The organism is Agrobacterium larrymoorei, from assembly GCF_005145045.1.
GTDB classification, from domain to species: domain Bacteria; phylum Pseudomonadota; class Alphaproteobacteria; order Rhizobiales; family Rhizobiaceae; genus Agrobacterium; species Agrobacterium larrymoorei.
The window spans coordinates 1197696-1254070 of the sequence record NZ_CP039691.1 but is presented as its reverse complement, the minus strand read 5'-3'; the positions used below and the strand labels follow the sequence as shown (position 1 = coordinate 1254070).

Annotated in this window: 56 protein-coding genes, 1 other RNA gene and 1 pseudogene (2 of these 58 cut by a window edge); 27 read left to right on the top strand and 31 right to left on the bottom strand. The window is 57.9% G+C overall.

Features of this window, described 5'->3' with window-relative positions:
• Positions 1 to 938 carry the 5' portion of an acetolactate synthase 3 large subunit gene (locus tag CFBP5473_RS05885; RefSeq protein WP_027676038.1) on the bottom strand. The gene continues 856 nt to the left of window position 1, outside the view, so the window shows 938 of its 1794 coding nt (coding positions 1–938); the start codon lies at positions 936 to 938; its stop codon lies off the left edge, out of view.
• Between the two features lie 370 nt (positions 939 to 1308).
• Between CFBP5473_RS05885 and CFBP5473_RS05875 the strand changes: the two genes are divergently transcribed.
• A complete protein-coding gene (locus tag CFBP5473_RS05875; RefSeq protein ID WP_027676037.1) occupies positions 1309 to 3288 on the top strand; it encodes an ATP-binding protein in 1980 nt (659 codons plus the stop codon).
• A gap of 8 nt (positions 3289 to 3296) precedes the next feature.
• Here the strand turns inward: CFBP5473_RS05875 and miaA are convergent, their stop codons facing one another.
• Entirely contained in the window at positions 3297 to 4193 is an 897-nt protein-coding gene (miaA, locus tag CFBP5473_RS05870) for a tRNA (adenosine(37)-N6)-dimethylallyltransferase MiaA (RefSeq protein WP_027676036.1), read from the bottom strand.
• Between miaA and serB the strand changes: the two genes are divergently transcribed.
• Positions 4192 to 5082, top strand: a complete 891-nt coding sequence (gene serB / locus CFBP5473_RS05865; protein WP_027676035.1) for a phosphoserine phosphatase SerB — start codon at positions 4192 to 4194, stop codon at positions 5080 to 5082. The two genes, miaA and serB, sit on opposite strands and share 2 nt — an antisense overlap.
• A complete protein-coding gene (locus CFBP5473_RS05860; protein WP_027676034.1) occupies positions 5079 to 5654 on the top strand; it encodes a GNAT family N-acetyltransferase in 576 nt (191 codons plus the stop codon). Before serB ends, CFBP5473_RS05860 begins: the two co-directional genes overlap by 4 nt.
• On the opposite strand, the gene CFBP5473_RS05855 is transcribed toward CFBP5473_RS05860, so the two are convergent.
• From CFBP5473_RS05855 to CFBP5473_RS05840, 4 genes are all read right to left on the bottom strand, one after another.
• Positions 5651 to 6418, bottom strand: a complete 768-nt coding sequence (locus tag CFBP5473_RS05855) for an ABC transporter ATP-binding protein (RefSeq protein WP_027676033.1) — start codon at positions 6416 to 6418, stop codon at positions 5651 to 5653. The genes CFBP5473_RS05860 and CFBP5473_RS05855 overlap by 4 nt on opposite strands.
• Positions 6419 to 6430: 12 nt before the next feature.
• Positions 6431 to 7408, bottom strand: coding sequence for an ABC transporter substrate-binding protein (locus CFBP5473_RS05850; protein ID WP_027676032.1), 978 nt, complete (start codon positions 7406 to 7408; stop codon positions 6431 to 6433).
• 108 nt (positions 7409 to 7516) lie between these two features.
• Positions 7517 to 8365, bottom strand: coding sequence for an ABC transporter permease (locus tag CFBP5473_RS05845; protein ID WP_027676031.1), 849 nt, complete (start codon positions 8363 to 8365; stop codon positions 7517 to 7519).
• A gap of 9 nt (positions 8366 to 8374) precedes the next feature.
• The gene (locus CFBP5473_RS05840; protein WP_027676030.1) at positions 8375 to 9727 is read right to left on the bottom strand and encodes an LLM class flavin-dependent oxidoreductase; all 1353 of its coding nucleotides are present in this window, start codon (positions 9725 to 9727) and stop codon (positions 8375 to 8377) included.
• Between the two features lie 250 nt (positions 9728 to 9977).
• Between CFBP5473_RS05840 and CFBP5473_RS05835 the strand changes: the two genes are divergently transcribed.
• The gene (locus tag CFBP5473_RS05835; RefSeq protein ID WP_027676029.1) at positions 9978 to 10211 is read left to right on the top strand and encodes a DUF6429 family protein; all 234 of its coding nucleotides are present in this window, start codon (positions 9978 to 9980) and stop codon (positions 10209 to 10211) included.
• 81 nt (positions 10212 to 10292) lie between these two features.
• Here CFBP5473_RS05835 and CFBP5473_RS05830 read toward each other — a convergent pair whose 3' ends face one another.
• The 8 genes and pseudogenes from CFBP5473_RS05830 to CFBP5473_RS05795 all read right to left on the bottom strand — a co-directional run bounded on the left by CFBP5473_RS05830 (position 10293) and on the right by CFBP5473_RS05795 (position 17015).
• Complete coding sequence (locus CFBP5473_RS05830) at positions 10293 to 11843, bottom strand: Do family serine endopeptidase (RefSeq protein ID WP_027676028.1); 1551 nt, start codon at positions 11841 to 11843, stop codon at positions 10293 to 10295.
• A gap of 205 nt (positions 11844 to 12048) precedes the next feature.
• A pseudogene (locus CFBP5473_RS05825) lies at positions 12049 to 12225 on the bottom strand (helix-turn-helix domain-containing protein); the annotation flags it as partial.
• A gap of 214 nt (positions 12226 to 12439) precedes the next feature.
• The gene (locus CFBP5473_RS05820) at positions 12440 to 12829 is read right to left on the bottom strand and encodes a hypothetical protein (RefSeq protein ID WP_136954322.1); all 390 of its coding nucleotides are present in this window, start codon (positions 12827 to 12829) and stop codon (positions 12440 to 12442) included.
• 248 nt (positions 12830 to 13077) lie between these two features.
• Positions 13078 to 14010: a protease modulator HflC gene (hflC, locus tag CFBP5473_RS05815; protein ID WP_027676026.1), complete on the bottom strand. Its 933-nt coding sequence runs from the start codon at positions 14008 to 14010 to the stop codon at positions 13078 to 13080.
• A gap of 1 nt (position 14011) precedes the next feature.
• Positions 14012 to 15148 carry an FtsH protease activity modulator HflK gene (hflK, locus tag CFBP5473_RS05810; RefSeq protein WP_027676025.1) on the bottom strand — a complete coding sequence of 379 codons (1137 nt, stop codon included), beginning with the start codon at positions 15146 to 15148 and terminating at the stop codon, positions 14012 to 14014.
• 146 nt (positions 15149 to 15294) lie between these two features.
• On the bottom strand, positions 15295 to 15822 hold the full coding sequence (locus CFBP5473_RS05805) for a dihydrofolate reductase (RefSeq protein WP_027676024.1): 528 nt from the start codon (positions 15820 to 15822) through the stop codon (positions 15295 to 15297).
• Positions 15819 to 16613 (bottom strand): thymidylate synthase, encoded by a 795-nt coding sequence (locus CFBP5473_RS05800; protein WP_027676023.1) that lies wholly within the window; start codon positions 16611 to 16613, stop codon positions 15819 to 15821. The genes CFBP5473_RS05805 and CFBP5473_RS05800 overlap by 4 nt, the downstream gene beginning before the upstream one ends.
• Before the next feature lie 93 nt (positions 16614 to 16706).
• A complete protein-coding gene (locus CFBP5473_RS05795; RefSeq protein ID WP_027676022.1) occupies positions 16707 to 17015 on the bottom strand; it encodes a DUF2853 family protein in 309 nt (102 codons plus the stop codon).
• Positions 17016 to 17133: 118 nt separating this feature from the next.
• On the opposite strand from CFBP5473_RS05795, the gene ssrA reads away from it, so the two are divergent.
• From ssrA to CFBP5473_RS05765, 6 genes are all read left to right on the top strand, one after another.
• Positions 17134 to 17508, top strand: a transfer-messenger RNA (tmRNA) gene (gene ssrA, locus CFBP5473_RS05790).
• A 188-nt stretch (positions 17509 to 17696) separates the two neighbouring features.
• The gene (locus tag CFBP5473_RS05785; RefSeq protein WP_027676021.1) at positions 17697 to 18206 is read left to right on the top strand and encodes an SspB family protein; all 510 of its coding nucleotides are present in this window, start codon (positions 17697 to 17699) and stop codon (positions 18204 to 18206) included.
• Positions 18207 to 18261: 55 nt separating this feature from the next.
• The gene (locus CFBP5473_RS05780; protein ID WP_027676020.1) at positions 18262 to 18459 is read left to right on the top strand and encodes a DUF4169 family protein; all 198 of its coding nucleotides are present in this window, start codon (positions 18262 to 18264) and stop codon (positions 18457 to 18459) included.
• A 307-nt stretch (positions 18460 to 18766) separates the two neighbouring features.
• Positions 18767 to 18979 carry a ribbon-helix-helix domain-containing protein gene (locus tag CFBP5473_RS05775; protein WP_027676019.1) on the top strand — a complete coding sequence of 71 codons (213 nt, stop codon included), beginning with the start codon at positions 18767 to 18769 and terminating at the stop codon, positions 18977 to 18979.
• A 397-nt stretch (positions 18980 to 19376) separates the two neighbouring features.
• Positions 19377 to 19676, top strand: a complete 300-nt coding sequence (locus CFBP5473_RS05770; RefSeq protein ID WP_027676018.1) for a hypothetical protein — start codon at positions 19377 to 19379, stop codon at positions 19674 to 19676.
• Between the two features lie 32 nt (positions 19677 to 19708).
• Positions 19709 to 20413, top strand: coding sequence for a dienelactone hydrolase family protein (locus CFBP5473_RS05765; RefSeq protein WP_234881799.1), 705 nt, complete (start codon positions 19709 to 19711; stop codon positions 20411 to 20413).
• Here the strand turns inward: CFBP5473_RS05765 and CFBP5473_RS05760 are convergent.
• A protein-coding gene (locus CFBP5473_RS05760; RefSeq protein ID WP_137394051.1) for an IS5 family transposase occupies positions 20410 to 21167 on the bottom strand; the annotation gives its coding sequence in 2 pieces (ribosomal slippage) (positions 20410 to 20834 and positions 20834 to 21167; 759 coding nt in all). The genes CFBP5473_RS05765 and CFBP5473_RS05760 overlap by 4 nt on opposite strands.
• A 528-nt stretch (positions 21168 to 21695) precedes the next feature.
• Here CFBP5473_RS05760 and CFBP5473_RS05755 point away from each other — a divergent pair.
• Positions 21696 to 22637, top strand: a complete 942-nt coding sequence (locus tag CFBP5473_RS05755; RefSeq protein ID WP_027674424.1) for an IS110 family RNA-guided transposase — start codon at positions 21696 to 21698, stop codon at positions 22635 to 22637.
• 527 nt (positions 22638 to 23164) lie between these two features.
• On the opposite strand, the gene CFBP5473_RS05750 is transcribed toward CFBP5473_RS05755, so the two are convergent.
• From CFBP5473_RS05750 to CFBP5473_RS05735, 4 genes are all read right to left on the bottom strand, one after another.
• A complete protein-coding gene (locus CFBP5473_RS05750; protein WP_027674423.1) occupies positions 23165 to 26863 on the bottom strand; it encodes an AsmA family protein in 3699 nt (1232 codons plus the stop codon).
• Between the two features lie 196 nt (positions 26864 to 27059).
• The gene (locus CFBP5473_RS05745) at positions 27060 to 28469 is read right to left on the bottom strand and encodes an FAD-binding oxidoreductase (RefSeq protein WP_027674422.1); all 1410 of its coding nucleotides are present in this window, start codon (positions 28467 to 28469) and stop codon (positions 27060 to 27062) included.
• A 120-nt stretch (positions 28470 to 28589) separates the two neighbouring features.
• Positions 28590 to 31754, bottom strand: a complete 3165-nt coding sequence (locus CFBP5473_RS05740) for an efflux RND transporter permease subunit (RefSeq protein ID WP_027674421.1) — start codon at positions 31752 to 31754, stop codon at positions 28590 to 28592.
• Complete coding sequence (locus CFBP5473_RS05735) at positions 31751 to 32908, bottom strand: efflux RND transporter periplasmic adaptor subunit (RefSeq protein WP_027674420.1); 1158 nt, start codon at positions 32906 to 32908, stop codon at positions 31751 to 31753. Before CFBP5473_RS05735 ends, CFBP5473_RS05740 begins: the two co-directional genes overlap by 4 nt.
• Positions 32909 to 33209: 301 nt before the next feature.
• Between CFBP5473_RS05735 and CFBP5473_RS05730 the strand changes: the two genes are divergently transcribed.
• The 3 genes from CFBP5473_RS05730 (at position 33210) to CFBP5473_RS05720 (ending at position 37450) form a co-directional block, all read left to right on the top strand.
• Entirely contained in the window at positions 33210 to 33626 is a 417-nt protein-coding gene (locus tag CFBP5473_RS05730) for a carboxymuconolactone decarboxylase family protein (protein ID WP_027674419.1), read from the top strand.
• Positions 33627 to 33956: 330 nt separating this feature from the next.
• Complete coding sequence (locus CFBP5473_RS05725; protein ID WP_027674418.1) at positions 33957 to 36440, top strand: ATP-dependent helicase; 2484 nt, start codon at positions 33957 to 33959, stop codon at positions 36438 to 36440.
• A 113-nt stretch (positions 36441 to 36553) separates the two neighbouring features.
• Positions 36554 to 37450: a glycosyltransferase family 25 protein gene (locus tag CFBP5473_RS05720; protein ID WP_084631525.1), complete on the top strand. Its 897-nt coding sequence runs from the start codon at positions 36554 to 36556 to the stop codon at positions 37448 to 37450.
• Here CFBP5473_RS05720 and CFBP5473_RS25560 read toward each other — a convergent pair.
• Positions 37411 to 37536, bottom strand: a complete 126-nt coding sequence (locus CFBP5473_RS25560; RefSeq protein ID WP_268884795.1) for a hypothetical protein — start codon at positions 37534 to 37536, stop codon at positions 37411 to 37413. The genes CFBP5473_RS05720 and CFBP5473_RS25560 overlap by 40 nt on opposite strands.
• A 154-nt stretch (positions 37537 to 37690) precedes the next feature.
• Here CFBP5473_RS25560 and CFBP5473_RS05715 point away from each other — a divergent pair, with 154 nt between their 5' ends.
• Both CFBP5473_RS05715 and CFBP5473_RS05710 read left to right on the top strand, forming a co-directional pair.
• On the top strand, positions 37691 to 38164 hold the full coding sequence (locus CFBP5473_RS05715) for a DMT family transporter (RefSeq protein ID WP_027674417.1): 474 nt from the start codon (positions 37691 to 37693) through the stop codon (positions 38162 to 38164).
• Positions 38161 to 38583: a DMT family transporter gene (locus CFBP5473_RS05710; RefSeq protein ID WP_027674416.1), complete on the top strand. Its 423-nt coding sequence runs from the start codon at positions 38161 to 38163 to the stop codon at positions 38581 to 38583. The genes CFBP5473_RS05715 and CFBP5473_RS05710 overlap by 4 nt, the downstream gene beginning before the upstream one ends.
• Here CFBP5473_RS05710 and CFBP5473_RS05705 read toward each other — a convergent pair whose 3' ends face one another.
• Positions 38584 to 39870: a DUF2778 domain-containing protein gene (locus tag CFBP5473_RS05705; RefSeq protein ID WP_027674415.1), complete on the bottom strand. Its 1287-nt coding sequence runs from the start codon at positions 39868 to 39870 to the stop codon at positions 38584 to 38586. It lies immediately after the preceding gene.
• A 398-nt stretch (positions 39871 to 40268) separates the two neighbouring features.
• Here CFBP5473_RS05705 and pncA point away from each other — a divergent pair, with 398 nt between their 5' ends.
• The gene (pncA, locus tag CFBP5473_RS05700; RefSeq protein ID WP_027674414.1) at positions 40269 to 40895 is read left to right on the top strand and encodes a bifunctional nicotinamidase/pyrazinamidase; all 627 of its coding nucleotides are present in this window, start codon (positions 40269 to 40271) and stop codon (positions 40893 to 40895) included.
• Positions 40896 to 41047: 152 nt separating this feature from the next.
• On the opposite strand, the gene CFBP5473_RS05695 is transcribed toward pncA, so the two are convergent.
• On the bottom strand, positions 41048 to 41296 hold the full coding sequence (locus CFBP5473_RS05695) for a DUF2164 domain-containing protein (protein ID WP_234881783.1): 249 nt from the start codon (positions 41294 to 41296) through the stop codon (positions 41048 to 41050).
• A gap of 148 nt (positions 41297 to 41444) precedes the next feature.
• On the opposite strand from CFBP5473_RS05695, the gene CFBP5473_RS05690 reads away from it, so the two are divergent.
• Both CFBP5473_RS05690 and CFBP5473_RS05685 read left to right on the top strand, forming a co-directional pair.
• A complete protein-coding gene (locus tag CFBP5473_RS05690) occupies positions 41445 to 42158 on the top strand; it encodes an AzlC family ABC transporter permease (RefSeq protein WP_027674412.1) in 714 nt (237 codons plus the stop codon).
• The gene (locus CFBP5473_RS05685) at positions 42158 to 42472 is read left to right on the top strand and encodes an AzlD family protein (RefSeq protein ID WP_027674411.1); all 315 of its coding nucleotides are present in this window, start codon (positions 42158 to 42160) and stop codon (positions 42470 to 42472) included. The genes CFBP5473_RS05690 and CFBP5473_RS05685 overlap by 1 nt, the downstream gene beginning before the upstream one ends.
• A gap of 183 nt (positions 42473 to 42655) precedes the next feature.
• Here the strand turns inward: CFBP5473_RS05685 and CFBP5473_RS05680 are convergent, their stop codons facing one another.
• A complete protein-coding gene (locus tag CFBP5473_RS05680) occupies positions 42656 to 44485 on the bottom strand; it encodes an aminopeptidase P family protein (protein WP_027674410.1) in 1830 nt (609 codons plus the stop codon).
• Between the two features lie 268 nt (positions 44486 to 44753).
• Here CFBP5473_RS05680 and CFBP5473_RS25005 point away from each other — a divergent pair, with 268 nt between their 5' ends.
• Entirely contained in the window at positions 44754 to 44930 is a 177-nt protein-coding gene (locus CFBP5473_RS25005) for a hypothetical protein (protein WP_027674409.1), read from the top strand.
• A 144-nt stretch (positions 44931 to 45074) separates the two neighbouring features.
• On the opposite strand, the gene CFBP5473_RS05675 is transcribed toward CFBP5473_RS25005, so the two are convergent.
• The 4 genes from CFBP5473_RS05675 to CFBP5473_RS25000 all read right to left on the bottom strand — a co-directional run bounded on the left by CFBP5473_RS05675 (position 45075) and on the right by CFBP5473_RS25000 (position 47253).
• Entirely contained in the window at positions 45075 to 45959 is an 885-nt protein-coding gene (locus CFBP5473_RS05675; protein ID WP_027674408.1) for a 50S ribosomal protein L11 methyltransferase, read from the bottom strand.
• 162 nt (positions 45960 to 46121) lie between these two features.
• Positions 46122 to 46721: an SCO family protein gene (locus CFBP5473_RS05670; RefSeq protein ID WP_027674407.1), complete on the bottom strand. Its 600-nt coding sequence runs from the start codon at positions 46719 to 46721 to the stop codon at positions 46122 to 46124.
• Positions 46722 to 46858: 137 nt separating this feature from the next.
• A complete protein-coding gene (locus CFBP5473_RS05665; protein ID WP_051441201.1) occupies positions 46859 to 47056 on the bottom strand; it encodes a hypothetical protein in 198 nt (65 codons plus the stop codon).
• 35 nt (positions 47057 to 47091) lie between these two features.
• Positions 47092 to 47253, bottom strand: coding sequence for a hypothetical protein (locus CFBP5473_RS25000; protein ID WP_157835792.1), 162 nt, complete (start codon positions 47251 to 47253; stop codon positions 47092 to 47094).
• Here CFBP5473_RS25000 and CFBP5473_RS05660 point away from each other — a divergent pair.
• Positions 47240 to 47707, top strand: a complete 468-nt coding sequence (locus CFBP5473_RS05660) for a chemotaxis protein CheW (protein ID WP_027674406.1) — start codon at positions 47240 to 47242, stop codon at positions 47705 to 47707. The genes CFBP5473_RS25000 and CFBP5473_RS05660 overlap by 14 nt on opposite strands.
• 381 nt (positions 47708 to 48088) lie before the next feature.
• Here CFBP5473_RS05660 and CFBP5473_RS05655 read toward each other — a convergent pair whose 3' ends face one another.
• From CFBP5473_RS05655 to gcvA, 3 genes are read right to left on the bottom strand one after another with little or no spacing between them, the layout of a single operon-like run.
• Complete coding sequence (locus tag CFBP5473_RS05655) at positions 48089 to 48577, bottom strand: CreA family protein (RefSeq protein ID WP_037170779.1); 489 nt, start codon at positions 48575 to 48577, stop codon at positions 48089 to 48091.
• A 60-nt stretch (positions 48578 to 48637) separates the two neighbouring features.
• Complete coding sequence (locus CFBP5473_RS05650) at positions 48638 to 49231, bottom strand: 3'-5' exonuclease (protein WP_027674404.1); 594 nt, start codon at positions 49229 to 49231, stop codon at positions 48638 to 48640.
• Positions 49232 to 49280: 49 nt separating this feature from the next.
• The gene (gene gcvA / locus CFBP5473_RS05645; RefSeq protein ID WP_027674403.1) at positions 49281 to 50183 is read right to left on the bottom strand and encodes a transcriptional regulator GcvA; all 903 of its coding nucleotides are present in this window, start codon (positions 50181 to 50183) and stop codon (positions 49281 to 49283) included.
• A 177-nt stretch (positions 50184 to 50360) separates the two neighbouring features.
• Between gcvA and CFBP5473_RS05640 the strand changes: the two genes are divergently transcribed.
• Both CFBP5473_RS05640 and CFBP5473_RS05635 read left to right on the top strand, forming a co-directional pair.
• Positions 50361 to 51281: a DMT family transporter gene (locus CFBP5473_RS05640; protein ID WP_027674402.1), complete on the top strand. Its 921-nt coding sequence runs from the start codon at positions 50361 to 50363 to the stop codon at positions 51279 to 51281.
• A 197-nt stretch (positions 51282 to 51478) separates the two neighbouring features.
• Positions 51479 to 52009, top strand: coding sequence for a GNAT family N-acetyltransferase (locus CFBP5473_RS05635; protein WP_027674401.1), 531 nt, complete (start codon positions 51479 to 51481; stop codon positions 52007 to 52009).
• Between the two features lie 272 nt (positions 52010 to 52281).
• On the opposite strand, the gene ligA is transcribed toward CFBP5473_RS05635, so the two are convergent.
• Positions 52282 to 54453 carry an NAD-dependent DNA ligase LigA gene (ligA, locus tag CFBP5473_RS05625; RefSeq protein WP_027674400.1) on the bottom strand — a complete coding sequence of 724 codons (2172 nt, stop codon included), beginning with the start codon at positions 54451 to 54453 and terminating at the stop codon, positions 52282 to 52284.
• Positions 54454 to 54621: 168 nt separating this feature from the next.
• Here ligA and CFBP5473_RS05620 point away from each other — a divergent pair, with 168 nt between their 5' ends.
• The 4 genes from CFBP5473_RS05620 to CFBP5473_RS05605 form a co-directional block, all read left to right on the top strand.
• Positions 54622 to 55131: a hypothetical protein gene (locus CFBP5473_RS05620; protein ID WP_027674399.1), complete on the top strand. Its 510-nt coding sequence runs from the start codon at positions 54622 to 54624 to the stop codon at positions 55129 to 55131.
• 84 nt (positions 55132 to 55215) lie between these two features.
• Positions 55216 to 55551 (top strand): hypothetical protein, encoded by a 336-nt coding sequence (locus CFBP5473_RS05615; RefSeq protein WP_136954321.1) that lies wholly within the window; start codon positions 55216 to 55218, stop codon positions 55549 to 55551.
• Between the two features lie 151 nt (positions 55552 to 55702).
• Positions 55703 to 56317, top strand: coding sequence for a LysE family translocator (locus CFBP5473_RS05610; RefSeq protein ID WP_027674397.1), 615 nt, complete (start codon positions 55703 to 55705; stop codon positions 56315 to 56317).
• 8 nt (positions 56318 to 56325) lie between these two features.
• Positions 56326 to 56375 carry the start of an MBL fold metallo-hydrolase gene (locus CFBP5473_RS05605; protein WP_051441200.1) on the top strand. The gene runs 835 nt beyond the window's last position, so 50 of the gene's 885 nt are visible here — the first part of the coding sequence; it begins with the start codon at positions 56326 to 56328; the stop codon falls past the right edge of the window.

Sequence of the window (56375 nt, the reverse complement as noted above, 5' to 3'; positions counted from 1 at the left end):
ATATGGATCTTCTTGGAATTGGGCGAAAACGCATTGAGGCGACCGGTAATTCGGTCATCGAAACGCGCGCCGACACAGACCAGAACGTCGCAATCATGCATCGTCATGTTGGCTTCATAAGAACCATGCATGCCCAGCATGCCGAGCCACTTGTCGCCCGAGGCAGGGTAAGAACCCAGACCCATCAACGTGGAAGTGATCGGAAAGCCGGTCAGTTCGACCAGTTCACGCAGCAGGCGCGTTGCTTCCGGGCCGGAATTGACGACACCGCCGCCCGTGTAGAAAACCGGACGCTTGGCCTTGGACATCAGCTCAATGGCCGCCTGAATGGCGTTCAGATCGCCCTGAACCTTCGGCTTGTAGCTCTTCTGCTGAACGGCAGCGGAAGGCGGCGTGTAGGTGCCGGTCGCAAACTGAATGTCCTTTGGAACATCGACAACGACCGGACCGGGACGGCCCGTCTGCGCAATGCGGAAGGCTTCATGGATAATGGCCGCCAGCTCATTGGCGTCCTTTACCAGCCAGTTGTGCTTGGTGCAGGGGCGTGTGATGCCAACCGTATCACACTCCTGAAACGCATCGGAGCCGATCAGCGTCGTTGGAACCTGGCCGGAAATGCAGACCAGCGGAATGCTGTCCATCAGCGCATCCTGCAACGGCGTCACGGCATTCGTCGCGCCCGGACCGGAAGTAACAAGCATGACGCCGACCTTGCCAGTGGAGCGCGCGTAACCTTCTGCCGCATGTCCCGCACCCTGCTCATGGCGAACCAGAATGTGCTGGATTTCTTCCTGCTGGAAAATCTCGTCATAGATCGGAAGCACAGCACCGCCCGGATAGCCGAAGATGTGCTCGACGCCGTTATCCTTGAGCGCGCGCAGAACGATTTCCGCGCCCGTCATGGTGTTGCTGTTTTCCGTATTGTCCTTATCCGTCATTGCCTGTTCCATCCCGATTTGGCTTTGGATATCGCTGAGCCTTGCGGCCCAAGTGGAGACATAAAAAAAGGCCCCTAGAGGAGCCTCGTTCAGCGCATGGGTACTTTCGCCGGATGGTTACACCATCCTGCCCATGCGCCGTCCCACCACGATAAGTACGTTAAGATTTTTCATGGGGCGGAGTGTTAGACAGAAACACGGGCTCCGTCAACGCAAATTGCGGAAAAAATCGCGCGCGATGAAGTTTATTGCCAAAAACCGTCATCAGACGAAACAAATGTGCGCGTGCATTACACCAGTTGTTAAATGCGGTCGTTTAACATGGAGGGAACGTCGAACAATAAGAATAGCGACATGACAGGGGAAACGCGTGTTTAACGACGATCTGCGTAAATCCGCAAAGGCTGGCGAGCAAGACCGCCGCGACGACTCCACCTCTGGCAACCGCCTGCTGGGCCACGTCATCTCCTGCAACGGCTCCCGCGCCACCATTTCCGCCACCGTCGAACCCGGCAATCTCGAATTCGCGCAACTTTGGTCCGTGGGCCGGCTGATCTCTATCGATCTCGGCGAGACCCGTGTGGCCGCCCTCACCTACGCCATGAACACCGATGCGCGCCACTGGTCCGAGCGCGGCAACAATACGCTGCTGATCGAAGTCGAGCTACTCGGCGAAATCTATCGCACCGGCGATGGCAGCGAACGTTTCTCCAGCGGCATTTCACGCTACCCCTATCTCGGCGCCATCGCCCACCGCATCCGCGCCAGCGATCTGATGCGCATCTACGAGAACACCGGCAAGGGCAGCACCATCGTCGGGCGTCTGACGCAGGATGAGACGATCGATGCGACGATCAGCATTCCCGAGATGCTCTCCAAGCATTTCGCGGTCCTCGGCTCCACCGGCGTCGGCAAGTCCACCGCCGTTTCGCTGCTTCTGAACAAGGCCATCGAGAAAGACCCGAAGCTTCGCGTGCTCATTCTCGATCCTCATAATGAATTCGCGGCGGCCTTCCCGACCACCTCTGTCGTTATCGACACCGACACGCTGGATCTGCCCTTCTGGCTGATGAAGCTGGAAGAATTTGTCGAAGTGCTGTTCCGTGGCCAGAAACCGGCGGCAGACGAGCTGGACATTCTGCGTGACATGATCCCGGAGGCCAAGCGCGCTTTCCGTGGAACCGAGATCTCGCATGTACGCCGCGCCTCAGAAAAATCCTCGCTGACGGCGGATACGCCCGTACCCTACCGCATCGCCGACCTGCTGGCGCTGATCGACGAGCGTCTCGGCAGGCTTGAAGGCCGCGTCGAAAAGCCGGTTCTGCGCAATCTTAAAATGCGCATCATGGCGGCCATCAACGATCCGCGCTACCACTTCATGTTCTCCAATAACACGATCAGCGATACGATCATGGAGACCGTGGCGCATATCTTCCGCGTTCCGGGAGAAGGCAAGCCGATCTCCGTCTTCCAGCTGGCAGGTATCCCGTCAGAGGTCGTCAATTCCGTTGCATCGGTTCTCTGCCGCATGGCCTTCGAACTGGCGCTGTGGAGCCAGGGGGCCATTCATACGCTGGTAGTTTGCGAAGAAGCGCATCGTTATGTGCCCGCAGACCCCAATCTCGGCTTCTTCCCCACAAGACAGGCGATTGCCCGCATTGCCAAGGAGGGCCGCAAATACGGCGTCTCGCTCGGCATCATCACCCAGCGGCCCGGCGAACTGGATCAGACGATCCTCTCGCAATGCTCCACCGTCTTCGCCATGCGGCTTTCCAATGAGAGCGACCAGGAAATCATCCGCTCGGCCATCCCGAATTCCTCGTCACCCACAACCAGCTTCCTCGCCTCCATCGGCAACGGCGAAGCCATCGCCTTCGGCGAGGCCATCAGCGTGCCTATGCGCATGCGGTTCAACCGCGTGGCGGAAAACATGCTGCCGAAAGCCAACGGCATCGCCCCTGCCATTCACGAGGACACTCCCGACACGGTGGACCTGCGCTCCATCGTCAAACGCATGCGATCCGTCGCAGGCCCAAACATTTCCGGCTTCCAGCAGAGCTACGACGCGAAAGTCTCCAAGGATTACGACGACGGCGAGCTGGAAAGCTGGTCCCGCGAATTCAGCGAAACGGGAAACACCGGCCAGGAACCCTACCGCCCAGACATGCTCCCCCGCGGCCCCGCAGGCGCCCTGCCCCGCCTCTCGCAAACCACAGAAACCGGCTACGGCACCAGCCGCACGGATTTTGAACGAGACGCAACGCGATCATTCTCAACAGTCGAACAGCGCCCGTCTCTGAGAGAAACACTGTTGAAAAAACCACTCGGTAATTTGTACCGGGAGGACTGATCGCGAGTTTAAGACGCAACCCGCTGCCAATCCTCGCCCATCTGGTTTCTGAACCAGGTCATCTGGCGCTTGGCATATTGGCGGGTGGCGGCGGCGGATTTTTCTGTCACGTCTTCCTGGCTCATGCGACCTGCCAGCATCTCTGCAATCTGTGAGACGCCTATGGCTTTCAGCGCGGTGGAATCCGGTGGAAGGTCGAGGGAGAGCAAGGCCTGCACCTCCTCCACAGCGCCGCTTTGCATCATGTTTTCGAAGCGGCGGTTTATGCGCTCGTGCAGGATGCTGCGCTCTGGCAGCACCACGAGTTTTTGCGCACGGTCGGGGTCTATGATCATCGGGCCGCTTGTTGTCTGATAGGTCCTGATCGAGCTGCCCGTCGCTTCCAGCACCTCCAGCGCGCGGACGATGCGCTGGCCATCCGCCGGTTTCAGCACCGTTGCCATTGCGGGATCGCGAGCTTGCAGTTCCTGATGGAGTGGCGCGCTGCCCTCTTCGATCAGGCGTTGCCGGTAACGCTCGCGAATATCGGCGGGGATTGGCGGCATGTCCGAAAGGCCGCCGGTCAGCGCTTTGAAATAAAGACCGGTGCCACCCACGATGACGGGCAGACGGCCCTCCGCGAGGAGTTCAGTCAGCAAGGCGCTGATCTCCCGCAACCATTCGCCGGTGGAATAGAGAGAACTGGCGGGGATATGACCGTAAAGATGGTGTGGAATGCCCTGCATGTCTTCTTCTGACGGGCGCGCTGTCAGCACGCGCAAGGTATCATAGACCTGCATACTATCCGCGTTGATGACGACGCCGTTGTGCTGTTCGGCCAAACGAACAGCAAGCGCGGACTTGCCGCTTGCCGTCGGGCCGGTTATCAGGATCGCATCGAATTTATCATCAAGGTTTTTCATCATGGCTCTCGTTGCCACGCTTATCGCCAATCCGTCAAACCCTGTTCTGAATTCCACTATCGCCGAAAGTGCGGCGAAAGCACTGGATGCGTCCGGCCTTTACTGGCTGGCAGATGGCATTGCCTGCGATCTGGTGTTGCGGGAAGGAACCGATCTTGCCGCCGCCCAAAGGGTGCTGCGGATGGCTGTCGTGGACCGACCAATCGATATCGCCATTCAGGAGCAGGACGAACGCCGCAAGAAAATCCTGATCGCGGATATGGATTCCACCATGATCGGACAGGAATGCATCGATGAGCTTGCCGCAGAAGTGGGCCTGAAAGAAAAAGTATCTGCCATCACCGCCCGCGCCATGAACGGCGAAATCGAGTTCGAACCCGCATTGCGCGAGCGCGTGGCGCTGCTGAAGGGCTTGCCGACATCGGTCATCGGCGATGTTATCGAGAAACGGATTACGCTGACGCCGGGCGGAAAGGAATTGATCGCCACGATGAAGGCGAAAGGCTTTTACACGGCTCTGGTTTCCGGCGGCTTTACCGTATTCACCTCGCGCGTGGCGGAAATGCTGGGCTTTGACGAGAACCGCGCCAATATTCTCGGCGAGCAGGACGGCCATCTCGATGGCACGGTTGCCGAGCCTATTCTGGGTAAGCAGGCCAAGGTCGATGCGTTGAACGACATTGCGCAGACACTTGGCATTTCCCCGAAGGACGCAATTGCAGTTGGCGATGGCGCAAACGATCTCGGCATGCTCCACCTCGCGGGCAGCGGCGTTGCCCTGCACGCCAAGCCCGCTGTTGCGGCGGAAGCACAGATCCGCATCGACCACGGCGATCTGACCGCGCTGCTCTATCTTCAGGGTTACCGCAAAGCGGATTTCGTGACCCCATGATCATCAGCGGCACCCGGCGTCTCATCATTCGCGACTGGAAGGATGACGACCGGGCGCTTTTTCATGAGATCAATTCCGATCCTCAGGTCATGGAATTCTTCCCCATGCGCCGCGACCAGCAGGAATCGGACGCCTTGCTGGAGCGTATCAACGATATGATCCACGCCACCGGCTTCGGTTTCTACGCTCTGGAGCATCGTGAGACTGGCAAGCCAATGGGCTTCTGTGGCATCTCTCCTGTCACTGTAGACGGCGTTTTCCCACCCGGCACGATGGAAATCGGCTGGCGTCTCGCTGCCCCCTATTGGGGCCAGGGCTTCGTGACGGAAGCCGCGAAAGCGCTGCTTTCCATGTCATTCGATGAGAAACAGCTCAGCGAAATCGTGTCCTTCGCGGTCCATGACAACCACCGCTCGACAGCCGTCATGAAACGCATCGGCCTCATCCGCGACCCATCCCGGGATTTCGACCATCCGCGCGTGCCAGATACGCACCCCCAGCTGAAGCCACACGTGACTTACGCACTCAGCAACGAACAATGGAAGGCGATGCACAGGCATCCGCCAGTTTAGTGCAGGCCGAAAAGCCGCAGCAATTCTTCGCGCTGGCGCACGAAAGCCGCTGAGCTGCGATCCCGCGGACGCGGCAGGTCGATATCGATGATGCGCGGTGATGCGCCTTTCTCGCGCGGCAGGATCAGGATGCGGTCGGCCAGATAGATCGCCTCCTCCAGATCATGCGTCACGAGAACGGTCGTCACGTCTTCCTCGCGCCAGATGCGGGCCAGTTCCTGCTGCATGCCGATCTTCGTCATGGCATCGAGTGCGCCCAGCGGCTCATCCAGCAGCAAGATTTCCGGCTGGACCGCAAGCGCACGCGCAATGCCGACACGCTGCGCCATGCCGCCAGAAAGCTGGCGCGGATAGGCCTCTTCGAACTGTTGCAAGCCCACCAGATTGACGTAGTGCCGGGCACGGCTGCGTGCCTCCTCGCGCGCGACGCCCTGCGTTTCCAGGCCGAAAGCGACATTATCCAGAACCGTCAGCCATGGCAGGAGCCGTGGCTCCTGAAAGATGACCGCGCGCTCCTTGCCAACGCCACGGATCGCAGCACCGTCGATCAGCACATCGCCGCCATCCGCCTCTTCCAATCCCGCAAGAACACGCAAAAGCGTGGTTTTACCTGAGCCGCTTGCGCCGACGATGGCAAGGCTCTCGCCGGAGCGGATATGCAGGTTGATGTCTTTCAGCACCTGAAAAGGCTTGCCGTTCAGGTGGTAGGACTTGGAGAGATGGCGGATAGCCACCTCTCCACGCAGGGTTTGCGCGACACTCATCTTCATCGCCCCTTAATTGCTGGCTGCGGTTTCAGGCGAGTACAGAATATTCTTGGCGGTGATCTGCCCTTCCTTCACCTTGCCTTCGCGCGTCAGAATGTCGATCCAGAACTGAAGGTCGCGGTCGACGGCCTTGCCACCGGGGCGAACGCCATAGCCAAGGAAGTACTGCGCCAGCTCCGGGTTTTCACCGCGCTCTTCCAGCGCCTTGGCAAAGATTTTCTTGGTTTCTTCAGGATGCTCGCGGGCATAATCCAGCGCGCGCTGAGATTGCTCGACGAATGTCTTGGCGGCCTCTGGGTGAGCCTTGATGAAATCGCGGCGCAGAACCACGAAGCCACCCGCAATATCGCCCAGCACATCGGTATCATCGAAGATCGGGCGGATGCCGCCATTCTTCTTTGCAGCGCCCTCGAAAGTGGTCTGCCAATATCCGAAGGCGGCAATATCCACCTGCTTGGAACGCAGCACCTGCTCCAGTTGCGGGCCGGGCACCACGACAGGTTTTGCCGAATCCGTGGGAAGATCGACGGAGTGCAGCGCCTCGCGGATCGTATAATCGAGATGCGCACCAAGCGTGTTCACGGCAATCGTCTTGCCGGCAATATCCTTGATGCCCTTGATCGGGCTGTCATCCAGCACATAGAAAACCGACTGTACTTCATTATTGATGCCGTTCGATGGATAGGCCGCGACGAAGTCGTTTCCGCCAATGATCGAGTTCAGCACCGCGGCTGTGGCGGCACTGCCGATCTCCACGTCTCCAGATGCCAGCGCGAACAGTGATGCCGGGCCGCCCTGAGCATAGCCAACAGTTTCCACCGTCACGCCTGTCCCATCGAAATAACCAAGCTTGGCCGCAAGTTCATGGGCGGCAAGGCCGCCCTGGCTCGCAAGATAGCGCAGCTTCACATCCTCGGCGGAAGCGGCACCGGTGATGCCAAAAAGGATGGCTGCGGAAAGAAGAAGCTTACGAGAATGAAACGCCATGGATTTTCCCCTTGATAGCTGTCGTTAGAGGCCATGCGTGTCCCGCGACGTGCAAGAGGCGCCCTAACGTGTTGAAAATGAAAGCTGTGAGATGTGCGGATGCCGGAACTATCGCGAGAGTTCGGACCAGCGGCAGAGCCTGCGTTGCAGAAGAACCAGCAGAGCATTTGCCGCAAGCCCGAGCAAAGCCAGAAGAAAAATGGCGGCGAACATCAGCGGTATCTGGAAATTGTACTGGGCGTTCATCACCTGAAAGCCGATGCCTTTATTCGCGCCGATCATTTCAGCGGCAATCAGCAGAAGCAGCGCGGTGGTTGCCGAAAGGCGAAGGCCCACGAAAATGGCAGGCACCGATGCAGGCAGAACGACACGGCGGAAGATGGCAATGGAGCCCGCGCCATAGGTCTTCGCCATCTCGATCAGCTTGCGATCCACTTCCTTCACACCGCTGATCGTGGACAGCAGGATGGGGAAGAGCGTGGCCCAGAAAATCACGAAGACCTTCGATGTCTCTCCAAGACCCAGAAGCAGAATAAAGACAGGGTAAAGGGCAAGCGCCGATGTCTGGCGGAAAAACTGAAGCAGCGGATCGAGCGCCCTTTCGACGGCTGCGACCTGCCCCATGAACAGCCCAAGCGGGATGCCGATGATGACGGCTGAGGCAAAGGCGATGCCGGACCGTTGAAGACTGATCGCAATATCCCCCAGCAGAGCGCCGCTTGATATACCCTTCCACAGCGCAAGGAAGATCGTATCCAGACGGGGAAAGACCGCAGGGTTGATCCAGCCGTAGACGCTGGAAATCTGCCAGGCTGCCAGAAATGCGATCACCAGACCGTATCTGGACAGAAATGGTTTCAGATAGTTGCCAGCAATCTGCACGATGGATGGCTCTTGGCGCGCTTCGCGATAATTCAGCAGGGCTGGATGAACACTCTTGGCGTCTTCATAAGACATGATGCGACCTCACTCAGCGGCTTGCACGACTGAGCGCGCAGCAGTCCAGCGGTTGATGGGGAATGGCAGACCGAGGTTTTCGCGCAGCGTCGCGCCCTCATATTGCGTTCTGAAAAGGCCGCGGCGCTGAAGCTCAGGGATCACCAGATCGACAAAGTCATCCAGCGCGGTTGGAAGCCATGGCGGCAATATGTTGAAGCCATCGGCGGCTTCGTTCTCGAACCATTCCTGTAGCGTATCGACAATCGTTTCCGGCGTACCGACGATGGTAAAATGCCCGCGCGCGGACGCCACCCATTGATAGAGCTGGCGGATGGTGAAGTTGTTTTCGTCCGCGATCTGGCGAAGAAGCGCCTGACGGCTCTTCATGCCCTCGGTGGGTGGCGCAACTGGCAACGGGCCATCGAGATCATAGCCGCGCAGATCCAGCGTGCCGCCTGTCAACCCGTTCAACAGCCCCACGCCATCCTCTTCCAGAATGAGGGAGGTGAGCTTGTCGTACTTTTCCTGCGCCTCCGCCTGCGTTCTGCCAACGAAGGGCGACACGCCGGGCATGACGAGAATATGGTTCGGATCGCGCCCGAAGCCACGCGCGCGGTTCTTGATATCGCGGTAGAATTCCTGCGCGGTATCGAGATGCTGATGGGCCGTGAAAATAACCTCTGCGGTGGCCGCTGCCAGTCCGCGGCCATCATCCGATTGGCCCGCCTGAACGATGACCGGATGACCCTGCGGCGAGCGCGACACGTTCAGAGGTCCGCGAACCTGAAAATGCTCACCCCGATGGTTAGCCTCATGCAGCCGGGACTTGTCGTAGAAAACGCCACTTTCCACATCCCGCACGAAGACATCGTCCTCGAAGCTATCCCAGAGCTGTTTGACGACATCCACATGCTCGGCAGCGCGTTTGTAGCGGTCTGCATGCGGCAACTGCGTATCGCGATTGAAGTTCTGCGCGGTCGGATCACCCGTTGTCGTCACGACATTCCACCCGGCCCGCCCGCCGGAGATCAGATCGAGGGAAGCGAATTTGCGCGCTGTCAGATAGGGCTCTTCATAGGTTGTCGAAGAGGTGGCGATGAAGCCGAGATTTTTGGTGAAGGTCGCCAGCGCCGAGAAAAGCGTTGTCGGTTCGAACCCGGCCACCTTCGCATTGCCGCCTTCCCTCGCCCCGCCAAACCCGATCGCCAGATTATCGGCGAGAAAATATGCATCGAAAAGTCCACGCTCCGCCGTCTGCGCCAGCTGCTTGTGGAACTCCAGACTGACCGCACCATCTGCGGGCTGATCGGGATGACGCCACGCTGCGATGTGCTGACCGCCACCCGGCAGAAATGCACCCAGTCTGATCTTACGTGTCATCGGTCCCTCGCCTTGATCTGCTCGCCCGGATCTGTCCTTGCGAAACTGAAAGCCGCTGCTGCATCACTCGTTGATCAGCACGTTGGGAGGAAGCCTACATTCTCTAGTGCTTTTATATAGAACCAGCTTTGCGTAGTTTGCCGGGCGGCGTAAAAATATTTGCGGCCTTTAGCGCTTCAGCAAAAAGGAAACGGCGGAAAGCTGCCAAAGTGTTATGGTACCGCCAGCCCCAATCTCGCGAGGGAAAGATATGGATACCGATAACGACAAGATCGACGACACAGTGCTGGCGCTTCTGCAACTGACGTTGCATGAGAACAATCGCGCCTGGAAAGGCATGGACTGGGACGTGTTGGCGAGGCTTCACGAAAGAGGTTTCATCTACGATCCGGTCAATAAGAACAAATCCGTGGTTCTGACCAAAGAGGGCGCCGAGCGCTCGCAGGCCCTCTTTCTAGAATTATTCGCAAAAAAGCCGGTTTGAATCTCCGGCTGTGAAGGACAGGGTAGAATGATCAAGCGCATCTCGGAGAGAATGCGCCTGAGCAATTCTGGCTGACGCCGACTATTCCAGCGGCACGGCCACGAAACGAAGATTGCCCTGAGCGTCGGCAACCATCATATGCGCATTCTTGCGCCCGGCGGCCTTCAGGCCGTTGACGCGCACCAGCACGTCGCCGGGCACTTCCATGAAATCCTGACCGACTTCAACGATGACGTCACCCACCTTCACGCCCTTCTGCTCGGCAACCGATCCCGGCGTGACGCTGGCGACGTAAACGCCCTCGACGCTTTCCGCCACGCCTTTTTCCGTGCGCAGATCGTCAGTCAGCATGACAAGGTTCATGCCCAGCACCGTCTGGGGCGCTTCGCGCACTTCAGGAGCCTGCTGGTCGTTCTGTGCGCCGTCCTTGTTTTCCGGCGCGGTCATCTCACCGCCCTGCCCGTCTTCCGGCATGGCGTCATCGCTGCCAGCGCCGGGCTGCTGCTCTTCGGCATTATCCTGCAACTGGCCAAGCTTGACCTTGACCGTCTGCTCCTTGCCATCGCGCAGCACCACGACATCGACTTCCTTGCCGACCGGGCTTTCCGCCACCACGCGCGGCAGGTCACGCATTTCATGGATCGGCTTGCCATCGAAAGTCAGCACCACGTCGCCCGGCTGGATCGGGCCGTTCTCAACGGGGCCACCCTTGACGACGCCGGAAATCAACGCGCCGCGCGCATTGTCCATGCCGAGACTTGCCGCAATATCGTCCGTCACCGGCTGAACGCGAACACCGAGCCAGCCGCGACGCGTTTCGCCGAACTCGATCAGCTGCTGCACGATATTCTGCGCAAGCTCCGTCGGCACAGCAAAACCGATGCCAATAGAGCCGCCGCTTGGCGAAATGATCGCCGTGTTGATGCCGATCACTTCACCTTTCATGTTGAAGAGCGGACCGCCGGAATTGCCCTTGTTGATGGCCGCATCCGTCTGGATGAAATTGTCGTAGGGACCGGCATTGATGTTGCGGCCACGCGCCGAAATGACGCCGACCGTCAGCGAACCGCCGAGACCGAATGGATTGCCGATGGCCATCACCCAATCACCGATCCGCATGGTGCGGGAATCGCCGAACTTCACCGCCTTGAGCGGGGTCTTCGGTTCCACCTTCAGCACGGAAAGGTCGGTCTTGGTATCGGTCCCGACGAGCTTCGCCTTCAGCTTGTTGCCATTGGGAAAGATTACCTCGATATCGTCGGCACCCTCGATGACGTGATTATTCGTCACCACATATCCGGCTGGATCGATCACGAAACCGGAGCCCAGCGAGCTGACCTTCTCACCGCCCTCCGGCTTCTGGTTGTCGAAATAATCCTTGAAGAATTCCTGGAAGGGCGAGCCATCGGGAATACGCGGTGGCGTCGGCCCCTTGCCTTCGGCCTTCACGCTCTGCGAGGTCGAAATATTGACGACCGCATCCAAGAGAGGCTCAGCAAGATCCGCCACCGATGCAGGCCCGTTGCTCTGCGCCCTTGCGCCGACCGGCAAACCGACCCCGCCAGCAACGACGGCAAGCCCTGCCAAAGCGGCAATGCTGCTGCGGAAAGGCGAAAGAAGGGTCACAGCCATAAAGCGTCCTCGCAAATTGCAAACCGGGGCTTGAGTTTAATAGCCAAGCATAAGGCGGAATGATGAAGTGTAAAAATACCTTTTCGTGAATGCGGCCCGAATCTCCCCTCATCCACGACATTCGCAGGGGTAGCGTAAAGCGCAAAAGAGGCAAGGCGGCGGATTGGATTTTCGGGAAATATCAGGGAAATAAGCGCATAGTGCTTCAGCCGAGTATCTGCAGGCCATGCTTTTGCACGATTGTCAGAAGCTTCAACGCCATTCCACTTGGGCGTTTCGCGCCGGTTTCCCACTTCTCTATCGTGCTTTCGCTGGTATTCAGATAGCGGGCAAAAACCGGCTGGCTGACATTGTTCGCTTCTCTGATCTGCTTGATGCGACTGCTTTTATAAACCTCGGCGATGGCAGCACAAAGTTCGTATCCACAGCGCCTCTTGCCGAGCAGCTCTGAAAAAATGAAGGCTTGCAGAAATTCGACTCAAAAAGAAGGGCTTGTCAAAACCGAACTCAGCCTGCCGACAAGCCCGTCAATTCAAGTAAGTTAGGTAGGTATTGATCGCCAAAAGTGGCGCACTAGCCGTCTGACAGCGACCTTTTTATTGTTCACGGAACCAGGCATCAATCTCAGTTCGATTTTGCTTCAGGCACTGATGAGCAGCGCCATTGTGAACTTGACTGCAAATCGCAGCTTCAATTGCCTCGTTATGATAGCCTCTTTTATAAGCGGCGATAGCCACATCCATCATATGATTTCGTTTGAATATTTCTCCATAGGGAAGGACTTGATGAATCCCTGGAAGATTAACTCCTGCGGCATTAGCAAGAACGCTCGCGCCGCAATTTGCGCCCTCATTGTGACCGCGGTCCTGACGCGACCAATTGAGTTGTGCATTGATCGGCACTCCGTCTGGGCAAACCGTCCAAGCCCCAGCACTTTGAACCGTGGACAGTAAAACTATAGCAATGATCGATATTTTCACCTTCATATGCATCCCCCTAATGAAGTTAACACTAAGACAATGCAACCATTAATAATAAATGCAACAATCCAATAAACCTAAACGTGAACTCGACGGGATTGGCCCAATAAAAGTCATGCTTCGAATGAAGCAATTTACTGCTTGTATATTAGGCTTCAAATCAACCGCAAACGTATGTTTTGCACATCAAAACAGAGGGTGTCCGCCCATGGTCAAAGGGCCGGTCAAAACCGGCCCTTTCATCATTGCGTCAATCAATTCGCAGGCGCTGGTGCCGGGGCTGCTGGAGCCGCGGGCTGTGCGCCGTTGATATTGTTGATGTTGTTGAAGAAGCGGAAGAAGGTCGAGTCTGGTGAAAGAACCAGCGTCGTGCCCGTCCCGTTCAGCGAGTTCGCATAAGCATTCATCGAGCGGTAGAACTCGAAGAAAGCCGGGTCACGCTGGAAGGCTTCGCCGAAGATGCGGTTGCGCTCTGCATCGCCTTCACCTCGAAGCACTTCCGACTGACGTCGCGCATCGGATTCGAATTCGACGACCTGACGATCCGCGATAGCGCGGCGGCGCTGGCCTTCTTCGTTACCGCGTGCACGGATCAGCTCCGCTTCCGCCAGACGCTCGGACTTCATGCGTTCGAAGGTCTGCTGCGAGACTTCCTGCGTCAGATCCGTGCGACGGATGCGGACATCGATGATGGAAAGACCAAGCGATTCCGCATCTGGACGCAGATCGTCACGCACTTCCTGCATCATCGAGGCGCGGGCGTCGGAAAGCGCTGCTTCGAAGCCGCGCAGACCGTAGACCCGGCGCAGAGATGCGTCGAAACGCGTGCGCAGACGGGTTTCAGCGGCAAGCTGGTCACCCGAAACAGTCTGCCGGAAACGACCGGCATCCGTGATGCGGTAGACGACGAAAGCATCGACCTCATAGAACTTGCCGCCCGAAACCTGCACGCGAATATTGTCGTGGTCGAAGCGCAGGGCACGATTTTCGACATATTGCACGCGGTCCGCATCCATGAATGCGAATGGAAGCTTGAAGTAGAGACCCGGCTGCGTCTTCACATCCTGAATCTGACCGAAGCGAACGACAATCGCCTGCTGGCGCTCGTTGACCACGAAGAATGAGGAATAGGCGAAGAACAGGATGACGGCGAGGCCGACGAGGATCGCAGTAAGACGATTACCCATATCAGTTGCCTCCCTGCTGGATTGCGGCCGGGTTGCCACGCATCATTTCATTCAAGGGCAGATAAGGCACCACTCCCTGCTTTTCGTCTATGATGACCTTGTTCGAGCCCTTGAACACCTGTTCCATCGTTTCGATGAACATGCGCTCGCGGGTCACTTCAGGTGCTGTGCGATACTGATCGTAGATCGACACGAAGCGCTGGGCCTCACCCTGAGCTTCGTTCACGACGCGGCTCTTATAGGCGTTCGCCTCTTCCACGATCTGTGCTGCCTGACCACGCGCTGCACCAAGCTTCTGGTTGGCGTACTGGTTGGCTTCCTGCACGAAACGGTCTTCATCCTGCTCGGCACGCTGAACTTCATCGAAGGCATCGGCCACTTCACGCGGCGGTGCTGCGTCTTCGATAGCAACGGCGTTGATCGAAAGACCCGCACCATAGCTATCCATCGTCGCCTGAATGATCGTGCGTACCTCTGCGGAAATCGCCTGACGATTGTCGCGGAAAATATCCTGCGCCGGACGACGGCCCACGATTTCGCGCATGGCGCTTTCGGAAACCTGCTGAAGCGTTTCGGCAGGCGCATCGACGTTGAACAGATAGGACTTGGGGTCGGATACCGTGTAAAGCACCGAGAACTGGACGTTGACGATGTTCTGGTCACCCGTCAGCATCACGCCCGTCGCAGCCGAAGAAGAGGTCGCGCGCGCGCCGATATTCTGCTGCTGTTCCGTAACCTTGACGATCTCGACGGTCTCGACCGGCCAGAAATGGAAATGCAGGCCCGGCATCGATACTTCGTCTTTCGGCTTACCGAAGCGAAGCTCTACGCCGCGCTCGTCCGGCTGGACGGTATAGACCGACTGAATACCCACGAAAGCCAATACGACAAGCACGAGAATGGCGATCACGCCACCATTGAAGCCGCCGGGGAGAACGTTCTTGAAACGATCCTGGCTGCGCCGGATGATCTCTTCCAGATCTGGCGGGCCGCCATTGCCGTTTCCGCCGCCACCGCCACCACGCGGACGGTTCGGTCCCTGTCCCCAAGGGCCGCCTTGGTTGTTTCCTCCACCGCCGCCGCCGTTACCGCCGCCGCCCCAAGGGCCGCCGCCGCCATTTTGATTGCTCCAGGGCATCCATACCTCTTTGTTATAATAGCCTTCCCGCTCCCTCTCCAAAGCGCTTGGCGCACATCGGCGGGAATATCGTCCTCGTTATAAGAAGGCGAAGCCCGTGTTTCAACGCAGGGGCGGTAACTTAATACCGGATCAGGCCAAATAGTTCACTTTGCCGCATCACGACGTCGGTAAGTTGCAAAACGCACGGCGTAGTTATCCTTTTCCCCTGCTGGCAAGGGGATTTCCTCTGTCTTTTCAAAAACGGCGGGATCGATTTGCGGAAAAAACGTGTCGCCTTCCAGCTCCACCTCAACATGGGTGACGGAAAGTTGATCGGCAGAGGGCATCGCCTGAGCGTAAATCTCGCCGCCGCCAGCCACAAAAACCTCGTCCACGCCAAGCTCTCGCGCCTTGGCTTTTGCAAGCTCCAGCGCCTCCTCGAGCGACGAAACGACGTCCACTCCCTCGGGCAGATAATCCGGGTTCCGGCTGATGATGATATGCGGCCTTCCCGGCAGTGGCCTTTCACCGACCGACAAAAACGTCTTGCGCCCCATGATCATCGGCTTGCCCATGGTCTGCGCCTTGAACCGCTTAAGGTCCGACGAAAGCTTCCACGGCATATCCAGATCGCGCCCGATGACGTGGTTTCTGGAAACGGCGGCAATCAGCGTGATGCGAGGCTCTCTCATACCGCAATCGGCGCCTTGATGCTTGAATCGGCTTCGTAGTTCTCCAGCGTAAAGTCTTCGAACTTAAAGCCAAACAGGTCGCGAACCTCAGGATTGAGGCGCATCGTGGGCAGCGGCTTGGGCTGACGCGTCATCTGCAATTCTGCCTGCTCGAAATGGTTCGAATAGATATGCGCATCCCCCAGCGTGTGAACGAAATCGCCGGGCTTCAGGCCTGTCACCTGCGCCACCATCAGGGTCAGCAGTGCGTAAGAAGCGATGTTGAACGGCACACCCAAAAAGATATCGGCGGAACGCTGATACAGCTGGCAGGAAAGCTTGCCATCCGAAACATAGAACTGGAACAGGCAGTGGCATGGCGGCAGCGCCATTTCATCCACCAGCGCGGGGTTCCAGGCCGAAACGATGTGGCGGCGGGAATTGGGGTTGGTCTTCAGGCTTTCGATCAGCAACTGGATCTGGTCGATATGCCGACCGTCGGGCGCCGGCCAGGAGCGCCATTGCGCGCCATAGACAGGGCCGAGATCGCCCTTGTCATCGGCCCACTCGTCCCAGATCGTCACGCCGTTTTCCTTGAGATAGGCAATATTGGTATCGCCTTTCAGGAACCACAGCAGCTCATGAATGATGGAGCGCAGATGCAGCTTCTTGGTGGTCAGAACCGGAAAACCTTCGGAAAGGTCGAAGCGCATCTGATAACCGAAAACGGAGCGCGTGCCGGTGCCCGTGCGGTCCCCACGGTCGCTGCCGGTTTCCATCACATGCCGAAGAAGATCGAGATATTGCTTCATAACGTTCCGCCGCCGATTCTTAATAGCCCTGATTATAAGGCTTTTCGGACGGCGGAACCAGTTCTGTATGTGCTTATCCCAATGTTTCGGGCATCACAGCGAGTCGAGCTTCCCCAGATGTTTCGCTGCAAGATAATAGAATGTGACGCGCGACTTCGTGCGATCTGCCTTCATCGCCGTCACCGTCTCTTCTACGGCCTTGTCGGCATCTGGGCCGGTCACGCCCAGCTTTTTGCTGATCCAGTTTGCTTTGACCCGCGCCAGCTCTTCGGGATCGGAACTGGAAACCAGCGAGGAATCACGGTTGCGCAGGGCAATTCCCAAATGCTTGACGATCTTGTTCACCACGGCTTCATCGGCACCAGCATCGTACTTCTTCACATCAGCGAAATAGTCCGTCATGTCCTATCCTCCACGTTGAACGGCCCGATCATTTTAGCGGCCGCTTGAACAGGAAGATGTGCCACTTAAGCTGCGCCGTCAAGAATTGCGCGCAACGCTTCATGGAAATGTCACGAGACCTCTTTTCTAACTCTTCGGAAATGCCTATATGAGCCTTGCCGGGTGCAAACTCGGCTATGGCGATAAACTGTCGGTGTAATAAACCTATTGGACCCGGGGGCGGTACCCGGCGCCTCCACCAAAAACCGGCGGCCTTACAATGTGAAAGGCCGGCTTTTGATGGGGGCGAAATAGGATCGACAAGGGTGTAAAGATCGGTCTTTCGCTCGGCATGATACCGCCGTTATCGGGTCACAAGTGTAGTTGCAAATGACAACAACGCTAAGGAATACGCTCTCGCTGCCTAATGGCGGTGCGGGAATTCCGCTCTAAGTCCTTACGGTTAGCCCCGTAAGGCGGGGTTCGGAGGTACCTGGCAACAGAAACCTCCACCTTCTCCATTCCGCCTAAATTGGTTATATGATGCGAGTGACTCGCATGGAACTCAAACACGTCGCGCAAATTGATGCAGCGATGTGTGGAAACGCCGTGCGGCAAACTTCAAGGCTTTTCCATTGCTGCGCGCTAAGACATTGCGTATAATCGGGTAAAAGACGTTCAAATAAGGAAAGACAGGACCGTATGGGGCAGGATCATATCCGTTACGATATTCTCGCACAGGATGCGCTTCGCGGCGTTATTCGCAAGGTGCTGAGCGAAGTTGCGGCCACGGGTCGGCTGCCCGGCGATCATCATTTCTTCATCACCTTCCTGACCGGCGCGCCGGGCGTGCGCATTTCACAGCACCTCAAGGCGAAATATGCCGAGCAGATGACCATCGTCATCCAGCACCAGTTCTGGGATCTCAAGATTACCGAAACCCAGTTCGAAATCGGCCTTTCCTTCTCTGATACGCCTGAAAAGCTGGTCATCCCCTTCAACGCCATCCGCGGTTTCTACGACCCCTCGGTCAATTTCGAGCTGGAATTCGACGTTCCGCTGGCGGAAGAGGAAGAAGTCACCGAAGCGGAAATCACCGCCTATCCAGTGCCGGCAGAAGGCAAGGCTGCATCTTCCGATGAGAAGAAGCCGGATGAGGAAAAGAAGGCCGGTTCGGTCGTTTCCCTGGATGCATTCCGCAAGAATAAGTAAGCGGCCGGGCGGACATTCGTCCGCCTCCTCCCCGCTGCGATGAACGGAGAGCCGCATGACGGGCGATGTCGTGAACCTGCGCCAGTTTCGCAAACAAAAAGCCCGCTCTGACAAGGAAAAACAGGCGGAACAGAACCGCCTGACTTTCGGCAGAACCAAAGCCGAAAAAGACCTCACCAACGCCCTCAATGAAAAGGCCGCGCAGAAGCTGGATCAGGGTCGGCTGGAGAAAGGTGATGGGGCGGACGAGTAGCAAAGCCGCGTGGCCTGCACCATTATAAAATTCATACTCAGATAAGTCCGCCTCCTTTTTCCACAGTTCTGTCTTAAGGCTGGACCCGGCAAGCTCCTTTTGGAAGCCACACCAAATAACCTCTCGAGTTGCAAAATCTCCCAACCTTCCATCATCATTTCTTAATATCGCAATCGCAAACCGGAAGCGGTGGAACCCATGTCCACTCTCAGCGTTATCGAAGCCAGCAGTCATAGATTTCATGGACTTGCGGGCAGAAAATGAATCAGACTGGCAACGTCTTGACTCGGTTTGGAAAGAAGCGAAGTTGATACGCAAGCACTCTACAACTCTCCACGGCCACCGCACGAGCATCTCTCTGGAAGATGCCTTCTGGGAAGAACTTCGCGCTATCGCCGAAAAGCGCAAGATGAGCTTCGCCGCCCTTTTGGCTGAAATTGACGACGGACGCGACGAAGGCAGCAATCTGTCCTCGTCCCTGCGCGTTTATGTCCTGACCTGGCTGAAGACGCAGAAATAGGCCGCTTTGCAGCCAGCCCGCGCTTCATTGCGCAGCCATCCTAAAAATAGCTATTCCACCGGAACACAACCTGGGCTAAAAGTTGCGTCGAGACCGGAAGTAACGCGCCGGTCTTGGGGCTCGTAACCCCTTAGTAGACGGTCGGTGTCGACCGTCAATGACACCCCTCAGCCATAGGTTTGTGGCTGAGGCGGTCCATTGTGACTATATAGCTCCTCGCCTTTTCTATGGCTGGGGAGACCTTGACGCATGTCCAAGGCGCAAGCCTAAAGGTCAGGGTGGTCGTTTCTACTACGGCTTACGAACTCCCCGGCCACCAGAGGCCCGTCCTCCGGTGGTCGCTTCCGTTCAATTCGGATCAAAGCCGCTTTGCCTGCGGCTGCATAAGGGAGACGACATGGAAAATTATAGCGTCTGGGCCGACCTGTTGCACACTTTCCGCATGATGTCCGATGGCGTGAAGGTCTTGCTGATCTACATGCCCTGCATCTTCGCACTCGGCTTCACAGCCCTCTACATGCACCACCTGCGACGCTGCAGAGACAAGACAGAAGAGCCCGCCACCACCACATACTCCGTCCTGCCGCCCCCAAACCCTCGCTGGAAAGACGATGTGCATCCCAGCATCCAGACGCTCCGTAATCTGAACAGCTATGTTGCACAGAGAAGCAGCGAACATGAACGGACGAAGGAATGATCAGATCGATAGTCTGCCTCGCTTTGGCAACGATGCTTGCCACATCGGCCGTGGCGCGCGATGCATTCGATCTGCCTTCTTCGCCGCTCAAAGTCGAACACTTTGGGCAAGCGGAGGCAAAAGACCGCGCCGCGATCATAATATTGAGTGGAAACCGAGGTTTCGGTTCTCCCGCTTATGACCACATCGAAAATCGTTTCAAGGACGCTGGCTTTGACGTCTTCCTGCCGCATCTTCTAACGCCGCAGGACTTGAAAGAGATTGCAACAGCAGGGAGCGCCCGTTCGCGCATTGCTTATTACAGCGAACGGCGCGGCGATTGGCTCGTTCAATTGAACGCTTTGATAGCACACCTTCGCACCAAGGGTCACACAGACAAAATCGGCATCCTTGGTATATCGCTGGGCGCAGAAATAGCGGCGATGGCGATCACCCGAGGCGTAAACGTAGACGCCGTCGTGCTCGTGGATGGACTATCACAGCACTGCCTGTCGCAAGCCCCACTGCCAAACTTCCCGGTTCACCTGATCTGGGGCAGCGCAGATAAGGTCTACCCGCTCTCCACTGCCCAACGGTTTGCAGCAGACTTGAAATCAGCAGGCGGCGCAATTTCGCTCACCGCATTCGATGGCGCTCCGCATGATTTTTTCCTAAAATCTGGAAGCGCGCAGGCTCAGAAGGCCTACGGCGATGCGATTGGATTTTTTGAAAAGACGCTTAGGCTCAGGACTCATTAATCGAGCCAGTAGCAGCAAGTTGCTGCGATGAGGATTGCGGATAGGAAGGTGTGAGCGCATCGGTCGTATCGGGTGGCGATGCGCCTCCAATCCTTGATCCTACCAAACATGTTCTCGATACGATATCTTTGCCTATAGAGGACTTTGTCGTAGTGGGCCGGGTTGCGTCGCTTCTTACGTGGTGGGATGCAGGGTGAAATGCCTTTGTCTTTCAATCCATTGCGGAACCAGTCGGCGTCGTAACCACGATCTGCCAGTAATTCCTTGGCGTTGGGTAGGCGATCAAGCAGGTGCCGGGCACCCTGATAGTCGCTGGCCTGACCCTGAGTGAGGAAAAACAGCAAGGGCCGTCCCAAGCCGTCGGTGACAGCGTGTAGCTTGGAATTCAGGCCGCCTTTCGTTCGTCCGATGCAGCGGGAAAGAGCCCCTTTTTTAGCAGGCTGGCTGCGGTGCGATGGGCTTTCAAATGGGTGGCATCGATCATCAGCCTGTCGGGTTGACCTGCCTTCCCCGCAAGTGCCTCGAAGATTCGGTTGAAGACGCCGAGCCTGCTCCAGCGGACGAACCGGTTATAAAGCGTCTTATGTGGACCGTATTCCTTCGGCGCATCCTTCCATTGAAGTCCATGTTTCAACACGTAAATGATGCCGCTCACGACCCTCAGATCATCCACGCGCTCGATGCCGTGGGCAAGAGGGAAATAGGGCCGGATGCGGTTGAACTGAGATGGCGTCAGCAAAAACAAATCACTCATGGCAAGTCCTCCTACCATGAGTGAATCAAAAGATCGTCAAATTGGAAAGGATGATTAATTAATAGGGCCTGAGCCTAGGAAGTGAAGTAACGGCGTTTTTTTCTCCGAATTCGATTGCTGTTTAAATCCTGAAGTGACGTCAAATACGCCCGGACCTTCATCCTCAGCCTTGCGCCACTATTGTCCGGTTAAGTTGACTGACGTCCCGCACAGTTGCCCAAGTCGGGTTAGCGAAACGGCTCCCCTCCCTCGACGTCATCCTCGGGCTTGACCCACTGCTGTCCGGTTTAAACTGAGTTGGTAGTGTGGGGCGAGAACAGCTCCCCCACCCGTCACCCCGGCCTTGTGTGGAGGAAATGTGGTTTACTTGCAGCATCGACCGGGATGCGCATCCCGGTCGATGCAGGCAGGAGGCCGAATTTCCGGACTGGTTTAGACAGCCGAGCTCAAGCAAGGCCCTGCCTGCTCCCTTTGACCCCGAACGGTTGACCGGGCTTTAGCCCGCACCACAAGACTGGGAGCAAGGCCATGATACAGGAACTGACCGTCGTCGGCATCGACATTTCCAAAGCCCGTTTCGATGTCTGTACATATCCTACGGGAAAGCATTGGAGTACAGGCAGCTCATCCGAGCAGATCACGGCTCTTATCAAGCGTATTCAGGCTCTCGGACCGGTTGTCGTTGGGATGGAGGCGTCTGGCGGTTATGAGCGCAAGCTGGCGGATAGCCTGCATAAGGCAGGCTTGAAGGTCTATATTTTGCCACCCTCAAGAGTTCGCAACTTTGCCACCGCCATGGGGCAACTCGCAAAGACCGACAAGATCGACGCTGCCATGATCGCTCGTTATCTGGCAACGGCAGGTGACAGGCTTGTTGCCTATGGCGGACCAGACCCTGCTCGCGACCGCCTGGGTGCGCTCCTGGCTCATCGTCGCAGGCTGGTTGCCGAAAAAAGCGGACTGATGAGCCAGCTCGACACGATCGAGGAGCCATTGGTTCGCGATATGCTGGAAACCCGCTTGCGCATCATCGCCCAGGACATCGCCATTATGGACAAAGCCATGCACGCTTTGCTCAAGGCGACGCCGAGCTTGCGCAAGCGTCACGAGAGGATGTGCCAGGTCACAGGCGTCGGCCCGGTTCTGGCGTCTGCGCTCCTTGCGGATTTGCCTGAACTGGGAACTGTCTCCTCGAAGGTCATCGCAGCCCTTTTGGGCGTGGCTCCCCATGCGCGCCAATCCGGCAATTCGAACCGCAAAGGTAAATGCTCCGGAGGGCGCAAGCATCTGCGCGACATCGCCTACATGGCAGCCCTCAGCGCGATCAAGATCAGGGATCCTGTTCTCGGCACCTTTTACCAGCGCCTGCGTAGCAAGGGAAAAACCTTCAAGATCGCTATCGTCGCAACAATCCGAAAACTCATAACAATCCTCAATGCCATCGCAAAAACAGACCCGGCATTTGCTTAATCATCCACGGTTGCTTGAGCCGGGGTCCAGCAGACGCGCGTCTGCGCGTCGAAAGAGTCTTTCAGACCAAGGACTTGGTCTGGCTGGATCCCGGATCAAGTCCGGGATGACGGAAGCGGGATTGCCGTTGCCACATTCACAGCCAGCGTTGCAGTGGCGAGTCCGAATTCGTACAGAGTACAAAAACCAAAATGCAGTCAACACCCTACGCAAAGTCCATAAATCTTAACCGAACAGCAGTGGGCTTGACCCGAGGATCCACAACCATTTGATTTCCTTGATGGCGATGGATCCTCGGCTCAAGGCCGAGGATGACGGCAGTGGGTTTGGCTATGATTTCTACACCTATCCAACGCCATTCCTCTGCCTACCGGCAAGAGCATTGCCGATGAACAGAATATAATAAAATCAATGCCTAGCGTCACATCCGCATATTAAAACTGACAGCATTATCCCGAAGGCCGGACAGCAGACGCGCGTCAGTTAGCACTATCGCAGACACCAAAGCATGTCCGCGCGACACCCTTTCAAGGCGTCGCCGTGTTCGGCGGCGCGTTGAACTGGCGGATGACCTCTTCCGTCGGCGGTACGGTGAGCGTTGGCAGCGTCGGTTGTTGGGGTGCCTGTTCTCGCTTCAGGCGTTCCTGCTGTTCTTTTTCAGCCTGCAAACGTTCCTGCGCCATGGCGCGCAGGCGTGCTTCCTCGGCTTGTCTTGCTTTCTCGTCGGCCTCGGCGCGCTCCTTTGCGGCCTGCCGTTCGGCGGATTGGTAGCGGTAGAGTGCGACTTCGCGGCGCAGGCGCTGCTTTTCGAGTACGCTGGCCTGAAGCGCTTCGACGCGGCGGCGTTCGTGCTCGAAGGCGCGCAGCGAGAGATAGCCGGTAAGGCCGGAGACATCCGTGGTGAGAGCCGGTTGCGCAAGCGGTCCCGTATAGGTGAGACGGATGGATGGCTCGGCACCGGCAAGCTCTTCTATTCCGGGATCATAATCGAGGTTGATGGCGCCGTTCAGGGTCTCTGCGGCAATATCGAGCGCGAGGTCGCCGGTGAAGGAAACCTGCTGCGTGCCCGCCGTCACATTCTGCATGCGCAGGCTGCCATCGCTGATGGTGAAGGGCATGGAGATTTCGCCGAGCGGAATTTCGCCCTGCCAAAGCTGTTGGTCCACCAGCGGGCGCACCTTGGCGGCGTCGATATTGCCCTGAAGGCCGTTGGCCGCCTGAAGCCAGGGCTGGAAGGCGTTCTGGTTCAGGCCGCGCAGCGTAAGGCCGCCGGTGCGGATTTCGCCTGAGCCGCCAGCGGATGTCAGAAGGTCGCGCACGCTCTTGCCCGTTGCCTCCGCCGTCAGATCGACAGCAAAGCGACCCGTGGCGACAGGGCTCTCGCCGCTTTTCCACATGATGCTTTCGGGATTGGCGCCGGAGATTGCAAGTTTGGTGCGGAAGATGCCCGCCCCCTCGCCCGTCCACATGGCCAGCCGCCCGGAAATCTTGCCGCCCATCCAGTCGCCCGTCAGGTTATCCAGCGAAAGCGTGCCGTTGCCATGGGTGAGCTTGAAGGCCGATCCCGTGACCGTGCCGAAAGGACCGGCCTCGAAATTCGCAGCCTTGACTGACAGTGCGGCATCGACGGAGGGAAAGGCCGGAAGCGCCACCGGCTTGGCATTGAGCGCGCCGGTTTCCGGGTCGATGACGGGGCCGTACATGGTGTCGCCAAGCCAGGCGACATCCACCGTATCGACCGCGATATCACCGGAAACCTTGTAAGGCTTCTCCTTCAGAACGGTCAGATTGCCGGTAAACGCGTTGCCGCCCGCCTGCCCGGTGAGATTTGCGAAAGTCGCCTTGTCCTTATCGACGGTCAGCTTCGCATTCGCCTTGGTGGACATGCCACCGCCAAGCTGCGGCAGGCCTACAGCGTTCATGATGAGATAGGGCTCGATATCCGCACTTTCGAGCGCGATATCCGCGCTGCCCTGCGCGAAGCTATCGGGCGCGAGCGAGAAGCTGCCATTGGCGGAAAAATGCGTGCGTTCGGTAGAAAAGCGGAAATCCGTCTGCACCGGCGAACCCAGCGTGCCATTCAGCTTGACCGAGAGAAGGCCCTCGCCATCCGCATCGAAGGGCAGCGGATCGAGCCCGGCCTGACCGAAGAGAATGGCGGTGGACTGGTTCTTCAGCACTGCTTCCAGCGTCAGCGCCGTATCATCGGTGATAGACAGGAAATCCGGCAGCTTCGCAACAGCCGAAACGCGGCTGCCATTGATGGTGCCGGAAACCGCAGCATTGGCGCCGCCATTGTTTCTATCGACCGAAAGATCGACGGCAATATCGGAATTGGCGTACCACGCCGCACTTCTGACCATACGATCCAGCAGCGGGTGATGCGGAAGTTTCTGCCGCACCAGATCGAGCACCGGCTGCATATCCGCCGCATGCAGGTTGATGGTGCCCTTGCCCGCATAATCCATCAGCGAGCCCTTGAGCTGGCCCTTTGCGCGCACTTCGGCACCGGCAATATCGCCCGCCGTCATGGTGTCCAGAGACAGAACGCCGCCCGCGAGCGTAAACGCGGTTTCCACACGGTTGGCCGTTACGCCTGCCATGTTGAAGCGATCCGCCTTGAACTTTGCGGTGATATGATGATCCAGAACGGTGTTGCCGACCTGATCGCCAAGGACCAGACCGCCGAGCGCTTTCAGCGCATCCAGATCGATCTCGTCACCGGAAAGGTCGATGTCGATGCTGGAGCCCTTCTCCATCGCCTGACGCACGAGGCTGCCATGCAGCGATGCCTGCCCGATGGCGAGTTCGAGATTTTCGAACCGCTGCGCCTGCGTCGTCAGCGAAACCTGAGAGGAAAAACCCGCCGCATTGAGCTGGCGGATTGCCGGATCGACCGTGCCGGAAAGCCAGTTGGCAAGGCCGGAGGGCTGGTTGGAGGCAACCAGAAGATCACCATTGAAGGCAGGCCCGCCATTCAGCGTCAGCGACCCCTTCGCTTCCATCTGCGTGCGGCCCGGCAGCACGGCCACGGCATTGACCACCTGCCAACCGGCGCCATCGGGGCGCACATCGAGGCGAATATCGCGAATGGTCGTATCGTCGGAAACCAGCGCAGGCAGGCTGATGCTGGCCTTGCCGGGCACCTGTGGAACCGGAATACGCGCAATTAGGCTGGCAAAGGCTTCGATGCGCTGGCGAACGGATACTGTCGGCGTGCGGGAGGTCTTGCCGCTGGAAGGCTGCACCGGCACCGGTGAAAACCGGTTGAAATCGATCTGCTGGCCATCCGCAGTCAGCAGGAATTCGGGTGCAGCACCCGTGTCCAGCGTCGCCTCGCCCGTCACGATATAGGGATTTTCCGTTCCGCCAAGCTCCATGCGGTAGCTTGGAATGCGAACGCGGCCGTTGGTCAGTTCGAAGCTGCCCCGCGTGCGCGGTGCGGTGAAGATCGACTGATCGTTCTGCTGTTTCTGCTTGTCATCCTGCCTGAAATTAAAGGCGAAGGAGCCGCTATAAACGGGGCGACCAGCAGCAGCCGCGATGCCGCCATCGAGATCGATTTCGACCGGATATTCATCCGGCTGCATGCGCAGGCGAAGGCCCATGCGGCCAACCGTCGGGTCCGGCTCGCTGCTGGAAAGCGAGAAGGAGCCCGCATGCCCATCGATAGCCGCACGGCCATCCGCCCGCCAGGGACCGGCCAGCGATTTCGCCGACATGGCTGCGTTGAGCCCGGTAATGGTGCGGTTGCGGCCAGATTGTTCATCGATGAACTCGATCTGCCCGCCTTCGATATTGACGCTTTCAAGAACCACCGTCCGTGCCGGAATTTCCGCGCGGCCACCGCGCATCCAATCCAGCGTGCCGTCCTTCAGCAGACGGATCTTCGCCTTGGGTTCCTCGATGCGCATATCGAAAATGCGTGCCTCACCCGAAAGAAACGGCGCAAGCTCGGCATCCATGGAAAAGCGGGCAACCTGAATGAGCGGCGAGCCATCGGCATCCGTTCCGGCGCGCACGTCATGCAACGTCACGGAGGGGAATGGCAAAAGCCGCGCTTCGACGCGCCCATGCACCACCACCTTCTTGCCGATGATGCGGCTTGCCTGATCCTCGAAGTTGCGGCGGAAGTCCGTCCAGTCGATGAAATAGGGAATAAGAAGCGCCGCAAACAGCGCCACAACAAGCAGTCCGCCCAGAAAAACCAGTATGCGTCCGAGCACGACCCGTCGTCTCCCTTAGAGCATTTCCAGCAAAAGTGCGAAGCGGTTTTGCGTCCGGACAATGCGTTAAACAAGGAATTAGAGCGTTTCCGTGTTCGGAAGAAGACGGAAACGCTCTAATCACCGATGAAAACTAGCGTTTTTTCGCTCTAGGGCAAGCATCAATTAGCGAAAGATTGCCCGGTTTCTAACCAAGTCAGAGGCGGAACAGCTTGCCCGGATTGAAAATATTATCCGGATCAAGTGACCGCTTGATGGCACGCATCGTATCGAGCGCGTTTCCGGCCTCTTCCTCAAGAAAACTCATCTTCCCCTGCCCTATGCCATGCTCTCCCGTGCAGGTGCCATCCACGGCAATGGCGCGGCGGTTGAGACGTGCGACGAAGGCTTCCGTTTTCGCAACGCTTGCCGGGTCTTTTCCATCGAAAAGCACCAGAACGTGGAAGTTTCCATCCCCAGCATGGCCGACGATAGGAGCAAGCATGTTGTTTTCGGCAATGTCCTGCTGCGTTTCCACCACGCAGTCGGCAAGGCGGGAAATCGGCACGCAGACATCGGTCGAAAGGCCGTCCAGATGTGGCGCGAGCGCGCGCGAGGCCCAATAGGCATCATGGCGGGCTTTCCACAGCTTGTTGCGCTCCTGCGCATCGCCCGTCCACTTGAAATCCGTGCTGCCGAATTCGGCGACGATCTCGGCAAACTGCTGGGATTGCAGCGCGGTCGTCTCCTCCGTGCCGTGAAACTCCACGAACAGAGTGGGCTTCTCCTCATAAGCGAGACCGGAATAGGCGTTGCAGGCGCGGATCTGGACGTCATCGAGAAGCTCGATGCGAGCAACCGGAACGCCGATCTGGATCGTCATGATTACGGCGTCACAAGCCGCCTTGATGCTATCGAAGGTGCAGACGCCGCCTGCGATTTTTTCAGGAATGCCCTGAAGCTTGAGCGTGACGGAGGTCAGAACGCCGAGCGTGCCCTCCGCGCCGACGAAGAGCCGTGTCAGATCGTAACCGGCAGAGGATTTGCGCGCGCGCCTTCCGGTGCGGATCTCCTTGCCATTCGCGGTCACTGCCGTCACGGCCAGAACATTGTCCTTCATCGTACCATAGCGCACGGCATTGGTGCCCGAAGCGCGGGTGGAGGCCATGCCGCCGATGGAGGCATTCGCGCCGGGATCGATTGGGAAGAACAGGCCGGTATCGCGCAGATAGGTGTTGAGCTGTTCGCGGGTCACGCCCGGCTCCACCGTCACATCCAGATCCTCAGCATTGACTTCGATAATACGATTCATCCGGCTGAAATCTATGGATATTCCGCCCGAAGGCGCGTTCACCTGCCCTTCCAGAGAAGACCCTGTGCCGAAGGGAATGACGGGCACCTTGTGCGCAGCGCAGGCTTTCACGACGGCTTTCACATCATCGGCATTTTCCACGAAGGCAACGCCATCCGGCAGCTGCGTGGTGAGATAGGTCGTCGTGTGGGAATGCTGCTCGCGGAAGGACCGGCCGGTCTGGAATTTCTCGCCAAGAGCGCCTTTCAGAACCTCGAGAACGGCGGCAATGCCAGCCTCGTTTCGTGCTCCCGATACGACATCCTTCAAGGCCATGATCTGCTCCACATGCTAAAACACCGGACTCGCATTCATGCGCGAGCCCGGCGTGGTATGTGACACGGCGTAAGCTTTGTCCAGCATTGGCATTTCGCGGGACCAGCCTTTAGCGGCAAATCATTCCGCGGCAAGAAGCGGCTTGTCTTCCTCGATTGCGCGGCGGCGGATGGCCGTTTCCAGTTCGCGATGCAGGCGAATTTCCTCATCTGCCTGCGGCTTGGCAAAGCGCGCGAGGAGAAGATAGGACACCGGCGTAATATAGAGCGTCACCAGCGTCGCAAAGCCCAAACCACCGACGATGACCCAGCCGAGCGCGATACGTGCCTCGGCGCCGGCACCCTGTGCCAGCACCAGCGGCACGCCACCGAGAATGGTCGCGATCATCGTCATCATCACCGGGCGCAGGCGGATGCTGCAGGCTTTCTCGATGGCTTCGCGCACGCTTGCGCCCTGATCGCGCAGGTGGTTGGCGAATTCCACGATGAGAATACCGTTCTTGGCCATGACGCCCACCAGAAGCACGAGGCCGATCTGGCTATAGACGTTGAGGCTCGATCCCGTAACGAGCAGCGCGATGACGGCGCAGGCAAGACCGAGCGGCACCGTGGTCATGATGATGAGCGAGCTCAACACGCTTTCGAACTGTGCCGCGAGCACGAGGAAGATGATGGCGATGGCAAAGCCGAAGGTCAGCAGCATACCGCTGGAATTTTCCTGAAGCGTTGCGGCTTCACCCAGCGGCATCAGGCGCGCGCCGGATGGCATGATCTGGCCTGCCAGCTCATTGACCTTGGCCGCCGCCTCACCCAGCGAAACGCCTTCGCGCAGATTGGCGGAAAAACCGACGGATGGCAGCTGCTGCTCACGGTTCAGCTGCGGCGCAACGGCGTTTTCCTTCAGCGAGGCAATCACCGACATCGGCACCATCTTGCCATCTCCCGTTTTCAGGAAGATGTTTTCGAGATCGGTCGGATCGTTGATAGGACGCGTGGAGGCCAGAAGACGCACCGGAATGGCATCGCCATCCACGAACACATCCACGATGGAACGGCCCTCGAGCAGAGACTGCATGGCGCGAGACAGGCCGGTAATATCGATGCCGAGGTCGGAAGCACGCTCGCGGTCGATGGCGACGGAAAGCTGCGCCTGATTGGGCTCGTTATCGAAACGCGGCGTATCGAACATGCCGGTTTCTTCCATCGCCAGAAGCAGCTTCTGCGTGGCCTCGGTCAGTGCCGGGTAGTTCGAACCGACCATCGCCATGCTCAGCCCGTTGCCAGCACCACGAATGCGCAGGCTGTTCGGCTGCTGCGCCGTGCCGCGCAGTGCAGGCACCTTCTGTGCTGCGGCGTTGATATCCTGTGCGATCTGGTTCTGCGTCCGGTCGCGGTCTGCCCATGGGGCCAGCGTCAGCACCATGAAACCGGTGTTGGACGAGCCGTTCATGCCGGTGATCGAATAGATGTTGCGAATTTCGCCACTGTCGCGCAGGGGCTTCAGGTTCTCCTCGATGCGCTGCAACTGGTCGCGCGTATATTCGAGGCTGACGCCCTGCGGCGCGGTGACGCGCATGAAGATGGAGGAACGGTCTTCGCGCGGCGTCAATTCGTTCTGCACCATGCCGAACGCCACCCAGGACGCACCGGCAAAGGCAAGCGACACGACGATAACGATCAGCGGATTGCTGAGGCAGCTCGAAAGCGTGTTCTTGTAGGTCGTGGCAAAGAGATTGCCGAACCAGGCAAGCGGACCGCTCTGGTCCTCCACCGGCTTCTTCAACATGCGCGATGCCAGCATGGGGCACAGCGTCAGCGCCACCACCGAAGACAGACCGACTGCGAAAGCCAGCACGAAACCGAATTCACGGAACAGGCCGCCAAGCTGGCCGGGAAGGAAGGACAGCGGAATGAACACGGCGGCAAGTGTGGCCGTCGTTGCCAGAACCGCAAAGAAAACCTCCTGCGTGCCGAGAACGGCTGCGGCACGCGGCCCCATGCCTTCTGCACGACGGCGCACGATGTTTTCCAGCACCACAATGGCATCGTCCACCACCAGACCCGTTGCCAGCACGATGGCGAGCAGGGTCAGGATGTTGATGGAAAAGCCCACCATATAAATCGCAACGAGCGTGCCGATCAGCGCAACTGGCATCGTAATGGCAGGAATAAGCGTTGCGCGCCAATCCCGCAGGAAGAGATAAAGAACGACCACGACGATCAGCGCGGAAAGGCCGAGCGCCAGTTCCACTTCGTGAAGCGCACCCTCGATGAAAACGGCATCGTCACTGGTCACGACGATGCGCGTGCCCTCCGGCAGGTTCGGCGCCATGGCATCCACAGCCGCCTTCACGCCGCTTGAAATGTTGAGCGTATTGGACTGCGCCTGCCTGATGACGCCAAGGCCCACACCCTGCACGCCGTTGGAGCGAAGCGACGTGCTTTCGTCATCCGCGCCAAGCTGCACGCTTGCAATATCGCGCAGGCGCACCTTGTTTTTGATGATGAGGTTTTCGAACTCGGCAGGCGTCGTCAGATTGGCGGTTGCGCGAACCACGATATCCTGCGTCGTGCTTTTCAGCGAACCGGCAGGAACATCGAGCGCCGCCGTTGCCAGCGCATTGGAAACATCCGTCACCGTCAGGCCCCGGCTGGCAAGTGCCGCCTGGTCCAGATCGATGCGGAAAACCTTTTCCTGATCGCCATAGAGCTCCACATCGGCCACGCCATCCACCGCCGCCAGACGGTCGATGATCTCGTCATCTACCAGCTTCGTCAGGTCTTCCATGCTGAGCGTGGACGAGGTGACGGCAAGGCGCATGATCGGCTGGCTGTCAGAATCGGCCTTGATGATCTGCGGTTCGTCCGCATCATCCGGCATCTGGTTCGCTACACGGCCAATCGCATCGCGCACATCGTTTGCCGCAACGGCAAGGTCGATATTGTCACCAAATTCCAGCGTCACGCGGCTGGTGCCGAACTGCGACGCGGACGAAATGGACTTCACGCCGCTAACACGCGCGACAGCCCCTTCGATTGTCTGCGTCACTTCCTGATCGATGGTCTGCGGAGACGCGCCGTCATAGGTCGTGCGCACCGAAATAACCGGGCGGTCGACATCCGGCAACTCGCGCACCTCCACGCCGACGAGCGCGGCAAGGCCAGCGACCACCAGCAGCGTATTGATAACGGCGGCGAGAATGGGCCTGCGCACGAAAAGCGCTGTGAAGGCCAGCTTCGAATCCTGACCGGTTGGCGGCGTCTGTCCGTTCTGAGGTCCACTCACTGGCTTGCGACCTCCGGTGCTTTCGGTTCATTGCCAATGCGCACCGCGCCACCTTCACGAACGCGCTGAAGACCTTCGGTTACCAGCAGATCGCCCTGCGCCAGCTCGGCCTTCACCAGAACCGAATCCGGGTTGCGCTGAACCACCTGAACACGGACCTTGCCGGACTTGTTGTCCGTCACGCGCCAGACGTAAGAGCCCTCGGCATCCCACTGCACGGCCAGCGGATCGACAGACGGAAACGTTTCGCCCTGAAACCGCATGGTCACGCCGAAGGACATGCCCGCGCGAAGCTCATCCCTGGCATTATCGAACACGGCGCGGACGCGCACGGTGCGGCTTGCCTCATCCACGCGGTTATCGACCGCCTCCACTTCACCCTTGAACGTCTCGCCCGGGCGCGAAATCGACGTCGCTTCAACCGGCATGCCCACCTTGATGGCGGTGGTAAAGCGCTCCGGCGCCCAGAAGTTGACGAGGATTTTCGAGCGATCATCGAGGCTGACGATGCTTGTCTGCGTCGTTGCATTGTCCCCGACATTGATAGCCACGATCCCGGCAATGCCTTCGATTGGCGCCACGATGTTGCGGCGCTTGAGATTGAGTTCCGCCGTACTGACCGCAAGCTTTGCCGCTTCTTCGGCAATCTGCGCATCCAGCACGTCGAGACGCGCGACGGATTGCAGGTTCTTATAGGAGGTGGATTTCTCGATAGCGCTTTTTAGCGAAACCTGTGCCTTGTCGCGCTCGATCAGCTGCTCGTCATCATCGAGCCGCGCCAGAACATCACCCTCTTTGACCTTCTGGCCGGAAGAAACGAGGATTTCCGAGATCAGGCCCGAGGCTTGCGGCGTAACCGTCACGGTCTGGATCGCTTCGCCATTGCCGATGGCATTCAGGCGGTCGTTCACCGTGCCTGTCTTCACCGGCGAGGTAACGACCAGCGTCGCATTATTGCGTCCGCCGCCACCACCCTGACCACCGGAACCACCGCGCGCAGGAGAGCCCGAAGCAGTCTGGGCGGCAGGTTTGTCCGCGCCCACAATGCCAGTCTTCGCAAGCAGGCCCTGCCCCGTGGACGAATTAAACGCCCATAGACCGAAACCAGCCCCAACGACTGCAAGACTGACAACGACTTGGCTCCAAACCCGCATGCAATTCTCCGTATGATCTTTCCGTTCTAAGCCGCGCTCTAAAGCCCAGGGGCTGCCGGATGATTTGCCGCAGTATCTTTGCTCGTGCATAACAACGCAACGCAAGATTCCGTTTCTTACGGAATTGTAATTCAACAGACTTTTTACTGCATCAAATCAAAACAGGGTCGTTTAATTTATTTTAGGTTGCAATATCGTGACAAAAACCCGGTCGCATTTAAAAAATATGCGATCAGCCGATCATCAGTCTTCCGGTAGCATGTTATCATCTTCCTGCAAGCCGATATGGGAGGAGAAATCGATGAGCACCGTTTCGAAGGCACAGAACCCGGAAGCCGATCCGCGCGTAAAAGCGGTGTTCGATGATATCCGCACCACCCGTAAATCCGATTTCATCAACAACATGTGGCTCTACCTCGCCTTCGACCCCGATCTTCTGGAAAAGACCTGGGCCGAGGTAAAAGCCGTCATGGCAACGCCCTCCGCGCTCGATCCCGTGGTCAAGGAAATGCTCTATATCGCAGTCTCCGTCACCAATGGCTGCTCCTATTGCGCCCATTCCCACACGGCAGCGGCGAAGGCCAAGGGGATGACGAACGACCAGCATGCCGACCTCCTGCAAGTCATTGCGCTCGCCGCCAAAACCAACCAGCTTGCGACAGCACTTCAATTGCCGGTGGATGCGGCATTTGATGCGGATGTGGATCGATCAGTGTAGTGCCTGTTGGACTGGTTCTACCGATCAACGCCTTATGACTGAGAAAATTGGCAGGACGAATCCATCCCCACTGCCGTCATCCTCGGGCTTGACCCGAGGATCCAGCCACGTCTCCAGCAGCGGTGCCCATGGATCCTCGGGTCAAGCCCGAGGATGACGCAAATGGGTAGCTTCGAAGACACTCTGACCCTGCACGCTCGTCCATGATGCAATACGTAATCTTGCCAAACGCCCCTAACCGCCCCGAAATCATCACGAAGACAGTCGATATGGGAATAAAAGAAGAACGAACTTCTGGCGTTTATATCCCGAATCACTACATTGAGCCGCATGAGCAACAGTTTCGACGATATGCCGTTCTTCGATGAAGAACCAAATGAGCCGCGCCGTCCGGCTCCGAGCGCACCGGCTGCCGGTGGTCAAGGTACACCGGGCCTGGGCATCGCCGCGCGTGCCATGGCCGCCCGCGACCAGGGGCGTGCAGCGCCCGATTATCTTTCCGGCCTCAACGCCGAACAGCGCGAAGCTGTCGAAACGCTGGATGGACCGGTTCTGGTTCTGGCGGGCGCGGGCACGGGCAAGACGCGCGTGTTGACCACGCGTATCGCCCATATTCTCGCGACCAACCGCGCCTATCCCAGCCAGATTCTGGCAGTGACCTTCACCAATAAAGCGGCGCGAGAGATGAAGGAGCGTATCGGCGTTCTCGTTGGCGGCGCGGTCGAAGGCATGCCCTGGCTCGGCACGTTCCACTCCATCGGCGTCAAGCTGCTGCGCAAACATGCGGAGCTCGTCGGGCTGAAATCGGACTTCACCATTCTCGATACCGACGATGTTGTCCGCCTCATCAAGCAGCTTATTCAGGCTGAAGGTCTGGATGACAAGCGCTGGCCTGCCAAGCAGTTCGCGGGCATGATCGACAACTGGAAGAATAAGGGTCTGACACCGCCGGATATTCCCGAAGGCGACAGCCGCGCCTTTGCAAACGGCAAGGGACGCGAACTTTACGCCGCCTATCAGGCCCGTTTGAGAACGCTGAATGCCTGCGATTTCGGCGATCTGCTTATGCACCCGATAACCATTTTCCGCAAGCACACGGATATTCTGAAGGAGTATCACCAGAAGTTCCGTTACATTCTGGTGGACGAGTATCAGGACACCAACACCTCCCAATATATGTGGCTGCGGCTTCTGGCCCAGCGCTCCAAAAGCGAGCCGCAGAACGTGTGTTGCGTGGGCGATGACGATCAGTCCATCTATGGCTGGCGCGGCGCGGAAGTGGATAATATCCTGCGTTTCGACAAGGATTTTCCCGGCGCCAAGGTCATCAAGCTGGAGCGCAATTATCGCTCCACCGAACATATTCTTGGCGCTGCCGGGCACCTGATCGCCCATAATGAAGGCCGCCTCGGCAAGACGCTCTTCACCGATCGTGTCGATCCGAACGATGAAAAAGTCGTGGTCCACGCTGCCTGGGATTCGGAAGAGGAAGCCCGCGCGGTCGGCGAAGAGATCGAGCAGCTGCAGCGCAAGGATCATCCGCTCAACAACATGGCGATCCTGGTTCGTGCATCTTTCCAGATGCGCGAGTTCGAAGATCGCTTCGTTACGCTCGGTCTGAACTACCGCGTTATCGGCGGCCCGCGCTTCTATGAGCGTCTGGAAATTCGCGACGCCATGGCCTATTTCCGCCTCGTCTGCCAACCGGCAGACGATCTGGCCTTCGAGCGTATCGTCAACACGCCGAAGCGCGGCCTGGGCGATACGACGATCCGCAACCTGCATGATTATGCGCGCGCTCGCGATATCCCCATGCTGGCTGCCGCCGCCGATATTATTGAGACGGACGAGTTGAAGCCGAAAGCCCGCAAGGCGCTGTTCGACGTGGTGCAGGATTTCCGCCGCTGGCAGAGCCTGCTGGAAAACACCGAACATACGGTTCTGGCCGAACAGATACTGGACGAGAGCGGCTACACCGCCATGTGGCAGGCGGATAAGACCGCCGAAGCGCCCGGACGACTGGAAAACCTGAAGGAACTCATCCGCTCGATGGAGAGCTTCGAGAGCATGCGCGGCTTTCTCGAGCACGTCGCGCTCGTGATGGATGCCGAGCAGAACGAGGATCTCGACGCCGTTTCCATCATGACGCTGCACTCCGCCAAGGGTCTGGAATTCGAAACCGTGTTTCTGCCGGGCTGGGAAGAAGGCCTGTTCCCGCATCAGCGCTCATTGGATGAAGGCGGTCGTTCCGGCCTCGAGGAAGAGCGCCGCCTCGCCTATGTCGGCATCACGCGTGCGAAGCGCCGCTGCCACATCTGGTTCGTCTCGAACCGGCGCATCCACGGCCTGTGGCAATCCACCCTGCCCTCCCGCTTCCTCGATGAACTGCCGCCTTCCCATGTTGAAGTCTCCGCATCGGAGAGCAATTTCGGCGGTTATGGTGGGCGCGGCGGCTACGGCCAGTCACGCTTCGACAAGGCAGACCCGTTCACCAACAACTATTCGACACCTGGCTGGAAACGAGCCCAGGCCAACCGCTCGGATGCCACGCGCGACAATTGGGGCACCCGCTCAGGCCACTCCGTAGAACGCATCGGCTACGGCGAAAGCGGCCCGCGCACCCGCACGATAGATGGCGAACTGGTGGCAAAGTCCGTCGCCGACACCCCGTCGAAATTCGCCATCGGCGACCGCGTCTTCCACCTGAAATTCGGCAACGGCAACGTGGCCTCGGTAGAAGGCAACAAGCTGACCATCGATTTCGACCGTGCCGGGCAGAAGCGGGTGCTGGATGGGTTTGTGGAAAAGGCGTGAGCGCTGCGGTGCAACGAAAAAGATTTCACTGAACGTCGTAACAACCCTATTCCTTTCGGCATGATAATCGGCAATAAATCCTTCATGAAAGCGGGTTTTGCCGAGAGAACGCATTGGATTTACTGCCATTCCCCAGGAGCAAGCTGGCCATATATCTAATTAATATGGCTGACGCGCATGAACGCCGTGAAACGATGTTGTCGCGGCTTTCAGCTTTGGGGCTTGTACCTGACCGTATCCATGCGGTCGATGGTAGGGCGCTGAGCTTCCCGATGCCGCAGTTCAGCGAGCGCTCTTATAAGTTACTCCATGGTCGGCGTACCTGTCCGCCCGAGATCGGGTGCTATCTCAGCCATGTGGAATGCGCTCGAAGCCTGCTGGACAGCGAAGCAGAGTTCGCACTCGTCCTCGAAGACGACATCGTCTTCGAAAAGGACTTCCTCGATTCCTTAAGCGCTGCGCTTCACCAGTCTGGCAGTTGGGATATCCTACGTCTCTCAACGGTCAATGACGGGCGAAAATTCCCTTTCAAGCGCCTGACGCACAGCAGATCGCTGGCCATTTCTCTCACACGGGAGAAAGGCGCTGGCGCCTATGTGATAAACCGCAAGGCGGCGCAGTGGATCGTTACTGACCTCATGCCAATGCGTCTGGCCTATGACATCGCTTTCGATACGGAATATCTCGCAGGCTTGAAAGCGGCTTTCATTTTTCCGCTTTGCGCGACCCAGAATGCGGATGGGGGAAGCCAGATCCAGCGGAATATGCGTAAGTTCCGTCTGCCAGGCTGGCGCTATTTCACGGTGCTGCCTTATCGGGCCTACCTTGAAACCGCGCGTTTCCTATTACGCTCCGCTCACCTGCTGGTACTGAAAATCCGCTATCGAAATGAAACATTGGTGGACAGGCATGTGTCCGAAGCGTCACTGGTCACGCCCACGCCGGAGCTAGTCCACACCATGTTCTCCGATCACGCAGTCGTCTCGCCCGGCGTGAAGCCGATCAGGTAAACCGCCGCGACGACGATGGCGAGAATGAAAATCGAGATGACAAAAACTGTCATGCGGTTCAGGGGCTTGCGTGTCGTTTTCTTCATGCGGCAAGAACTTTTCACCGCCGATTTTGTTCCCTGTCAGCTCCCCCACATCACCCAAAACGAATGGGTATATCAACGTATTTCGTTTCCAATTCACGTCCTTAGCGCCTAAAGCTGAATCAACCTTTCAGTCAGCTCCTGCAAAAGACCAGTCATGACGCCGATACGCTCCAACCCGCTCCATCTGGCAGCCGCTTTTGCCAGCGGTTGTCTCTTGACCCTTATGGTCCATTTCAACGGCATGCTTGCGCATTTCGGCAATGCCCTGTTCTCCTCATGGACGGCACATGGCACGGGCACGGTTGCGGCGCTGGTTTATTTGTCGATCCTTTATCGCAAACCCGCAGTTGGAGAACCGGCAAAGCCGAAGGCGCCGCTTTGGGCCTATCTGGGTGGGGTTGTCGGCGCTGCCATCGTCATGCTCACCTCCACCGCCGTCAATTCGCCGCTTGCGCTTTCCGGCACCATTGCGCTCGGTCTCGCGGGTCAAGTCATCTTTAGTCTCGCGGCGGATTTCTGGGGCTTGTTCGGTCTGCCGAAGCGCCGGCCAAAGGCGCGCGATCTCGTTGCCATCGCACTCATTCTTAGCGGCAGCGCCCTCATCATTCTGGTTGGGAGAGCGGCATGATCATCTGGATTGCCATGGCCTTTGCGGGCGGCGTCTTCGTCTCGCTCAGCCGCCAGATCAACGGGCGTCTCAGCCTGTCGAATTCCCCGCTCATCGCGTCTTTCTGGAACCATATCGTCGGCTTCGGCGTGCTGACCGCGCTTGGCCTCATCCTCGGGAATCTGCTGCCCGCAGGCGCGGCAAATGCGCCGTGGTATGCCTTCATCGGCGGGCCGATCGGCGTCATCTTCATCGCATCGGGAAGCTGGCTCATTCCGCGCATCGGAGCCGTCAATACGGCATTGCTCGTCATCAGCGGGCAGATGGTATCGGGCGTGGCGCTCGATTTCTTCAGCGATCAGCCGCCCCGCATCTGGGCGACTGCACTCGGCGTATTGCTGATCCTCGGCGGCATGGCGATAACGCAGCGCCGCCGCTGATTACGAGTCGGAACCCTTGCTGAACATGCTGAACAGCGTTTTACCGCCGCTCTTCGAGCCACCATTGCTTGCAGCCATGGAGGATGGACGGCCCGACAGCTTCGGCACCACGACGATGCGTTTCACTTCGCCGCGTTTGAAGGCGGCCAGGAATTTCGAGTAATCCTTGAACACGACGCAACCGTTGGATTCGCCGCGCTTCGCCAGCATGTATGTATGCGCCAGAAGACCGTTGCGGCCATGTGGGTTGACGCCGTTCTCAGGCGTCAGACGAATGGCCTCGACGCCGTGGAAGAGCGACTCGCGCATGGTCAGGCGGTAGCTGGAAGGTGGCGTTGCGCCCCGCATCTTCACGTGAACGAAATCGGGATTATCCCGCATCTTGCCGATGCCGGAATGCGCCTCGAGCTTTTCGCCGCTCGGCAGATGCACGACGCCAGCAGAGATGTCGTAAACCGCAGTGCCATTGCCACGGTCTGGCCATGGAACGGCGTCCATCTTCGTCTCGCGCATCGGATTATCCGGGCGCGCGAAAGCCACCATGCTGCTGGTCGCAGGCTGTTGAACCGGCGGACGCGCAGGCGTTGGAACGGCAGCAGGTGCGGCCAGCTCCTTTTCGGCAGGCGAAGGGTTCGTCGGCCGCGGCGTTGGCTCTACTTCCACGGCCTTGGCAATTTCCGGGCGGAAGCTTGGCAGCGGAACGGTTTCCGGCAGAAGATCGATAGAGTCATCCGCCGTCGTCTGCGGGCGTCCAAGCGCCACTTCGAAGGCCGGATGCTCCTTTGCCTGCGTTTCCAGCATGGCAAGTTCAGGATTGTTACGCCCCAGCGCGGAATTCACGATTGCCGAAGGCCGCAGCGCTGCGAGCGCCTTCACCGTCGCCTGCCCCTCGGCATCGATGGCGGCCTGCGTTCCAAAGCGGTCGGCAAACAGCTTGGCGCTGAGTTGGTGTTCTGCGGCCACGCGCGTCATTTTCTGATGCGCGTCCGAATGGCTGGCAAGGCGGGAGAATTTGCGAATGTGAACGCTCCGCTCCACAGCATCGCTGCTTGCGGAAGGAACGGCCTGATCCAGACGCGCCACCAGCATCTTGTCGAAGCGTTCGGTGCCGTGCGAAGCCTGCGCCATGCCGTGAAGCGAGGCAAAAGCTGCAACGGCGCAAACGCCTGCAAAAACACCTCCGCCCAGAAGGGCGGACAGGCCACGCAGAGAGAAGCCACTGCGCTTGGTGGCAAAAGACGCGCCGCGAATGCGCGCGCCATTATAGGTCACGACTGATGACGCCATGATACTCGTTACTCGAACCGTTTACGCAAAACCGGCCATAGGCCGATGACTTGGTGTTGGCTTCGAATGCCAGGTGCGAATCGCACCATCCTCGAAGCGAACAGGTTCGAAGCATGCCGAATTATGGTAACCAAAGTCTTTACGAGTCCCCTGAAAACGCTGTCCCTAAAGCGTAGGCCAATTTCGATGCAGGTAAGAATCGGTGTTCTGGTAACTATATGACAAAAATCAGAACACGGGGGAAGGCTCCGTCAACGGCTCAATTTTTCATTTTGAGTCTCGGCTGTCCCTCTCCTCGAAGGACGCCATTATATGCCGAGTTTGCCAAAAATGGGGCGACAAGGGGCGTGAGCCGCATTAAGCTTTTGGGATGAACCTATGCCTGCGGGAAGATAAACATGAAAGCGCTGCTGCTGATCGATATCCAGAACGGCTTTTGCCCCGGCGGAAATTTGGCTGTGGCCGATGGTGACAAGATCGTGCCGATTGCCAATGCGCTGATTGAAAGTGGCGGCTACGACCTCATCGTCGCTTCGCAGGACTGGCACCCGGCCAACCACGGCAGCTTCGCATCGCAACATCCCGGCAAGTCTCCATTCGAGATGGGAGAGATTTCCGGCAAGCCGCAGGTCATGTGGCCGGATCATTGCGTTCAAGGCACGCCGGATGCGGAATTCCACCCGGACCTGAACATAGAGGCTTTCGACTACATCCAGCAAAAAGGCGAAAACCCCGCCGTCGATAGCTACTCCGCTTTCCGCGATAACGACCAGTCCGCCACCACCGGTCTTGCGGATTACCTGAACCGCCAAGGCGTGACATCGCTGGATATTTGCGGTCTGGCCACCGATTACTGCGTCAGCTTCTCGGTTCTGGATGCTCTGGAAATGCTGCCGGACGTAAAGGTCCGCTTCATCGAAGACGCCAGCCGGGGTATCGACCCGGAAGGCATCAGAACCGCAATTGCCGCCATGCGGGCCAAGGGTGTGGCGGTGGTCAATAGCAGTGATATTCTTGAGGGATAGGTTGGGCAGGCCCGCGCCCCACCCACCGTCATCCCGCACTTGATGCGGGATCCAGTCAGACCAAGTCCTTGGTCTGAAAGACTCTTTCGACGCGCAGAGGCGCGTCTGCTGGACCCCGGCTCAAGGCCGGGGCGACGGGTGGGGAAGCTGTTTTACCGCCCCTTAAAAGACTGCTCCAGCACATCGATATCCGAACCAGCATCGTCCATCCGCCGCAAGACTGCGGCATGAGCATCCTTGAGCCCCTGATTATAAAAGGCTGGCCCGACAATCTCACCCAAATGCTCCAGCAGCATCTCGCATTGCAGCCCGCTGATCTCCACATCGAGCTCGTCCACCAGATAGGTTTTGATTGCCGCGGCAAGATCGGCTTTCTGCTGTTTGTCGAGTTTCAGTTCCAAAATCACGGTCCTCTTGATTGACAGAAAGATTAGGCCAAGCTTCAAGGAAATCAATCAAGCCATTCCTTAAATTCGTTTGTGCTGGCAACGTTAAAGCTGTACGAGCGGCAAAAATCTTATGTTTTCCGGCACAGGACCGGTCCACCCCATGACCCATTCTCCCTTCAGGTCCGGCATCCGGCTGGGCCTGCCCGTTGCTCTTGCCGTTCTGCCCTTCGGCGCGCTGTTTGGCGCGGTGGCAATCGATAACGGCATGAATATTTTCGAAGCGACGCTGATGAGCGGCATCATCTATGCCGGTGCAAGCCAGCTGGTCGGCATCGAACTCTTCAACCAGAACCTCCCGGCGTGGCTGGTCGTTCTGTCCATCTTCGCCGTAAATTTTCGTCATGTGCTTTATTCAGCAGCCATGGTCCGCATCGTGCCGGAATGGTCCTTTGCGCGCAAAGCCTTCGGCTTCTTCTTCCTTGTCGATCCGCAATTTGCAGAATCCGTGCGCCAGAAGGAAATCCACGGCTCGGTCAGTTTCTCGCTCTATATGGGCTATGCGCTGGTGGTCTATGTGTTGTGGATGCTGGCAACAGTGGTCGGCGCTTCGCTCGGAAATCTGGTGGGTGATCCCAAGGCGCTGGGCTTCGATGTGCTGCTGCCGGTCTATTTCATGGGCATGGTGCTGGGCTTTCGCAAGCGAGACCATTTCTACCCCGTCATGCTGGCAAGTGCCGTGGGCGCCATCGCTTCCTACCATTTCGTCGGCTCGCCCTGGCATGTCAGCATCGGCGCCATGACCGGCATCGTGGTTGCCGTCATCCTGCCGCCAGCAAAGGGTGAAATCTCGACAACCGAGGAGGCGCAGGCATGATGAACGACCTCTTCGACGCGCAGACCCTGATCATCATCTTTGCCGGTGCAGTGGCGACCTACCTCACCCGCGTCGGCGGCTATGTGCTGATGACCCGGATGAAATCCATCCCGCCCCGCGTGGAAGCCGGCCTCAACGCCGTCCCCGTCGCCGTCCTCACCACCCTCGTCGCACCAGCCTTCTTCGAAGGCGGATACGAGGTGAAACTGGGCATGATCCTCGCGCTCATCGTCGGATTGCGCTTTCCGGGGCTGACCATGCTGTTTGCCGGTTGGGCGCTTGTGGTGGGACTGCGGTATTTTTCGCTGGCTTGACGCATTGTCACCCAAGCCGTCATCCTGAGGCTTGACGCAACGCACTTTACTGTCAGTTCTCAGCGGTGCAAATCCAACGCCGTCATCCTAGGGCTTGTCCCTAGGATCTAATCACGCTTCAGCGGATGCGACGTGGCAGATCCTCGGCACAAGGCCGAGGATGACGGAGGTGTAGAGAGAACGTCACACCTCCTCAGTCGCCGCAACCAGCCACTCCCTAACCCCCGCATCCGAAATGAGCGGCATCAGCTTCTCCCGCGTCGTGGCGTGATAGCCGTTGAGCCAGTCCCGCTCGTCTTCCGTCAGCAGCGATACGACGATCAGCCTGCGGTCGATGGGGCACCAGGTCAGCGTTTCGAAGGAAAGCATGGGCTGGTCGCCGCCTGCGATGGCTTCCGCTTCGCGCACATAGATCAGGTTTTCGATACGAATGCCGAAGTCGCCGGGGCGATAATAGCCGGGTTCGTTGGAAAGGATCATGCCCGGCAGAATTTCCTGCTGGGACACGCGCGAAATCCGCTGCGGACCTTCATGAACGGATAGATATGAGCCGACGCCGTGGCCGGTGCCATGGCCGTAATCGGCACCCGCCTTCCACAATGCGATGCGCGCCAGCGGGTCGAGATCGCAGCCGCGCGTGCCCTTGGGAAAGCGCGCGTCGCTGATGGCGATCACGCCCTTCAGCACCAGCGTAAAGAACCGCTTCTGCTCCTCCGGCACGTTGCCGATGGCCACGGTGCGGGTGATGTCGGTCGTGCCATTGACATATTGCGCACCGGAATCGACCAGAAACATCTCGCCGTCCTGAAGTCTGCGGTCGCTGTCGGTCGTCACCCGGTAATGGATGATTGCGGCATTCGGCCCGGCACCGGAAATCGTGTCGAAGGAAATGTCCTTGAGAGGGTTCTGCATCGCCTCGCCGACACGCGCGCGCGCAGCTTCCAGCGCCTTTACCGCCTGAATTTCCGTGATGCTGCCCGGCTGCTGGCTATCGAGCCAGGCCAGATATTCCACCATGGCAGCGCCGTCCTGAATATGGGCGGCGGCGGAACCGGCAAGCTCAGCCTCGTTCTTGCAGGCGCGCGGCAGTTTCACCGGATCGGAAGCCTCGACCACCTCGCCGCCATTGTCCTTGATCAGCCGCGTCAGCGCCACGGGCACGACATCCACATCTGCCAATATCTTCGCGCCCCCGCGGGCTAGATCGCGAAGCTGCGTTTCGATATCGGCAGGTGCATGCTGGCGCGCAAGGCTGGAAAGATAGGCTTTCACTTCAGCATTGGTCTTGCGCTCATCCAGAAACAGATCGGCTTTGCCATCCGCATGGATGATCGCGCGGGCCAGAGGGTGTGGCGTATGCGGAACATCATTGCCGCGAATATTGAATATCCATGCGATGGAGGACGGGTCCGTTACCAGCACGGCATCCGCCTTGCGCGCAGAAACGGTCTCGGCAATCGTGCTGATTTTTACACTCGCAACCGTACCGGTGAAGGCATCAGGTTGGATGATCACCGGTTCCAGCGGCTCGGCAGGACGGCCTTCCCATAGGGGATCGAGCGGATTGGCGGCCAGCAGAACGACTGATCCGCCCTTCTCTGTAACGGCTTTCTCAAGACGCGAAAGTTCCGCGCTGGTGTGGAGCCACGGGTCTATACCAAGTCGGAAGCCATTCGGCGCATTCTCGGAAAGCCATTTTGCGGGCGGCGCTCCAACCAGATCGCCACCCGTAAAGACGACAGGATCGACCTGCGAGGCAAGCTGCGTGGTATAGCGACCATCGACGAACACAACCGCATGATTGCGCGTGACCAGCACGACACCAGCCGAACCGGTGAAGCCGGAAATCCATGCCATCCGCTCCGCACATTCCGGCACATATTCACCCTGATACTCATCGGCACGCGGCACGAGAAAACCGTCAATGCCAAGCCCATCGAATGTCGCGCGCAGCGCTTCAACGCGCGCCTTGCCGAACTGCGGGGTGGATTTGTTGTCGAAGGACTGGAACATCATATGCTTTCCGAACTGTCTGAAATCGTGCCCGACCATAGCCCGGCCATGGCAGAAAGGTCCAGATGAAAGCGAAAGGCACTCGTTTCCCGCCTAAATCCGCACAGATATTAATCAGTGTGACCGAAAAACGACGAGCTCTGAATTGAGGTATGCACTTGACGCATGCCAAAGATGCCATTCATTCTCTACCGGGGAGCGGCCATTCGGACTATATCAAGACCATCGAAAGGGCGAAGAAAAGCCCGCATCAAAAGGACTGAAAACCATGGCCAAGTCGATTTTCCGCAACGCACTTGATCGCGTTGTCGAAGCACGCCGTCGTGAGGCCGACCGCTATGTCAGCCGCGCATTGCTAAGCCTCGATGACACGACACTCGCTGCAATTGGCAAGAGCCGCGAAGAACTTCGCCGCAAGGCGCATAACAGCTACGTATTCTGGTAGGCCGAAGCGGGGCTCCTCCCTCTACCGCTTTGAGCTTTGAATACGTTGACCCGCTTGAGCTTCTCCTCCCAAAGTTCGCGGGTTCGGTCATCCAAGACCGATCGAAAAGGCGGCGCGTAAGCGTCGCCTTTTTCGTTCATCAGATCAGAAAACGTCCCGACGCAGATGGATCGTCACCCAGCCATTGCGCCAGATGGTGCGGATATGGCTGAGATGCATGCCGTTATAGGCGGAAAGAACCTTCCAGCGCTGTGAGGCCAGAATACCCGAAAGGATGACGGTGCCGCCGGGTGCCAGATGCGCAACCAGCTGAGGCGCCATCTTGATCAGCGGGCGCGCCAGAATATTGGCGATGATGAGATCGAACGGGCCGTGTTTGCGAAACGAGTCTGAATGGAAACCCGGTGCGGTCTCGAACGCAATGCCCGATACGATGCCGTTCAGCCGCGCATTTTCCTTGGCGACGCGCGTCGCAATCGGGTCGATATCGGTTGCCAGAACCGGCACCTTGCGCATCTTCGCCGTGGCGATTGCGAGCACGCCGCTGCCGGTGCCGAGATCCAGCGCGTTGCGGATGATGCGTGCGCGCAGCACATCCTCGATCATCTCCAGGCAGCCAGCCGTGGTGCCGTGGTGCCCCGTGCCGAAGGCCTGCCCCGCCTCGATCTCGATGGCCAGATCGTTGACCCGCACCTTATCCCGATCATGCGAGCCATGAACGAGGAACCGCCCTGCCCGTACGGGCTTCAGGCCTTCCAGAGATTTCGCGATCCAGTCCACATCGGGAATGACTTCGCGCTCAATCTTCAGATGAGGGAAAGACGCGGTGAGAAGCGTCTGGAAACGCTCGGTAATTTCCTCCTCCTGCTCCAGCAGAAGGTAGATCGAGGCTTCCCAGATATCGCGCTTTTCATCCACCTCGGTCGTCGCGATGGCAATATCTTCCTCGCCGAAAACCTCCGACATCACATCAAGCACATCGCCTGCCTGAACTTCGGTGGTGGTGACAAAGAGACGGATTTCGCTCACGGCAGACGCTTTCCTTGGATGGCTTCAGCGTCAGCATTTGCCATAAAAGTGGCGTCAGTCCAATGGAGTGCAGCCGCTTTTAAGAAAAGAAAATCGAGTTTTAAAGACCTCTGCGCCCTCATTCCTGTGACAAGCACAAGAACGAGCGACCATATCAATCCATCACGACTTAACGAGATTTTGCAGCTTCTGCACGGCAACATCGGGATTTTCGCCGTAAGCAATCGTTCCGGCAAATGCACCATCAGGGCGAAGCAGGATCACGGATGCCGTGTGGTCCATCGTATAATCGCCGTTGGGGTCCTTATCGTCCACCGGCACCTTCTTGGCGTAGATGCGATAACCCTTCAGCGTCTCGGCAATCTTGTCCGGCGCGCCGGTAATGCCGGTTATGCGCTTGGAAACATTGGAAACATACTGGTTCATCACTTCCGGCGTATCCCGCTCTGGATCGACGGAAACGAAATAGGCCTGCAGCTTGTCGCCTGCCGGATCGACCTTTTCCATCCAGCCGTTCAGCTCGAACAGCGTGGTCGGGCACACTTCCGGGCAGTGGGTGAAGCCGAAGAACAGTGCGGTGGGTTTGCCCTGAAACGCCTTTTCCGTGATCGGCTGGCCATTTTGCGCAACAAGCTGGAAAGGCACGCCATAGGCTTCCTCAACCATCTGCTCGCGGCTCTTGGTCAACTCCAGCGTCAGCCAGCCCATAACGCCAAGCAGAACGACAACAGCACCCCAAAGCGCGATACGGATATTTTTCATGCTGTTCCTCGACAAGCTATAATGGCGCCAAAAGCACCCTTACCCGCTTGATAGCCAAGCGCCCGGTCTCACGCAAATCAAGAAGCGCGTGAAAGCGCAACCGCGCTCTTTTGTCTCAACATTCAGAGCATCAGCGGTCAGAGGCACCAGGCAATGCCGCTCTGCACGGCAGACAGAAAGATATCCGTGCCATGGCGCAACCACCCGTCGAAGGTGGCGATTGTTGCATACAGAAACGCAGCCGTTGCAACGGCGCCGAGAAGCAACTTGCCGGAATGGGATAATAAAGCGCTCATGCAACAACTATAGCGCAACATCCCGATAAGTGAAAGCATGAGGCTTCCCTGTCGATAATGCTTGCACCCGGTTGTTAGGGAAAGTTTAAATTGTTTTCAGGCATGATAATCACCAGCGGTTCGCAAACGCGCGCGACATGATGTCCTTCGGAAAATTCCGACGCCGCATAATCTTTAGAACAGAAACGGCCCGCCAGAGAGCCATCAGGAAAAGTTGCGACCATGTCGAACGCCATCAAACAATCCGGCGCATATCTCGAAATCGTGTCCTTCCATCTCGGCGATCAGGAATTCTGCATCGACATCATGGCGATCCGCGAAATCCGCGGCTGGGCGCCGGTGACGCCGATGCCACACACACCGCCTTACGTTCTCGGCCTCATCAACCTTCGTGGCGCGGTTATCCCCGTCATCGACATGGCCTGCCGCCTCGGCATGAAGATGACCGAACCATCCGAGCGCTCCGCCATCATCGTCACCGATATCGGCGGCAAGCTGGTCGGCCTTCTGGTCGAACAGGTCTCCGACATGATGACCATCAAATCCGAAGACCTCCAGCCCGCGCCTGAAATCATTCCGGAAGAGCAGCGCAACTTCTGCCGCGGCATCGTGGCGCTGGAAAAAAGCATGGTCTGCTTCCTCAACCTCGACACGGTCATCGCCGACGAGTTGGCACGCGAAGCGGCTTAAGGCTCTCATTAATTCGATGAATCGAGAACGGCGGGTCTTGGGGCTCGCCGTTTTTGTTTGAGCGCTCGCCTTCACGCGCCGTCATCCCGCGCTTGATCCGCCACTCTCATTTGCACGGCTTTGGACGCAGGCGGAGGAGAGGCGTGAGATATATATAGACACCATCGCCAAACCCACTGCCGTCATCCTCGGCCTTGAGCCGAGGATCCATCGCCATCAACGAAATCAAACGGTTATGGATCCTCGGGTCAAGCCCGAGGATGACGTCGAGAGAGTGGGGCCGTTGAGCCACCCCCGCTTGAGCAACTGTGCAGGAACGCCAGTCCACTTGACCGGACAGCGGTAGACTTGATCCGGGATGACAGAGCGCCGACCCACCCCTCAAGGCTTCCCCTTCGTCCAGTTCACAGTCTGCCCATAAAGCGGCACCGTGGAAATCGCCATCTTGGCAGAGCCATCCGTCAGTTCGCGCGTATGGACGAGATAGATCATGGTATCGTTGATCTTGTCATAGATCCGGTTCACCACCAGCTTCTTCCAGACCAGCGACATGCCCTGACGAAACACCTCCTCGCCGCCCTTGGAGAGTTCGATATCACCCACCTCGACCGGCCCCGTCTGGCTGCACGAAATGGCAGCGTTGGATGGGTCTTCGAACCAGTTGCCGTTCTTCAGCCGGTCGATCACGCCGCGGTCAAAATAGGTAATGTGGCAGGTGATGCCCTTCACCTTCGGGTCGGCAATTGCCTCGATCTTGATATCGTTGCCGGTCCAATCCACGCCGACATCGCCGACGACCTGTGCATGCGCCGCAACAGGCAGGCATGTCAGTCCCGCAATCATCAGTGCCCGAAGTTTCTGTGAAATCATCGCCTTTACCTCCAGCTATTTTCCTAAAGATAGGTCTCGGCAACGGCTGAGCAAGATCGCTTATGCGCGTTTTCGCATCGTGCAGGGCTCATAGCCCATCGCATGAAGGCGCCCCGCCACCATGCCGATCCTGGCCGGAATTTCATGCACATGCTGCAGCGAAAGCGCCTTGGCGGCGGCAATGGCTGCCGAGGCACAAACGACGGCATCCTCCGCCGCATTGTGGTGCACGAAGCGCAACTGCAAATGATGCGCGATGATATTCAGCTTGTGCGATGGCAGGGACGGCCAGACGCGCTGCGCCATCTTCACGCTGCAAAAATAGGAAAGCTGCGGGTAGCTCTGGCGATATTTGTCGAAGCTCGCGCGCATCACGCTGAAATCGAAGGCGGCATTATGCGCAATCATCGTCGCATCGCGGAAGTCGTCGATGAACTCTTCCATCACCTCGGGAAATTCCGGCGCGTCTTCCACATCATGCGGGCGAATGCCATGAACGGCGATATTGAAGGAGGAAAACCGCATATCCTTTGGCCGGATCAACCGTTCCTCGACCCGCTGGATCACCCCATCCTCAATCCACGCCAAACCCACGGAGCAGGCGCTGCCGCGCTCCTCATTGGCGGTTTCAAAATCGATGGCGATGGTCTTCAAGCGGTGATTCCCGGATAATCTGCTTGCCACCGCATAAACGCAATTGTTTCTAAAGTGAACCGGCTACGTGAGAATTTGCCTGTGAAAGCATCCAGTCCCGCAACGTCACGACATCTGGATTATCCAGCATCCGTTGAGGGTAAACGAGATAATAGGCAAGAGCACTGGACATTTCTTTCTCGAAGGGCACGAGGAGAGTCCCTTCCAAAAGCTCTTTTGCTACAAGAGACCGCCGCGTCAAGGCGACACCATATCCAGCCTTTGCAGCATCCAGAGCGCCATTGCTATCAATGAACACCGTGCCACCCGATGCATCCACATCTTCCGCCCCGGCCGTTTTCAGCCAACGCCGCCACTCGTTACGGTTCTCGTCATGAAGCAAAGGAAAGCTTTTTAGATCGCCCACTTCACGTAGAAAACCTCCTTTTTCAATAAGACCGGGAGCACACACCGGCAATGTGCTGCCGTCAATTAGCTTGAGGCTCTCAAGTCCCTCATAATGACCAGACCCATGCCGGATCGCGATATCCACGTTTTCCTTGAAGAAATCGATCAAGCGATTGGTCACACTGATACGGACATCCAGTCGGGGATTTGCTTCCTGAAAAGCGGGTAGACGCGGCATCAGCCACTGCGCGGCGAAGGTTGGGGTACAGCTTAAAGTCAGGACGCTTATGCGGGAGCGGGCCGTAATCTCTGCCGTAGCCTCTTTCATCATCAAAAATGCGGTCTTAAGCGACCCGTAGTAGCGTTCACCTTCTGCGGTCAATTGAATATTGCGCGGTCTTCGAACGAAAAGCTGAACATCAAGCCGCGCCTCGAGATCGCGAATGAGCAGGCTGATTGCACCAGGTGTGACGCTTAGCTCGTTCGCGGCCAGTGTAACGCTACGATATCGCGCCGCAGCTTCAAATGCCTGAAGGCCTTTTAACGAAGGAAGTGTTGTCGGCATAGTTTAGCTTACCTCAATCATCAAGCGAGAAACAATCGTTTGATGAAACGACTAACTCATGAATTAAATAAAGCAAATAGGTTTTCAAAACCGAAATTTGCTTCAGAAAATATCAATCGTTTTTCGGGTGTCGGGCAACCATTTTGCCTGCAAGGATACTAGGTAGGGAGATTTTGCATGTCGATACAAAAACAGATGGGCGTACAAGAATGGGCATTGCTCTTCGCACTCTCCATCCTTTGGGGCGGCTCATTCTTCTTCATAGGCATTGCCGTGAAAGAACTGCCACCGGTCACCATCGTCACCCTGCGCGTCTTCATCGCAGCCCTCGCGCTGCTCACCGTCTGCCGCATCCTCGGCTTCAGCCTGCCGAAAAAGCCCCAAGTGCTGCGCGCCTTCTTCGCCATGGGGCTCTTGAACAACATCATCCCCTTCTGCCTCATCGTCTGGGGCCAGACCCATATTGCCAGCGGCGTCGCCTCCATTCTCAACGCCACCACACCGCTCTTCACCGTCATCGTCGCCCATCTGCTGACGGCGGATGAGAAGCTCAGCGCCAACAAGTTCGCAGGCGTCGTCATCGGCTTTGCCGGTGTCGCGACCATGATCGGCCCTGCCGCCTTGACGGGTGAAAGCTCCAGCCTCTGGGGCCAGCTTGCCATTCTCGGCGCGGCCATCTCCTATTCCTTCGCGGGCATTTTCGGGCGGCGCTTCAAGGCCATGGGCGTGCCCCCGCTCGTCACCGCAACCGGCCAGATTTCCGCATCCAGCATCATCCTCATTCCGCTGGCGCTGATCATCGATAAGCCATGGACGCTCGCCATGCCGAGCGGCATCACCTGGGCCGCCCTCTTCGGCATCGCGCTGCTCTCGACAGCACTTGCCTATCTCATCTTCTTCCGTATCCTGTCCTCCGCAGGCGCAACCAACCTCGCCCTCGTCACCTTCCTCATTCCCGTCAGCGCCATATTGCTAGGCTCGCTGGTGCTGGGAGAACAGCTTGCGGCAAAACACATCATCGGCATGGCCATGATCGCCGCGGGCCTGATCGCCATCGATGGACGGTTGCTCCGGCTCACCGCACGCAAAGCGACTTGACAGCGGCAAGCTGCAACCGCATCCTGCCCGACATGATCACGACGACCAACACAGTGACGCTCAATGTAACGACCACCGTAACCACGGTGGGCGGCGGAGTATTGGCGCGTTAGGTTTATTGATCTTTCCCTCCAGCCCTGCCGAAGCAGCAGGGCGAAGCGATGCACCTGCTCTTCCACATCGAAAAGGAAACAGGCATGCCGCACAAAGACGAACCACCATCTCCATCCGGCTTCACCATTCAGGATGTCACGATCCGTGGCATTACGCCTCAGGACGCATCGGCACTGACGGATGTTCTGAACATGCCCGGCGTGCGCCACGGCACATTACGCCAGCCCTTTCAAAGCGTAACGCAAACCCGCAACTTCATCGAAGCGCTCACCCCCGCCGATATCGTCATCGTGGCGGAATGGCGCGGGCAGTTGCTCGGCAATGCCGGTCTGCACGCCCAACGCGGCCGCCGCCGCCACGCCGCTTCTCTGGGTCTCGGCATCCATGACGATTTCACCGGTAAAGGTATTGGCAGCCTGTTCCTGAAAACCCTGCTGGATGCCGCCGATAACTGGCACGATCTCAAACGCATCGAACTGAACGTCTTCACCGACAACGCGTCGGCCATCCATCTCTACGAAAAATTCGGTTTCGAGAAGGAAGGCACGATGCGGAATTATGCCTTCCGCGACGGCGTTTATGCGGATTGTTATTTGATGGCGAGGCTTCGGTAACAAGAATTAAGGCTCGCGCTTTCCAATGGCATTGCGTGCGCTTCATAATGAACCGACTACCTTGGCGCTCACCCCCCTCTGCCCTGCCGGGCATCTCCCCCACAAGGAGGGAGATCGGCAGGGCGCGCACTCATCGCCCGGACTTTAACGGTAGACATGGCCGAGCGCTTGCAGCGATTCGATCTCCCCACCTGTGGGGGAGATGTCCGGCAGGACAGAGGGGGTGAACTCCGAGCGCAATGTTGACTATTCTTACGTCAAAACCGACTTCCTCACCCCGCAATCAACGCCAGCCACTCATCCTCATCCATGGTCTGCACGCCAAGTTCCCGCGCCTTGTCCAGCTTGGAGCCCGCACCCGGTCCGGCCACAACGATATCGGTTTTCTTGGAAACGGAGCCCGCCACTTTCGCGCCAAGGCTCTCGGCCCTTGCCTTCGCCTCGTCCCGGGTGAACTTTTCCAGCGAGCCGGTGAACACCACGGTCTTGCCCGCCACCGGGCTACCTTCCGCCGAGGGCTTCTCGGCCTCTTTGGGGCGCAACTCGCGGATCAGGCGGTCTATGACGTCGAGGTTGCGCGGCTCCTTGTAAAACTCCACAATCGCGCGCGCCACGACTTCACCGATGCCTTCGATGCTGTTCAGCTCGTTCCAGGCATCACCGGAAAGATCGCCCGCAGCCTTCATCGCCTCTTCGAAATGCTCATAGGTGCCGTAGGTGCGCGCCAGAAGCTTTGCCGTCGTTTCTCCCACGTGGCGAATGCCGAGCGCGAAAATCAGCCGGTGCAGATCGATCTCTCGGCGCGTATCGATGGCGTCGAACAGCTTCTTCACGCTGACCTTACCGAAGCCGTCGATATTTTCCAGCTTCGCCAGCGATTTCTCCTGCCGCTCCTTCAGCGTGAAGATATCCGGCGCGGTCTTGATGGAAAGCGCCGGGTCTTCGCTCTCGAAGAAGAATTCGATCTGCTTGGTGCCGAGCCCCTCGATGTCGAAGGCGTTGCGCGAAACGAAGTGCTTCAGATGCTCCACCGCCTGCGCCCGGCAGACGAAACCGCCGGTGCAGCGCGTAACCGAATCCAGCTTGCCCGTCTTCTCGTTACGCTCGCGCACCGCATGGCTGCCACAGACCGGGCATTTCTTCGGAAACTCGTAGCGCACGGAATGAGCATCACGCTTTTCCAGCAGAACATCTAGAACCTGCGGAATGACATCACCCGCACGCTGCACGATGACCGTATCGCCCACGCGAATATCATGGTCCTCGGGCCTTATGCGCTCGCCATTATTGCCGATGCCTTCGATGTAATCGGCATTGTGCAGCGTCGCATTCGTCACCACCACGCCGCCAACCGTGATCGGCGTCAGTCGCGCAACGGGGGTCAACGCGCCGGTTCGGCCCACCTGAATTTCGATCTTCTCGACCGTCGTAAAAGCCTGCTCGGCAGGAAACTTATGCGCCGTTGCCCAGCGCGGGCTGCGCGAACGAAAGCCGAGACGCTCCTGCAAATCAAGCTCGTCCACCTTATAGACCACGCCATCGATATCATAATCGAGATCCGGTCTCGCAATGCCGATTTCGCGATAATGTTCAAGCAGTTGCGCGCCGGATGTGAATCGCTTCATCAAGGGGTTTACGGGAAAGCGCCATTCGCGGAATTTCTGAACAATACCGAACTGCGTATCGGCAAGGCGCGTCGCCTGCCCGCCATTGGAAACCTCGCCCAGCGCATAGGCGAAGAACTTCAACTTGCGCCGCGCCGTCACATTCGGGTCCAGCTGCCGCAGCGAACCGGATGCCGTATTGCGCGGGTTGACGTAGGTCTGCTTGCCATCGGCTTCCATCTGCGCGTTCAGCGCCAGAAAGTCGCTCTTGGCCATATAGACTTCGCCGCGCACTTCCACCACATCGGGCACACCGGCTGGAAGCTCGTTCGGAATTTCCTTGATGGTCAGAATATTGGCGGTCACGTTTTCGCCCGTCGTGCCATCCCCACGCGTCGCCGCCGTCTTCAGCCTGCCACGCTCATAGCGGATGGACATGGAAAGCCCGTCGATCTTCGGTTCTGCGGTAAAGGCAATCGAATCGTCAGGCAGACGCCCGAGGAATCGGTAAACCGAAGCGACGAAATCAGACACGTCCTCGTCCGAAAACGTGTTGTCCAGCGAAAGCATGGGCCGCGCATGAACGATGGGCGCAAATGTCGGCAGCGGCGTGAAGCCCACCTTCTTCGAAGGACTATCCGCCCGCACCAGATCGGGAAATGCCGCCTCTACGGCATCGTTACGCCGCTTCAGCGCGTCATATTCCGCATCTGAAATTTCTGGCTGATCCTTGCCATGGTAAAGCGCATCATGCCGCGCAAGCTCTGCCGCAAGAAAGGCAAGCTCGGAAGACGCTTCAAGTTCGGACAGTTTTTCGACAGGTGTCTGCTCTTTCGACATGGCGGCCTCGCATTTGAATCGGATCAGGTCTTAGCGCAAAATTCCAGCAAGAAAAAACGGATAAATGTGCGGTAGAAATCGAAAAAAATGCAACCTGACTATTTTCTTGAGGAAGGTGCTTTGCTATGCATCGCCTTTCAAACATACATATTTAGGTAAGTTTTTATAATGGATAGCCAATTTGGTTCCGTGCGTTCGCCGGAGAAAATCGACAAATGGGAAGAAGGACGCAGGCCAGAATCCATCTCGACATTGAACGGTTCGCTTGCTGGAAATCTTGAAAAACTGAAAGCGCTGGCCCAGTGCGATTTGTTCCGTTTCGCCGCGCGCGCAAAAAACTACATTTGGGCAATGGACGAGGCTGGCAAGATTGTCATCGCCGTCGAAGAGCTCGCGCTGGATAGGCCGGAAGCTGACTATACGGGCTATCCACGGCGGCGTGGTTACAAGCACCCTTCGGAGGAGAAGAAGCTGGGTCACCCCACCCTTCTCAACGGAGGCAAAGCCCGTATCGCAGGCGAACTGGCTTTCGACGATGATGATGACGGGTTGGTTTGGGTGCTCAACGCCAATTCAGGCCGGTACTGCAAACAAATGCCTCCCACGAATGCGCAGATTGACGCCGTTGCAGGTGTTTTCAAAGGTCTTGGTGTTGACGTAAAAGTTGACTACGACTAACGAACACAATTTAATATGGTGCGTTAATCCCCACACAAGAAAACCAGTGATATGGTGCGCAGGAGATTAGATATGGAGATAGCAATGACGAATTCTCTCAAGATCGAGTTGATGTCACGTTTAGGCACGTTCCGCCCAAGCGATCGCACCCATATCGATAATGCGCTCAAAGATGGCGTGAACAGACAGACTGCACTGGATGCGATAAAGGACTTCGTTATCGGTTGGGAAGAAGCAGATTGGCTCGAAGCCTACTCGATAGAGCGGATAGGCAAATGGATAGCGAAGTATCAGTCCAAGGATACTGTCGATGTACTATCCGGTTGGGCCAGGAAGAACTCTCCGTCTGCGCGCCAGCCCGCGCGTCCAGCCCTGCTGCGCGGTCTCGAAGTTGGCGTAAAGAATAAAGAATTCGCCTGACTGTATCGGTGCATCGTCAATTGGATCAGCAAGCCTCGCGTTTTCGCGGGGCTTTTTTCTTACCACCGTCATCGCCCTTCCACCACTATTCAAAGGCTGGGAATCGCGTAGAGTAAACTTCCGGACTATAACGCAAGCTCCGGAGCCGCCCATGGAGATGACCACGTTACTTGCCTTCGCCGCTGCCTTCTTCGTTTTCGCAGCCAGTCCCGGCCCGGATAATATGACCATCGTTGCGCGAACGATCACCCACGGCGCGCCGTCCGGCATCGCTTATGGCGCAGGAACGGTTGCGGGCATACTCATTTTCCTCACGCTTGCCGCCTTCGGCCTGTCGCTGATTGCGCAGGAAATGGGGCTGGTGATGACGGTGTTGCGTTACGGTGGCGCGGCATATCTCATCTGGATGGGCTTCAAGCTGTGGACGGCGCCGCCCGTGGTTCCACAGCTTCAGCCAACGGGTGAGCGGCGCGGCCTTTTTTCGATCTTCCTCACCGGTCTCGTACTCAATCTCGGCAACCCCAAAATGCCACTCTTCTATGTTGCGCTCCTGCCGAATGTTGTGGGCGCTTCGCTGACGCTCGATCACCTGACGGCGCTCGCGACAGTCATTCTCGGCGTCGAGATCGTGGTCATCGGCGGTCATGTGCTGCTGGCGGTGCGGGCGCGCAAACTGCTGCGTTCCGAACAGGTCGTTCGCCGTGTCAACCGGGTGGCAGGCGGCGTCATGATCGGCTCCGGCGTGGCCGTTGCCGCAAGCAGATGAGAGACATCATGGATATCAGCACCGAAACACTGCGCATCCTCAACCCCTATGATGGCAT

Coding starts and splice junctions, on each gene's coding strand:
- CFBP5473_RS05835 (WP_027676029.1), top strand. CDS start 9,978: ATGGATACCGATAACGACAAGATCGACGACACAGTGCTGGCGCTTCTG.
- CFBP5473_RS05820 (WP_136954322.1), bottom strand. CDS start 12,829: ATGAAGGTGAAAATATCGATCATTGCTATAGTTTTACTGTCCACGGTT.
- CFBP5473_RS05715 (WP_027674417.1), top strand. CDS start 37,691: ATGACGCCGATACGCTCCAACCCGCTCCATCTGGCAGCCGCTTTTGCC.
- CFBP5473_RS05610 (WP_027674397.1), top strand. CDS start 55,703: ATGGAGATGACCACGTTACTTGCCTTCGCCGCTGCCTTCTTCGTTTTC.
- CFBP5473_RS25000 (WP_157835792.1), bottom strand. CDS start 47,253: ATGGCGTTCGACATGGTCGCAACTTTTCCTGATGGCTCTCTGGCGGGC.
- CFBP5473_RS05725 (WP_027674418.1), top strand. CDS start 33,957: ATGAGCAACAGTTTCGACGATATGCCGTTCTTCGATGAAGAACCAAAT.
- CFBP5473_RS25560 (WP_268884795.1), bottom strand. CDS start 37,536: ATGAAGAAAACGACACGCAAGCCCCTGAACCGCATGACAGTTTTTGTC.
- CFBP5473_RS05770 (WP_027676018.1), top strand. CDS start 19,377: ATGGAAAATTATAGCGTCTGGGCCGACCTGTTGCACACTTTCCGCATG.
- CFBP5473_RS05755 (WP_027674424.1), top strand. CDS start 21,696: ATGATACAGGAACTGACCGTCGTCGGCATCGACATTTCCAAAGCCCGT.
- CFBP5473_RS05655 (WP_037170779.1), bottom strand. CDS start 48,577: ATGATTTCACAGAAACTTCGGGCACTGATGATTGCGGGACTGACATGC.
- CFBP5473_RS05730 (WP_027674419.1), top strand. CDS start 33,210: ATGAGCACCGTTTCGAAGGCACAGAACCCGGAAGCCGATCCGCGCGTA.
- CFBP5473_RS05840 (WP_027676030.1), bottom strand. CDS start 9,727: ATGACACGTAAGATCAGACTGGGTGCATTTCTGCCGGGTGGCGGTCAG.
- CFBP5473_RS05670 (WP_027674407.1), bottom strand. CDS start 46,721: ATGAAAAATATCCGTATCGCGCTTTGGGGTGCTGTTGTCGTTCTGCTT.
- CFBP5473_RS05800 (WP_027676023.1), bottom strand. CDS start 16,613: ATGAAGCAATATCTCGATCTTCTTCGGCATGTGATGGAAACCGGCAGC.
- CFBP5473_RS05635 (WP_027674401.1), top strand. CDS start 51,479: ATGCCGCACAAAGACGAACCACCATCTCCATCCGGCTTCACCATTCAG.
- gcvA (WP_027674403.1), bottom strand. CDS start 50,183: ATGCCGACAACACTTCCTTCGTTAAAAGGCCTTCAGGCATTTGAAGCT.
- CFBP5473_RS05850 (WP_027676032.1), bottom strand. CDS start 7,408: ATGGCGTTTCATTCTCGTAAGCTTCTTCTTTCCGCAGCCATCCTTTTT.
- CFBP5473_RS05665 (WP_051441201.1), bottom strand. CDS start 47,056: ATGCTTTCACTTATCGGGATGTTGCGCTATAGTTGTTGCATGAGCGCT.
- CFBP5473_RS05690 (WP_027674412.1), top strand. CDS start 41,445: ATGACCCATTCTCCCTTCAGGTCCGGCATCCGGCTGGGCCTGCCCGTT.
- CFBP5473_RS05845 (WP_027676031.1), bottom strand. CDS start 8,365: ATGTCTTATGAAGACGCCAAGAGTGTTCATCCAGCCCTGCTGAATTAT.
- CFBP5473_RS05860 (WP_027676034.1), top strand. CDS start 5,079: ATGATCATCAGCGGCACCCGGCGTCTCATCATTCGCGACTGGAAGGAT.
- CFBP5473_RS05830 (WP_027676028.1), bottom strand. CDS start 11,843: ATGGCTGTGACCCTTCTTTCGCCTTTCCGCAGCAGCATTGCCGCTTTG.
- CFBP5473_RS05620 (WP_027674399.1), top strand. CDS start 54,622: ATGGATAGCCAATTTGGTTCCGTGCGTTCGCCGGAGAAAATCGACAAA.
- CFBP5473_RS05780 (WP_027676020.1), top strand. CDS start 18,262: ATGACGGGCGATGTCGTGAACCTGCGCCAGTTTCGCAAACAAAAAGCC.
- CFBP5473_RS05765 (WP_234881799.1), top strand. CDS start 19,709: ATGCTTGCCACATCGGCCGTGGCGCGCGATGCATTCGATCTGCCTTCT.
- CFBP5473_RS05795 (WP_027676022.1), bottom strand. CDS start 17,015: ATGACGGACTATTTCGCTGATGTGAAGAAGTACGATGCTGGTGCCGAT.
- hflC (WP_027676026.1), bottom strand. CDS start 14,010: ATGGGTAATCGTCTTACTGCGATCCTCGTCGGCCTCGCCGTCATCCTG.
- miaA (WP_027676036.1), bottom strand. CDS start 4,193: ATGATGAAAAACCTTGATGATAAATTCGATGCGATCCTGATAACCGGC.
- pncA (WP_027674414.1), top strand. CDS start 40,269: ATGAAAGCGCTGCTGCTGATCGATATCCAGAACGGCTTTTGCCCCGGC.
- CFBP5473_RS05685 (WP_027674411.1), top strand. CDS start 42,158: ATGAACGACCTCTTCGACGCGCAGACCCTGATCATCATCTTTGCCGGT.
- CFBP5473_RS25005 (WP_027674409.1), top strand. CDS start 44,754: ATGGCCAAGTCGATTTTCCGCAACGCACTTGATCGCGTTGTCGAAGCA.
- CFBP5473_RS05640 (WP_027674402.1), top strand. CDS start 50,361: ATGTCGATACAAAAACAGATGGGCGTACAAGAATGGGCATTGCTCTTC.
- serB (WP_027676035.1), top strand. CDS start 4,192: ATGGCTCTCGTTGCCACGCTTATCGCCAATCCGTCAAACCCTGTTCTG.
- CFBP5473_RS05615 (WP_136954321.1), top strand. CDS start 55,216: ATGACGAATTCTCTCAAGATCGAGTTGATGTCACGTTTAGGCACGTTC.
- CFBP5473_RS05705 (WP_027674415.1), bottom strand. CDS start 39,870: ATGGCGTCATCAGTCGTGACCTATAATGGCGCGCGCATTCGCGGCGCG.
- CFBP5473_RS05855 (WP_027676033.1), bottom strand. CDS start 6,418: ATGAGTGTCGCGCAAACCCTGCGTGGAGAGGTGGCTATCCGCCATCTC.
- CFBP5473_RS05785 (WP_027676021.1), top strand. CDS start 17,697: ATGGGGCAGGATCATATCCGTTACGATATTCTCGCACAGGATGCGCTT.
- CFBP5473_RS05680 (WP_027674410.1), bottom strand. CDS start 44,485: ATGTTCCAGTCCTTCGACAACAAATCCACCCCGCAGTTCGGCAAGGCG.
- CFBP5473_RS05710 (WP_027674416.1), top strand. CDS start 38,161: ATGATCATCTGGATTGCCATGGCCTTTGCGGGCGGCGTCTTCGTCTCG.
- CFBP5473_RS05805 (WP_027676024.1), bottom strand. CDS start 15,822: ATGAGAGAGCCTCGCATCACGCTGATTGCCGCCGTTTCCAGAAACCAC.
- CFBP5473_RS05745 (WP_027674422.1), bottom strand. CDS start 28,469: ATGGCCTTGAAGGATGTCGTATCGGGAGCACGAAACGAGGCTGGCATT.
- CFBP5473_RS05660 (WP_027674406.1), top strand. CDS start 47,240: ATGTCGAACGCCATCAAACAATCCGGCGCATATCTCGAAATCGTGTCC.
- hflK (WP_027676025.1), bottom strand. CDS start 15,148: ATGCCCTGGAGCAATCAAAATGGCGGCGGCGGCCCTTGGGGCGGCGGC.
- CFBP5473_RS05735 (WP_027674420.1), bottom strand. CDS start 32,908: ATGCGGGTTTGGAGCCAAGTCGTTGTCAGTCTTGCAGTCGTTGGGGCT.
- ligA (WP_027674400.1), bottom strand. CDS start 54,453: ATGTCGAAAGAGCAGACACCTGTCGAAAAACTGTCCGAACTTGAAGCG.